This window comes from Marinospirillum perlucidum, assembly GCF_003336805.1.
Taxonomy (GTDB): Bacteria; Pseudomonadota; Gammaproteobacteria; order Pseudomonadales; family Halomonadaceae; genus Marinospirillum; species Marinospirillum perlucidum.
On sequence record NZ_QFWJ01000001.1, the window covers coordinates 456573 to 512454 of the forward strand.

The following is a 55882-nucleotide window of genomic DNA, read 5'->3' on the forward strand; positions in this document are numbered from 1 at the left end:
TAGAAGGGGCATGCTGACAAGTAATTAAAGTTTTTGACCAGGAACAAGAATGCAAATACGTGAAGCCCAAGCGGCTGATTTTGATGCTATCTGGCCTATTTTTCATGAAGTGGCTGCTGCCGGAGAGACCTATGCCTACCCACGCGATATTACGCGTGATGCTGCCGAGCGTATCTGGATGCAGCAACCTCGCCAAACCTGGGTGGTGGAAGAAGACGGCCAGCTGTTGGGCACCTATTATATAAAGACCAACCAGGGCGGTCCGGGCCAGCATGTCTGCAACTGCGGTTATATGGTGGCCTCGGCAGCCAGAGGGCGGGGCTTGGCCACAGCCCTGTGCGAGCATTCCCAGAAGCAGGCCAGGGCTTTAGGTTACCAGGCCATGCAGTTTAATTTTGTTGCAGCCACCAACGAAGGCGCTGTGCGGCTCTGGAAAAAACTGGGCTTTGCCGAAGTCGGGCGCTTACCCGGCGCGTTTAATCATCCGCAGGCGGGTTATGTTGATGCGCTGGTCATGTATAAATGGCTGGGCTCTTAGTGGTGTTGCTGAAAGCCCTGGCGGCAAGCCTGCTTTTGGTGGTGGCGGAGATTGCCAATGGTAATCTGAGAGTCAGGATTTTGAATCGCCGTTTGGGCAAGCGTCGCGCCAAGGTTTGGAGCCTGTTGCTGGGCTGCCTCTTGATCCTGGTGATCTGTGTTTTGACGCTGCCCTGGATCAATCCGCAGACCCGACTTGAAAGCCTGGCGGTCGGTAGCAGCTGGCTGCTGGTCTTGCTGGCGCTGGATTTGTATTTCGGGCGCTATGTTTTTCGTTTTAGCTGGCAGCGTATTGGCGAGGATTTTAATCCGCTCAAGGGCGGTTATCTCAGCCTGGGGATGCTCTGGGTGCTGTTGTGCCCCTTGCTGGTCTTCAGCTGGGGCTGATTTTGAGGTGATCCATGCAGGTCGTGATTCAGGAAGAAGAAACAGGTTGTGGGCTGGCTTCGGTGGCCAATATTCTTGGTTGTAGCTATGCCCAAGTGCGCCAGTTGGCGGCTAAAAAGGGAATCTTTGCCGCAGATACCCGGCTTTGGTCGGAAACGGGTTATGTTCGTGATCTGCTGGAAGATCAGGGCGTGCGTCTGGGAGCGGATCAGCAGCCGTTTGTCTCCTGGGAGGCCCTGCCGGATACAGCTTTGCTGGCCATCAAGCACCACCGTGAAGGGGATCGTGATTTCTGGCACTGGGTGGTTTTCAAACGTCGGCAGGGGGAGGCTCGGGTGCTGGATTCCGCGGCCTATCTGGAATCCAACCTGAGACAGGATTGGGAAGGGATGCAGCCGCGCTGGTTTATTGAGGTTTACGATAATTAAAAGACGGTTTTGTTAACGATTGAGGTGTTGATGCTTAGCTCTACCGATAGAAAGTACCTGGAACGCTGCCTGGAACTGGCTGAGCAGGCCCTGGAAGCCGGTGATGAACCCTTTGGTTCTGTTCTGGTTTCTGCCGAAGGTGAGGTGCTTTTTGCAGACCATAATCATGTTGCCTCCGGCGATGCCACCCAGCATCCCGAATTTGCCATCGCCCGCTGGGCGGCCGATCATCTGACGCCCGAGCAGAGAGCGGCTGCCACCGTCTATACTTCCGGTGAGCACTGTCCCATGTGCGCAGCAGCCCATGGCTGGGTCGGCCTGGGTCGAATTGTCTATATCAGTTCTTCCGAGCAGTTGGGCCAGTGGTTATCGCAATTGGGTGTGGCCGCGCCACCGGTCAAAACCCTGCCCATTCAGGCGGTGGTTCCAGATGCTCAGGTGGAAGGTCCGGTCGAGGATTTGGCGCCCAGGGTCTACGAGCTGCACCGGCGTTTACATCGACCCGGTGACTGATGTTAGGGTGAAACTGTTGCTAAAGCTGGCATTAATCAACTTAGCTTGTTTAATGAACAGCAAAAAAAGGAGGTGCTGATGAGTTTCAAGAAGCATGGTATTTCATTTGGTCTGCAAAGAGTGGATGATGACTTTATCCTTTTTATCAAGGCTCAAGGCAAGCTGACCCATTCGGATTATGCCACCATGGTTCCCTTGCTGGAATCCGCGCTGCAGGGGGTGGAAAAGCCCAGTCTCAAGGTGCTGGCTGATTTGTCCGAGTTTGAAGGCTGGGAGCTGAGAGCAGCCTGGGATGACCTCAAGCTGGGCCTGAAGCATGGCTCTGAATTTGCAAAAATTGCCATCTACGGGCATAAAAGCTGGCAAGAGCTGGCGGCCAAGGTCGGCAGTTGGTTTGTCTCGGGTGATATCCAGTCCTTTGATGATTACGAGGCGGCCATGCAGTGGCTGGCTGAAGACTAAGCCTGAAGGCCCGGCAGCCGCCGGGCTTTTTTTGGTATCCAGGAAGAGGAGATCTGATCCGTGCATTTGACTGCTGCTGCTATCCAGGCTTTGGAAGGCGAACACAAAACGCATTTTCTCAATCCCCAGGCACAAAGGCATAATGTCTCCCTTGGCGATGCCGTGGGCCTGAAAAACCTGGGTGTTCACAAGATCAGCGTAGAGCCGGGGTGCTATTCCACCGAGCTGCACTACCACCATTATGAAGAAGAGTGTCTTTATGTGCTCTCGGGACAAGCACAGCTTACCCTGGGTGAGGAAACCCGGAACGTGGGGCCGGGTGATTTTATCGGTTGCCCACTGAATGGTGTGGCTCATGCACTTTACAATAACGGCCAGGAGCCACTGGTCTGCCTGGTAATCGGTCAGCGATTGGAGCAGGATATCAGCGATTATCCGCGTCTGGGTCAGCGTCTTTACCGCCACTCCGGTCATTGGGATTTGGTTGAGCAGCAGGCACTCAAAAAAATTAAGTAACCAGCGAGTAGGTGTTTTTCCATGGTCAGATTTCTTCTTTTGCTGCTGCTGTTGGGTTTGTTGATCGGCTGCTCGTCACGCCAGTGGTATGAAGGCGGGCAGGGTTGGCGTCAGCATGAATGTCAGCAGCAGGTGGCCCCTGAAGACTATGAAGCTTGTCAGCGTCAGAGCCAACGCAGTTATAACGATTATCAGCAGATGCGCAATGATCGCTAAACGGATACTTTTGATCTTGTGAAAAGTGACTAAGGAAAAGGTGTTTTGACGACGAATCCCTGGTTGACCATCCCCCTGGATGATTACGAAGGCCACATGGATCTGCCTCAGGTCGGGCAGCTGGCTTTTTTAAGACAAACCCTGAAGACTGCTTTACAGCAAAGGCAACCGGCTTCTTTGTTGTACCTGGGTGCTGCCAGTGGCAATGGCCTGGAAGCGGTTGATCCCGAGGTTACCCGGCGAGTGATGGCAGTGGACATCAACCCGGATTATCTGCAGGCGGCCAGAAACCGCTATGCTGCCAGCTTGCCGCAGTTGCAAACTCTGGCTGTGGATCTTCAGGGAGATACCTCCTCCCTGCAGGGGCAGTATGATTTGATTTTTGCTGGCCTCCTGTTTGAATATCTACCTCCTGCTGATTTACTGGAAAAGGTCGTTACCTGGTTATCACCCAGCGGTCGGCTGCTGGTGGTGCTTCAGGAGGAAAACCCTGAATTGGCGGAGGTTTCTCCTTCTCCCTTTACCTGCTTGCAGCATTTGGGTTCTATCATGCAACTGGTTCCCGAGGCTGAGTTTGCCGAGTTGGCTAAAAAGGCCGGTTTAAGGGAACTTCAGGGTGAGAAAAAGACTCTGGATTCGGGCAAGTGTTTTTATATCGGCCAGTGGGGCCGGGCAGAAAATATCCAGAACTAATCAAAACACAGGAGTAAGACAGTCGATGACACGGCTTTTTTGGAAAACCCTGATGGATCTGAAGCATCCGCGTATTCTGTGGCGGCTTTTTATTCCTTTTCTGATTTCAATCGCCCTGGTTTCCTTGATGGGCTACAGCGCTTTTGCGCTCTTTTTTACCAGTGAATGGTTTTTACAGAATCCGGTGATTGTAGAGATGGAAGCTGCTGCCACGACCACCGAGCAGTGGCTAATGGGGATTCCCCTGATCGGGGGAATGCTGGTTTGGGTCCTGGGTTTTTTGATCACGATTTTGGTCGGGGTCGTTGGTCTGTTGATGGGCAGCTACCTGGTGCTTTTGGTGGCCATGGTCATTACCGGTTTTATGACCGACAGTCTGATCAAGGCCGTCCGGGATCAGCATTATCCGGATCAGGAGTATTCCGGGCATGGCCATTTTCTGGGACTAATTGCCCAGATTGCCGGTTTCGGTCTTTTGATGCTACTGGTCATGCTCTTGGGCTTGCCCCTGTTTTTTATTCCTCTGGTTAACCTGGTTTGGGTCTGGACGCTGGGCTTTATCTTTTTCCGCTATGCCTTGCTGCTGGATGTGGGGCAGGTGATTTTGAGTGAACCCGAGTACCGGGAAGCTAAATCTATCCGGCATTGGACACCAACGCTGGGCATGATAATCCTTTATTCCCTAACACTTTTTCCGCTGGTCAGTTTTTTTGCTCCGGTTCTGGGCGTGATCTTTCTGGCGCACTGGATGTTCGAGCGGCGCGCAGCTCCAGTTGTTCTGGAACATTAACGAAGTATAAATTTCATTTTCCTTTTATAACCCTAATGATCTAATGTGTATTAGAAGCTGGTTGCACCGGGTGACCGGCAGGAGGGCGAGTAAGAGGAAAATCCCGTGATCAAGGTCATACATGTTGATCAGCTGCGTGTAGGCATGTTTGTTTCCCCGGAAAATACGGATTGGGTGCCAGCCAAGAACCACACCAAGTCGGGCGTTATTCGACGACAGGAAGTGATTGAAAAAATCCGTGCCCGGGGAATCGAATTTATCACCATCGATACCGAGCAGGGTGAGGATGTCCTGCAAAATGAATCCTCGGACACCTCCTTTGGTTGGCAGCAGTCAGAAGATCAACCCTCATCCCAACAGCAACCCACCCCAGTCACTCCTTCGCAACTCAAAACCCAGCAGGAACAATCCGGCGTTGCCAAGCCCAGCGATCATTTTGCTTCTGTCAGTCTCCAGGATGAACAGGATCGGGCCAGACGCCTGCATGATGAAGCCCTGCAGGTGATTGATAATGTCATGGAGCGGGTCAAATCCGGCTCGCCCATCGATGTCACCGAAGTGGAGGGGGTTGCCGAGCAGCTGGTGGATTCGGTTTATCGTAATCAAAATGCCCTGGCCTGCCTTTCCCGGATTCGTAACAAGGATGCTTATTTGATGGAGCATTCGCTGAATGTCGGTGTGCTCCTGAGCATTTTGGCCAAATCCATGGATCTGGATCTTGCGGTAGTACGCAAGCTGGCCGTGGCCGGTCTTCTGCATGATATTGGCAAGGTGCAGGTGGCTGATGAAGTCCTGCACAAACCGGGCAAGCTGGAGGCGGAAGAATGGGCCGAAATGAAGCGCCATGTAGACTATGGAGAAATCTATCTCAGCGGACTGGCCGTTGATTCAACCATCCAGACGGTTTGCGGCCAGCATCATGAACGCCTGGATGGAACCGGCTATCCCCGTGGATTGAAGGGTGATGCCATCAGTATTTACGGGCGTATGGCAGCAGTCTGTGATGTCTATGATGCCATCACGGCAGATCGTGTTTATCACAAGGGTATGACCCCTTCGGTGGCCATGAAACGCCTGGTGGAGTGGAGTGATGACCACCTGGATCGCAAACTGGTTTACAGGTTTATTCGGGCGATGAGCATCTACCCGGTGGGCACCCTGGTTTTGTTGGGTTCGGACAAGCTGGCCATCGTGGTGGAAACCCATCCTGAGGCACCGGCTCAACCTCGCGTACGCAGTGTTTATAATGCCCGCCGCCAGGAGTTTGAACCTGTTGAAGAGGTGGATCTGCGAGCCGCTGCCGCTGACCATCAAATCATCAAGGCCGTGGACCCTTCAAAGCTGAGAGTAAAGATCCCGATTATGGACTTTATTTAAACCCGCAGCGTTCCCCCTAGTGAATAAAAATGGCAAAGTAAATACTTTATTCAAGGAGGAGAGGAACGATGGGTATTTTACAAGACTTGCTTACCTGGGCCGAGAAACTAGCTGTACGCTGGCATAAAAAACCGCCGGGTTATGATCCGGCCAAATTACAAACACTGGATGAAATCCAGGCATCCCTTCCTTGTGGCTCTTTACTGCTTTGCAGTGGCACAGCACCGGAAAGCCGTTTAATTGAAGAAGTGGATGGTACGGATTTCAGTCACGTAGCCATGATCGTGCGTTTTCACGGGGACTCCCAGTTGTATCTCTGGACAGCCGATACCGTGGATCAGCTGCCTGACCAGATTCACAAGGACAAGAATCTCGACCATCCGGGCACTCACCTGCTCAAACTGGAGACTTATCTGGCTGACTTGGATCGCTTTTATCCGTCGCCGGATGGCTCTAAATACCGCTTTGCAGTGAGCCGCTTGCAGGGTGTCACCCCGGATGAAGCCCGTCTTTGGGCGGTGATGTTTGCTTATGATGACACGCCTTTTCCTTCAACCCAGGAAGAATTCTGGCACTGGCTGGAAGGACAGGAGGACGTACCCAGCGGTATGCAGAATTCCTTCTGTGCCCAGATGGTGGCCAATACCTACCAGAAAATGGGTTGGATGCTGACGGATCACCCTCCCAATCATTATAATCCCGGTGATTTTGCCCAGACAGCAAGGATAAACCGTCAATTGACCGGCGGTGCTTCCTTGTTGGACCCTGAGTATTTTGTTCTTGAACACTGAGGTTGATCTTGCCCGCAAGTGTTACTTCCGGGGTGGAAGTGTCCCCCTGCGAAAACTACCGCTACCTGTTATGGAAAACCTGGGATGCGAAAGCGCCCCGGATGCTGTTTATTGGCCTGAACCCTTCCCTGGCGTTGTCAGATGAAGGCAATCCTACCATGCAGCGCTGTCTGGCCTTTGCCAAAAGCTGGGGCTATGGGGGCGTGTATCTGGCCAATCTGTTTGCCTGGCGTTCGCCGGATCCGCGTGGACTCCTGGCCGCACAAGAGCCGATCGGGCCGGATAATGATGCCTGGCTGGTAAAGCTGGCCGGGCAGACGGATTTGCAGCTAGCCGCCTGGGGTAATCACGGCGCCCATCTGGGTCGCTCCCTGGCGGTCAGAAAACTCCTCCCTGATTTGCACTGCCTGAAAATAAACCGCTCGGGCGAACCGGCTCATCCCCTCTATCTGCGCGCGTCCCTGCGCCCTCAGCCACTAGGAAACCTCTGATTAACTATTGCGCTGTGACCCACATGGATGTGGGAAGTGCAGTGATTCACCAGGAGTGAATTCTGCCTTATGCTGCGTTGAAATTGGCCTCATAATGCTCATTTACTACTTGTAAACTCCGCTTTTTCGTTCAATTTCGCTGGCGACCTACACGGATGTAGGAAGTGCTGGAATTTATCAGGAATAAATTCAGCCCTAACCTGCGCTCATCACGTTAATCAGAGGCTACCTGGCTTCCATTTAGGCTGCTTTGCTTATTACTTGCGACCTTTTTTGGCCTGGTTTTCCGAAGTTTTCAACCATTCACAGAAGGTGCCATAGTCCTGGGCCACGCAGGTGGCATAGGCTTCAGCAGTCTGGGTCAGCAGGTTAAGAAAGTCGGTCGGGTGCTGTTTGACCAGCTTGACGATGGTCGCAGCAAAGGGGGTGGGGTCACCCTGATGCAGGGCGCGGGCACCGCGTAGGTGGGATGCCGCCAGAATACGGCCCCAGACCCAGGCCATTTCCTGCCAGTGTTTGGTTTTTTTCAGCTTGTGGGTGGGGAAGTCCGCCTTGAAAGGGGATCTTTCCCTGACCGAGAAGAAACGCTTGCCCAGTTGCAGCCAGCCGACATAAGGGTCGGGGTGGCGGGCCATGGCCTGAAATGCCTGGGCATGGCGTTCAGCTTCGTGGGTAAAGCTGCTCTGGTATTCCTTGACTTCATCCGCGCTCATCGCCAGGCAGGCGGCCGGTGCTTGTTGTTCCTTGATATCCAGGATGACGTCATCATGATCGCCCTTGGCCTGGCCTTCCACCAGGGCATAGAAGCGATCGGTTCCCAGAGAGCCGGTACCGGCATCCAGGCGGCGGGCGATATCCTTCACTTTGAAATGCTGTTGGCTGTGGCCGGGGATTTCATCCGCCAGGGTGGCCTGGTAAGCATCCAGCGCCTTGTTGAGAGCGTCATAATCGGCTTTGGACAAACGGGCCAGTTTGGGATTGTCGCTCTGAAAGCGTCTTTGTCCCTGCTTGTTGGTTTCTGTCCATTTGGCCAGCATTTTCTTGCGGCTTTTGCCCTTGGCGGTTTTTTCCAGGAATTTTTGCAGGCGGCCTTCGCTGGTTTCCGATAGGGCAACCCAGTCGGCCGTAGCCTGAAGATCACCTTGCAGATGGTGCAAATAGCTTTTGCCCAGATGCTTGACGGCCTTGTGCAGCTTTTTACCGGAATCGATGCCTTCTTCGCGCATGGCCAGTACCAGGCTAATGGCTAGTCGCCAGAGGTCATACTGATAGTCGCCGACCAGACCGTCATCAAAATCATCCAGACCGAAGCGAACCTTGGAATCATGGCTACCATAAGCGCCGAAGTTGTGCAGGTGGGCATCCCCCTGGAGCCAGGTCTGGGTTTCGCTGATGCCGCCATAGAGAGAAAAATGCCAATCACGGTAGAGATCTTTCCAGTAGAGGTCGTTACTGCCGCGATAAAAACTGAAAGCAGAAATAGCCATTTTGCTGAATTTTCTCTGGCGGTCAGCTTTTTTCAGATCTTTATTGGTGGTTTGCAGATGTTCGATGACCTGTTCGGCACGATTTTGTGCGGTGCGTGTTGGCATGCAGGACTCCTTTTTTGGCAGCCGTTTAAGTAATCTTTGAAGATTTAATCAGATGACTTCGAGTTTAACGAAGAACGCGGCGAATCAACAGAGGGCCGACCAGTTCAAAAAACAGGGTCGAGGCCACGACCACGGGCAAGAGCAGGCTGTGCAACTCAGGAAAGCGTTCTGCTGCCAGCAGGGCCATACCGATGGCAACCCCGGCCTGGGGTGTCAGGGCCAGGCCCAGGTTTTTAGGCAGGTCGCGGCCTTTCTGCGGAACCCAGCGTAATGCCAGCCAGCCGCCCAACAGACGGCTGAAGGTTCGTAAGAGGATATAGGCCAGAGTCAGCCAGAGGGCATCGGTTAGCTGATATAGATTGATGCTGGCGCCGGAGAGAACAAAGAAAAATACCAGAAATGGCCATTCAATATGTTCGATTTCCCGGAAGGAGCGCTTGTGATGAAAGGACAGGTTGGCAATCAGCGAGCCTGTCACCATCGAGGCCAGCAGGGCTGAAACGCCCAGCAACGAGGAGAGCCCGGCCAGCAAAAGGATCAGGGCCAGGGCTTCGACCTGGGTGGGTTCACCCGGACGCAGGCGACCGGTCAGCCAGGCTCCAGGCAGACCGATAACCAGCCCCAGCAGCAGGGCACCACCCAGCTCCCAGAAGGCATGCAGTAAAGCCACCTGGCCATCATTGGTGATGACCCAGCCCAAGAGGGCCATGCTTAATCCAAAAACCAGAATCCCCCAGCCATCATCAATGGCGACGATTCCAAGCAGCACCTTGGCAAGCAGGCGGTGATCTTTTTTCTCGCGAATGCTTTCACTGATGGCTGCGGGGTCGGTGGCCACGGAAATGGCTGCCAGAGAAACGGCAACCAGGAGTGAAAAACCCAGTAACCACAGCCCCAGACCCACGATCACAAAGCTGGTTAGAATCACCACCAGGGAGATAATTAACACCAGGCTGCCGGTGACCCGCAAGCGGCTGAGCGTCAATTCGCTGCCCAGCAAAAAGGCGACCATCACCAGAGCTACCTGGATAAGGGGTTCGGCCAGACTATCCAGCAGGCCGGGTTCCTGCCCCAGAAAGACCTGCTGAATAACGGCCAGGATCAGCCCCAGCACGACCAGCAGAGAAATGCGTGGCAGGGCGGTGCGACTGGCCAGGGTATCGGCCAGGATGCTCAGGCTGAGGATAATGCCCAGAAAAAGAATATTGAGATATCCGGCATCCAGGGTAAAGGGAAGCCAGTTCGGCAAGGCTGCTTGCATTTTCCACTCGGCGGTAAAAATTGGCACAGGGAGTGTGTTAGTTTAAGGCCAGTTTCGCCACCAGAGGGAATTTTTTAGTCTTATGCAGATCAGGCGCCATCTTTCCATGCCGGGTTTACTCCTGGGCACGCTGTTTTTTGCGCTCTCTTTGAGCCCCAGTCTTTTACCGCGGGGGGATTTGATTCAGGGCGTGATTGCTGGTCTGAGCCTGGCTGTGGGGTATCTGTTGGGGGTGTTTCTGACCTGGCTCTGGCATTATCTGGAGTTGCCCCGACCGGGCCGGCGTCTGGAATACTTTCTGCAAGGCACGGCAGCGGTTGTGGCCGGACTCTTGGCCTTGAGCTTTTTATTCCGCGCCTCGCACTGGCAGAACACTGTGCGAGAGTTGATGGGAATGCCACCGGTAGATGAGGTCCGGGCTCTGCTGGTTGGGGCTGTAGCTCTGGCTGTCTTTGTGATCAGCCTCCTGGCTGGCAAGCTGTTCCGTTTGGCTTTGCGCCTGGTTTCCAATGCCTTGCAGCGCCACGTGCCACGCAGGCTATCCAATCTGGCCGGGGTGACGGTTGCTTTTGCACTCTTCTGGTTACTGATAGACGGGGTGCTCTGGGCCAGCTTATTGCGCAGTGCCGATTCCTCTTATCAGCAGTTGGATGCCCTGATGGACCCGGAAATCGAGCGGCCCCAGGCTGCCTTACGGGCGGGTAGTCATGCCTCCCTGCTGGATTGGGAAGACATGGGGCTGCAGGGACGACAATTTCTGGCCGCCACACCGGAGCGGACCCGTATCCAGGAGGCGGTTCCGGGCATTGCCCGCCAGCCACTACGCGTTTATGCCGGGTTGAATGCGGCCGAATCCCCTGAAAAACGTGCTCAATTGGCTTTGCAGGAGTTAATCCGGGTGGGAGGCTTCCAACGTTCCCTGTTGCTGCTGGTTGCCCCCACAGGAACCGGCTGGATCGATCCTGCAGCCATAGAAACCCTGGAATACCTGTGGCAGGGCGATGTGGCCAGTGTTGCTGCCCAGTATTCCTACCTGCCCAGTCCGCTTTCCCTGATGACCGAAGGGGCTTATGGCGTGGAGACCACCCGTGCTCTTTTTCAGGCGGTTTACAACCACTGGCAGCGTCTGCCCCGGGAGGAGCGCCCCCGCCTGTATCTTTTCGGATTGAGTCTGGGCGCTTTACACTCGGATCAGTCTTTTGATTTTTTTGACATTATTGATGATCCCTTTGATGGGGTCTTGTGGGTGGGGCCGCCTTTCAGCAGCCCGACCTGGCAAAGAGTCACCCAGCGCCGCCAGCCGGATTCCCCGGCCTGGTTGCCGGATTTTCGTGATGATTCCGTGGTGCGTTTTGCCAACCAGCAGGGCAGCCTGCATCAAGGCGAGGCAGACTGGGGCGATTTTCGTATCGCTTATCTGCAGTATGCCAGTGATCCTGTCACCTTTTTTTCACCGTCCACCCTGTATCGTGAACCGGCCTGGTTGCAGCCACCCAGGGCGCCGGATGTATCCCCGGATTTACGCTGGTACCCGCTGGTGACCATGTTACAGTTGGCTGCAGACATGGGGGCAGGCAGCGCCCCTACGGGCTATGGGCATGAATATGCTGCCGGTGATTATATCGATGCCTGGGAAGCACTGACCGACCCCCCGGGATGGGAGCAAGCCGAATTGCGTGCATTAAAAGCAAGGATGCGAGCCCTGCATCCCTGATTACTAATGTAATTTTTGGTCTAGTTTTTGCTTTTTAGCTGGTCTAGGATTATTTCATAACGAAACAGACGGGGAAGTCTCGTGTCTTTATTATTCAGACCTTCTTACCGCCATCACGGGTGCGCGGTTCTTGCTGCTTTGATGATAAGCAGCTGTTTGTGGCCCCGCGCCGTTCAGGCGGAAGAGGCTGAGTATAATTACCTGGGCCGCTTTGAACTGGGTTACAAATATCAATCCATGCAGGCCGAAACCATCCGCGATGCCTATGTGGAGACCATCGGTTTAAACCTGATGACGCTGGAATGGTTTCCCGAAGAAGCGACCTGGATGCAGGGGTTTTCCTGGTTATCCAGTATTCGTCCCCGTTTTTTGTATGAATTTACCCCCGGTAATTCTGCTGAGCAGGATCAGATCGTCGCCCTGTCTAATCAGGATGTTCAGGCCTGGGAGCGTTGGGCTGCAGATATGCAGGTGGATCTCTGGCAGCTGTTTACCGGCGAACCCAGTAGCCTCTATATCAGCTACACCCATGAAGTGCAAAGCTTTCTGGTCAATGTTCAGGCGAGTCGTGATTACTGGTATGTCGAAGATGACAATGCCCGTCTATTGGTGCCTGGCGATCAGATTAATGTAGGAACCCGTTTTGTCGAGAAGACTCTGGGGTTGTATGCAGTGGATTCAACCGGCCTTATGGGATTGGGCTATTTTGAATCCGATTACAATAAACCCATCTCCACGGATGCCGTTACCCCGCTGGAAACAATTTATGAAGCCGAGTTTATTGCCAAGGGAATGTTCATTAGTTATCGCATCGGACAGCCTGCTGATTTTTGGCATTTACAATTTCGTATGGATCTTGGTGTAGAAGCCGAAGCCAATATTCTTAACGGCGTGTCTTTGTCACAAGATGATTTGATCAGTGGCTATAACCCCACCATAGCTTATGAAGCTTACCATGCTGGCTTAGGGATTAATCTTAGAGATACAGGTTTACGCTGGCCTCTAAACTTCCGTGTAACTTATGTGAAGCGCCGATTTGAACAACTCTTGAGTGAACAAAAGCTAAATGACGATGAAATTGTTAATTTTTCGGCTAACTGGGAATTCACACTATGAAGATTAACAGGCTTCCCGGTTTTTTGTTTCTACTGGCAGCCAGTCTGCTCATGAGTGGTTGTTTCAGTGAGTCGGGTACTCCCTATCAGCAACCGGATACAGATACTGATCCGGTTGCCAGCATCAGTTTTAATAGTCAGACCATCTTGCCCGGCTATTTAACCTTCTCAGATTCCAGCGCTGAATTACAGGTGACCATGGGCAGCCAGACACTTGATCTGGGAATAGCGGCAGAAAATCGGCTGATTGGTTTTGGTGGTTTTAACTATGATGTGGTTTGGCGGCAGTCGGTGATGGAAGACAGCCGCGGAATCAAGGGTGTTCGCATGGGCTATTATCGTGTGGAGCAGAATAGCAATGAATTTAGTCAACCTTCCTTTCATTTCCTGGCGCGGGATGAAGGGGGCAATATCTTTTTGACCGAAACCTTTGATATGAAGGAGTCCGAGGAAGAAGCTCTGCCTTATCGTCAACCGGAACCCGCCCTGTTTATGCCAGCAGAGGCCAGTGTGGGTGATTCCTGGTTGGCCGGTCCTTCCATGGTGCCCTGGTTTTATGATTTCGGTGAAGGCTGGGTGGCGACCCTGGTGGATGACCAGGCCAGAGCACCGGTTAGTGGTATTGAGAATACCGTACAGATCAAATTCCATAAAAAGAACTACGCCTACTATATGTACTTCAAAAGTGGTTTGGGTGTGGTGGAATGGCTGAATTCCTGGGAAGAAGATCCCAATGGCAAGATCAAGCCAATTGATGGGTATGCTATGCAGGTGCTTTCGACGCCTTTGCCTGGTTCAGATTTTACTGGCACAGGCTGGTCGGATAATCAGAATGCAGCTATAGGAGCTTTTGTCAGTGGCTATGGTTATTTGTTGGATGCCGGTTTAGCCAGCTATACGAATAGCGATAGTGTGACCTTTCCGGCCAATGACAGCAGCTACACCTATTACTGGTTAAAGAAATCCTTGCCCAGTGACCATGACGCCAGTGACCCCTGGTTGAGTGAACTCTACATCCCTTATCAACCCGATTCACTTTTGCAGCGGTTCAGCGATTATTCGGCTTCAGGGAGCATTCAGCCACAAATGACTGTTCTGCTGGATGGCAAGACCTACCAGGCCGATCCGAATCAAGGGGAGGTTAACATCAGCTGGCTCTATCCCTATGATCGGCATAACCACAATCAGCTTTTTCTACTCTCGGGCACGCTGGTTAATGCCAGCGATGCCACGGATGAACGTCAGTTTGCCTTTCAGGTTTCCAGCATTTTTTATCCGCACACTCAGTCGGATAATGCCACTGGCATCATTGTGCATGGCCTGAATACGGAGAATTCCTTCAACGAGCTGGAAACCGGTCAGACCTTTCGGATTTATTATTCCGGCTCTTTCAAGGATAACAGTCAGAATGATATTGCTACCCGGGATCGTCTCTACTATGGCTTCAGCGAAGATGCGATTACCAATGAATTGACGGATTCCTGGTGGTGTTTTTCCACCTTGCAAAATGGTCTCTGCAACAACGTTAATCGAATGTTCGCGATCAATGTGGATATTGATCCGGCTCGTGTTTACATGCAGATTGCCAGTGAAAACAGCCTGGGCCAGGAAATCTACCGCTCGGATGTGTTTTCCCTGCCTATTATTGCCGACTCAGGTGAGGACGCACCGGGGCCCAAGGCACGGATACTGGATGCTTTCCCGGAATATATTCGTGGTAGCCTGAGCAATGGTAGTTTCGATTTGGGCACTCTTAATGCTCTGGCCAGTTCGGCGGCACCAGGGCATTCCATTGTCCAGTATTCTTGGAGCTTTGATGGTCAGGAAGGAAGTAGTGATAACCCCCCCGTAGGTGGCCATAGCTTTACTGCCAATGGCGAATACGAAATCGTGCTTAAGGTGACGGATTCCCAGGGGAAGACGGATGTTGCCCGGCGTCGGGTGGTGGTTTCCGATCAGGGAACCTTTATTCTGCGTAATGTTGGCAACGAGTATGCCAGTGGTTATATCGGGATCTATGATAAGGATGGAGACTTGGAGTACTACGATTATTATCGCTATTACTTCCTTTATTCGGGTGAATCCCAGGAAATCAAGCTTCAGGGTAACAAGAACTACGGCATTAATTATTTTCAGTCAGGTGAAGTCGTGGAGCGTGAAACCCGTTACCTGGGCAAGGGCGCTGAAGAGTTGTTGGAGTTGAATATGGACGCCTACTAGGCAGGCGTCTGGCCCTGATGATAGAACCACTGGCCGTTTTCGCGGATGAAATCCGATTCTTCTTCCATCATCTGCATGCCCTGGCTGGAGCGGTAGTAGGCCCGAAAATGTACCTGCCCCCGGTCGCCCTCGGCATGGCTGGAAACAACCTCCAGGCGCGCCCACTTGGGTGAGTTTTTTAAATCCAGCTCGGGAGGGCGAGTGGAGGGGTGCCAACTGGCCAGCAGGTAGTCGTCCAGCTGCAGCACAAAAGCTGTATAGCGTGAACGCATCAAAGCCTCGGGGGTTGTTGCTGCCTGCCCCTGGTGGCAGGGCTGGCAGCATGCCTGATAGCTCAGACCGCTGCCACAAGGGCAGGGGTTGGCCGCTGTTGGTTTCTTCTTAGCCAAAATCGAACTCACTCCACACAGGGGCATGATCTGAGGGCTTTTCCATGGCGCGAATCGGGTAGTCGATTCCGGTATCCTTGCAGTAGCCTGCCAAGCCGCGACTGGCCAGGAGGAGGTCGATTCTCAGACCGCGCTTGGGGTCGTCATCAAAGCCTTTGCTGCGATAATCAAACCAGCTGAAGAATTCGTTACTTTCGGGGTGCTGCTCGCGATAAGTATCCACCAGGCCCCAGCTCAGCAGCTTTTGCATCCACTGGCGTTCTTCAGGCTGGAAGCTGGTTTTACCAGTTCTCAGCCAGCGTTTGCGATTCTGCTCACCGATACCGATGTCCAGATCCGTGCTGGAGATATTGAAGTCACCGACCACCAGGATGCGATCTTCAGGATGGAAGTTTTTTTCCAGCAATTCCTGCAGGTCGGCATAAAAGCGGCGCTTAGCCGGGAATTTAACCTCATGATTGATGTTCTCGCCCTGGGGGAAATAGCCGTTAATCAGCGTCAGGGGCTTGCCATCCGGGCAGGTGTGGCGGGTAACGATCAGACGCTTCTGAGCAGTGTCATCATCACCGGGGAAGCCTTTTTGTGCGGCTTCCGGCTCCTTGAGGGAGAGGGTGGCCACACCATAATGGGTTTTCTGGCCGTGAAAGGTGGCGTGATAGCCCAAGTCTTCAACGGTTTTCAGAGGAAAGTCTGGATCGTTGACCTTGGTTTCCTGAAGGGCGATCACTTCCGGTTGGTGTTTCTCGATCAGGGCTTCCAACTGGTGAAAGCGGGCACGGAGACTGTTGATATTGAAGCTTACAATTTTCATGAAAGAGGCAAGATCCTTGAATGGACGATCATGGATAAACTGATTTAACAGGGGATTTTAGCATCTTTGATCTGCTAGAATAGTGCGGTTTTTTAAGCTGAATACCAGACTCTGTTACCGGGGAGCAGCATGAGCATAAAATCGGACCACTGGATACGTCGCATGGCGCAGGAAAAGCAGATGATCGAGCCTTTTGAGGCGGGTCAGGTGCGCGATGCGAAGGAACAGAAAATTATCTCCTACGGCACTTCCAGCTACGGCTATGATGTCCGTTGTGCTGATGAATTCAAGATTTTTACCAACATCAATTCCAGCATCGTCGATCCCAAGAATTTTGATGATAAAAGCTTTGTTGAGGTGAAGGGGGATCGCTGCATTATCCCGCCCAACTCCTTTGCTCTGGCCAGAACTGTGGAGTATTTCCGTATTCCCCGTGATGTGCTGGTAGTTTGCCTGGGCAAGAGCACCTATGCGCGTTGTGGCATTATCGTTAATGTCACCCCGCTGGAGCCGGAGTGGGAAGGGCATGTCACCCTGGAGTTCTCCAATACCACGCCGCTGCCCGCCGTTATTTATGCCAATGAAGGCGTGGCCCAGATGCTCTTCTTTGGTGGCGATGAGGTCTGCGATGTTTCCTACAAGGATCGTCAGGGCAAGTATCAGGGGCAAAGAGGTGTGACTCTGCCACGAGCCTGAGCCGAGAATTTGCCAGACATAAAAAAACCCGCTTGGACTAAGCGGGTTTTTTTGTTGCTGTTAGCAGCAGAGGATCAGGCAACGCCCTCAGCGGCTTCGGCTTGAGCCTCTTTCTGCAGTTGCAGCGTCTTCAGGGTGCGTTTTCTGACGTCTTGCAGGAGTTCAGCGTCTTCAGCCAGTTTCTGCCCGTAGGAAGGAATCATGGCCTTGATCATGCGCTGTCCGTCTTCGCTGGCCAGCAGCTTGGGGAAGGCCCGCTCAATCACGTTAAGCATGGCCTGAACGGCTGTAGAAGCGCCCGGAGAGGCACCCAGCAGGGCTGCCAGGCTCTGGTCTTCGGAGACAATCACTTCAGTACCGAATTCCAGCTTGCCGCCACCTTTTTCGTTCTTCTTGATGATCTGTACACGCTGACCGGCAATCGACAGCTGCCAGTCTTCTTCCTTGGCTTCAGGGAAGTAGTTACGCAGCGCAGCGACGCGGGATTTGTGCGACTGACGCGATTCGCTGATCAGGTAGCGAGTCAGATCCATATTGCTCATGCCCACAGACATCAGCGGACGCAGGTTGTTGGGCTTGATCGAAAGAGGCAGATCCAGGAAAGAACCTTTTTTCAGGAACTTGGTGGTGAAACCGGCAAAAGGACCGAAAAGCAGGGCTTTCTTGCCATTGATGATGCGCGTGTCCAGATGGGGAACGGACATGGGAGGCGCACCCAGAGGCGGTTTGCCATAGACCTTGGCATTGTGCTTTTCAATGATTTCCGGGTTGTTGCAGATCAGCCATTGACCACTGACGGGGAAGCCGCCATAGCCGTGGGCTTCCTTGATGCCGGATTTTTGCAGCAGGGTCAGGGCTGCACCACCAGCACCGATAAATACAAAACGGGCGTTGATCTTGCTGGTTTCGCCAGCACCGGTGTCCTTGAGGGTGACATCCCAGGTGCCGCCCGGATTCTGCTTGAGATTGGCAACCGAGTGGTTGAGCAGCAGTTCAAAGCCTTCCTGCTGGGTCAGGTTCTTGACCAGGCTGCGGCTGAGTTCGCCAAAGTTAACGTCCGAGCCGTAGGCAACGCGTGTTGCCGCGACTTTTTCACCGGGCTGGCGATTTTGCATGACCAGCGGCATCCACTCGGTGATCTTGTCGGGATCTTCGCTGTATTCCATGTCCCGGAAGAGATGGTGTTGGCTCAGGGTTTCGTAGCGCTTGCGCAGGAAGGCTACGTTTTCCTCGCCCCAGACAAAGCTGCAGTGAGGAGCAGGATTGATAAAGTTGCTGGGTGAGGGCAGGGAACCTTCTTCAACCAGGTAGGACCAGAACTGCAGGCTTAGCTCGAAAGCCGAGTTGATGTTCAGAGCCTTGGTGGTATCGATGCTGGAATCATCCAGCTGAGGTGTATAGTTGAGTTCACAGTAGGCAGCATGTCCGGTGCCGGCGTTATTCAGCGCATCCGTACTTTCCTGTGCGACCTGGTCGAGGCGCTCGACCATTGCCATTTTCAGTGATGGATCCAGTTGCTTGAGTAGCATGCCCAGTGTAGAGCTCATGGCTCCAGCACCTACGAGCAACACGTCCACTTGCTTTGCTGTCATCTTGAATTAACCCCATCCAGTTCATTATGGCGGCGATTATAGGCTTCGCCCTGCGACAATCAATCCGCCTATAGTGGAATAAGCCATAAATACTGGTTATGGCAATGACTTTAGCCTGCAAGTTCCCGGATTTTACGAATTGACGCAAATTTGCGCTATCTTTTTGTCGGGGTGTCGCTAAAATCCTTGCAAAATCTGGTGTTATAGGAGTTTTCGTGCGTCTGCTTCATTGCTTTTTATCGCTGGTTTCTTTTCTGGCCATCTACTGGTTGGCTCCTCTTGAGCAGCCGATTGCAGCGGGCCTGGCTATTCTGGTCATGATCGCCTGGCTGTGGCTCACCGAAGCGCTGCACGTCAGTGTAACGGCTTTGCTAGTGCCTTTACTCACCAGTGCCACCGGTATTTTTACCCTGCCGGAATCCCTGGAGAATTTTGCCAACCCGATTATTTTTCTGTTTTTGGGTGGTTTTGCCCTGGCTGCCGGTTTACGCCAGCAGGGGCTGGATCGTTGGATGGCCGCCTGGGTGATGCAAAAGGCGGGGGGAGAACTGGGGCGAGCAGCGCGCTGGCTATTTGCCCTGACCGCTCTCTTGTCCATGTGGATCAGTAATACGGCAACTGCGGCCATGATGCTGCCTTTGGCTTTGGGTCTTTTATCACCCCTGGATGCGGAAAAATACCGCAAAACCTGGATTTATGTCCTGCTGGGAGTGGCTTTCAGTGCCAATATCGGTGGCATAGGTACCCTGGTCGGCAGCCCACCCAATGCCATTGCCGCTTCGGCCGTGGGGATCAGTTTCGGCCAGTGGCTGCTCTGGGGCTTGCCTTTGGTGGTGGTGCTTTTGCCCGCCATGGATCTGATGTTGCGCTGGTCGCTGAAACCGGCATTAACGGCTGAAGTCAGTGTGGCCGAAGTGGAAATGCACTGGTCGCGTCGTCATACGGGAATGTTATTCGTCTTTTTGTTGACAGTTGTGTTATGGGTTTTCGGTGCACCGCTAGGCCAGTTAGTTGGTATCGAAAAGGGCTATGATTCAGCTGTGGCGCTGCTTGCACTGGTTCTGCTACATACCTTTGGTCTGGCCTCCTGGCGTGAAATCGAGAAAAGTGCCGACTGGGGGGTGCTGCTCCTGTTTGGCGGGGGTATCACTTTGAGTGCGGCTCTGGGTGTCAGTGGAACCGGGGCCTGGCTGGCTGCAGTACTGGGTGGCGTTTTTACCAGTTTACCGGCATTGCTGATTCTGGCTCTGATGCTGGTCTTTGCCCTGGCACTGACCGAAGTAGCCAGCAATACCGCCAGTGCGGCTCTTTTGATTCCCCTGTTCACCGGGATGGTACCGGAAATCGATTCCGTGGTGGTGGCGGTCATGATTGCCGTGGCAACCTCTTGTGCCTTCCTGCTGCCTGTGGCGACGCCACCCAATGCCATTATTTTTGGCAGTGGCAAGGTGCCCCAGAAGGCGATGATCCTCCAGGGCAGCTGGGTCACTCTGGTGGTTCTGCCGCTGCTGATACTGGCTTCGGGCCTGGCGCTGTTGTTTTAGCAGCAGGCGAGGGAGCCTCTGATTAACTATTGCGCTTGCTTATGCTGTGTTGAAATTGACCTCAAAAATGCTCATTTACTAGCTGTAAACTCCGCTTTTTCGTTCAATTTCGCCTTGCCTAATCTACGCTCATGACATTAATCAGAGGCTCCCGGGGCATTTTTTTTAAGCCATTCCTCCAGGCCTCGTGCCAGTGCCGGAGCCAGATCGATGGCATTGGAGGGATGAGGCACGGAGTTGCTGGTGACCACGGCCTGGGTGTGGCTTTCATTCAGCAGCTCCCAGGCGCCGGCACCAAAGAGGCCATGGGTGCCGATACAGACGGCCGGTTGCATGCCCGCTTTTTTCAGGTGCTCCAGAGTTTGTAGCAGGGTGCGGCCGCTGGAGATGATGTCATCCACCAGAACCGGGGTATGCTCGCGGTAGCTATCGACATGGGGCACGGAAACCTCAACATCCAGATCACCACTGCGAACCTTTTCCAGAACCTCGAAAGGGGCATCCGCCAGGCGGGCCACTTCAGCCACCCACTGTTCACTCTCGCTATCCGGCCCCAGTAGCAGAGGGTTCCTGACTTCCTTGAGTATCCAGGCAGCAACGCTTTCTGCAGAAACCAGTGCCTGACTTTCCAGCCCGTAGATTTCATCCAGGTTGTGGTAGCGATGCAGATGCGGATCGACCGTGATCAGAAAATCAAAGCTACGCGAGATAAGGCTGGCAAAGTGGCGTGAAGTCAGGCTTTCACCGCTATGAAAGCGTTTGTCCTGACGCATGTAGCAAAGATAGGGTGCCACCAGGGCCAGACGTCTGGCACCCAGTTCTCTCAGGGTTTCAGCCACAAAAATCAGGGGCAGAAACTTGGGGTTGGGGTCATGCAGACTGCAGACCAACAGGCAATCGCGTCCATTGACCGGGCTGGCGATGCGGGCATAGCTTTCACCATCCGGGAACTGGCGGTACTCCAGTTCCCCGGCTTCACCGCCGAGTTGCTGAAGCAGTTTGTCGGCCATGGAGGCAGGCCCGCTGGACTGGCTGTCAAAGAGGGCGTCCAGATTGAAAATAACCGGATTGGATGTTTTTGTTTTCATTCGCTGATGGCAACCATGTTGGGGTGGGCTTCCAGAAACTCGACGGCATATTCCAGTTCACCCGGGCTATCGGCATGCAGGGTGATGAGTAGCTGGCCGGGCTGGATTTCGTCACCCAGTTTGACATTCAGACTGACGCCGGCCGTGGGGTCTTCCGGTGCACCGGCCAGTTTGGCCAACTGGGAAATCTGGCGATTATCTATACTGGTGATCTTGCCGCTTTTCTTGCTTTGCCAGTTGTACTGGTAGGGGGCCAGAGCAGGCTCCTTGAAGCCTCCCTGGGCCTTGCAGATCGCCATGAACTGCTCCAGTGCCTGGCCGGATTCCAATGTTTCTCTGGCTTTTTTCTCGCCTTCGCCTGCGGCAGCCAAGCCGGCCATCTCCAGGAGTCGGGCCGAGAGGGTCAGGGCTCTTTCTCGCAGGTCTTCGGGGGCATCTTCCTGATTGCGCAGTACAGCCAGCAGATCCCTGGCTTCCAGGGCCGGACCGATCCCACGCCCAACCGGCTGGGTGCCGTCGGTACGGATTACCTGGATATCCAGCCCCAGAGCCTGACCGGTGTTGATGAGATGACGACTGAGCAGATCGGCAGCCTCGTCGCTGCGTACCTTGGCCGTGGGGCCGATGGGGATGTCGATCAATACATGACTGGAACCGGCTGCTGCCTTTTTGGACAGAACAGAAGCCACCATCTGGCCTTCACTGTCCAGATCCAGCATGCGTTCCACCCGAATCAGAATATCGTCGGCCGGAGACAAATTGACCGAGCCGCCCCAGGCCAGACAGCCCCCATGTTCGGTCACCACCTTTTTCAGGGTATCCAGGCTCAATTCCACCTGGGTCATGGTCGCCAGGGTATCGGCGGTTCCGGCGGGGGAGGTAATGGCCCGCGAGGAGGTCTTGGGCATGATGGCCCCGCAGGCGGTGACTATGGCAACTACGATAGGAGTCGTGCGGTTGCCAGCTAAGCCGCCGACGCAATGCTTGTCCACCACCTTGGGCTGGCCCCAGTCGAGCTGGCGACCCGAGCGCAGCATGGCGCGGGTCAAGGCGGTGATTTCATCCTGATCGAGATTGTCTCCAGCACAGGCGGTGACAAAACTGGATAGATGCACATCGGAATAACGCCCGGCAACGATGTCATCAATGATTTCCTGAGTCTGTTCCTGATCCAGGCGATGGCCATAGACCTTGTGGCGCAGGTGGCTCAAGGACAGAACCGGGTCCGGATGGCGGATATGGGCCTCACTGTTGGCATCCGGCTGCAGGCGCTGCCAGGCGGATTCAGACAGGCCCATTTCGCCCGGCTTTAATAGCTGATCATTATCGACAATCGACAAGGTTGCCAGAATCGAGCGGTCACCGATGCGGATGAGAACCCGGCTGCTGGAGGTAAAGCCTTCCGAACGGCAGACATGACTGTTGCGGCGAAGATAAACCACCAGTTCCTGATGGGTATCAATACCCAGTCGCAGGGGTTTGAGCCGAAACGCCGGCTCATCGGAAACCACAGAGACCACCATAAAATTTCCTTGTAAAGAGAAGATCTTACGGCAATCTTAGTGGTAGAGACGAGTAAAGAGCAAGTTGCACTGCAATAGTGCTAGTAACTCTCCAGCCAGGAGGCAGGCAGATCGGCACAGAGCACCAGCAACTGGCCCGAGGTGCCGGTTTGTAGGGCCACCGAAAGGGTGACGTCCAGGGTGGCATCCGGCAAGCCCAAATAGGGTGCAGAAACCTGAACCTGACCGGGTTGTTCCAGGGCTGTACGGAAATAACTGCGCCGGGCCCAGAGTGCGCCTGCACTACGATTGAGCGGGGCATAAGCGGGCGTAGCCGTGGGGACTCCACCAGGATGCAGGTTTTCAACGATCTGAACCCCTTCGGCATCAAGCAGGTAAATCCGCTCAATCGCCGGGTGGTCCTGCAATGGCTGGGTGGCGGTCTTGAAATCCATGTTTTCCTGCAGGCTTTTGGAGGCTTCCTTTAACAGCGACTGAAGCGTGCGCTGTTTTTTCGCCTGGGTATGCTGTCGGGCCAGTTGGGCATGCAGGGCATTCTGGTGCAGGGATTGAATGGAGCTGGCCAGAGTGGGCTCGTCATATTCACCTTGAGGGGAAGGGCGCGAGAAATAAAAGCCCTGGGCCAGATCAGCCTCGCTATCCAGGGTCAGCAGGGCATCGTCTTCGGTTTCTACCCCTTCCAGCAGGACCAGGGCCCCGGTTTCGCGCAAGAGGGCCACGCAGCGTGACAGCCAGCGCTGACGCTTGGGGCTGTTGCGGGCATTGACCAGCATGGAGCGGTCGAGTTTGACGATATGCGGCTCCAGTTGCCAGATGCGGTCAAAATTGGACTGCCCGGTGCCAAAATCATCGATGGCGATCAAAAAGCCGGCATCCTTGTAATGCTGGACAAATTCCTGCAAGAGGCCGGGATCACTGACGGCATCTTCCAGAATTTCCAAAACCATGCGCTCACTGCCCAGGCCGCGGCGCTTGAGAAACTTTTCCAAGAGGTCGGCGCGCAGGTTTTCCGGATTGATGGTTTCACTGCGCAGATTCAGAAACAGCCACTGGTTATCGGTATTCATGCCGATAAAGTTGCTCAGGTGCTTGGCAATGCACTCACGATCAAACTGTTGCACCCGGTTTTCCAGTTGGGCTAGGTTGAAGGCTTGTAAAGGCGAGCAGGGCTGGCTGTTTTGTGTAGCTCTCAACAAGGCTTCATAGCCAACGACGCGACGGTGGGTCAGGCTGACAATGGGCTGGAAATGGCTATTGATTTGCATCGATTGGCTGGATCCCTGGCGTCCGGTGACAAGGTTAAATGGCAATTCAAAATAGGACATCCTGCAGTCACCCTCGCTAAAATAACATCTTGTGATTTTTAGTCATACAGCTTTTGCTGTGAAGTTGATCGCAGACTGATGCAAGAAAGAGGCCAGTTGTCATTAACCTGACATAGGGGCTGCATCTTGTCGCAAAGCTTGCATTTTTTGGTGCAAAATTCTGTCGCCGTGAACTTTATGCACTTAATAGGTGCGCTATTCTTGGCAGGCAAAAGCCAAGAAGTGTAGTAAACTGGCTGACCTTAAATTTTTCAAACCTCTGATCGACGTGTGCCCTGCCAAGCCCGGATAGTTCGGAGGTTGTTCATTCGTTCAAGTACAGGAATTTTCAAGATGGGGCGTGCCTTTCAAAACCGTAAAGAGTCCATGGCCAAAACGGCCGCGGCCAAAACCAAGGTTTACAGTAAGTACGGACGCGAGATCTATGCGACCGCCAAGTCTGGTGGCGCTGATCCTGATGGCAATCTGTCGTTGCGTAGCCTTCTGGATCGGGCCAAAAAGGATCAGGTGCCCGCGCATGTTATCGACAAGGCGCTGGATAAGGCTCGTGGCGGTGGTGGTGAAGACTTTGCCGTCGCTCGTTACGAAGGTTTCGGTCCCGGCAATATCATGGTCATCGTCAACTGCCTGACCGATAACCCCAATCGTACCTTTGGTGATGTACGCCAGTGTTTTACCAAGACCAAGTGCAAAATCGGCACGCCCGGCAGTGTCAGTCACATGTTTGACCACAGTGCTATTCTGGCCTTTGCCGGTGACGACGAAGAAGCCGTGCTGGAAACACTGATGGATGCCGATGTCGATGTTGCCGATATCGAGAATGAAGACGGTCAGATCACTGTGATCGCTCCTCACACTGAATATGCCAAGGCGCGCCAGGCGCTCGTGGCCGCCTTTGGCGAGCTGGATTTCGAGATGGATGAAATCCAGTTTCTTCCCCAGACCACCTCGCCGCTGGCTGATGAAGATCGGGAGATGTTCGATAAATTCCTGGATCTGCTCAATGATCTGGATGATGTCCAGACGGTTTACCATAACGCCGAGCTTTAATCACGGCAGGGGTAAACCCGGCAAGGGCGGGCTGGCAGCCTGCTCTTCAGGAGCGAGCATAAAAGCGGCTATAATGCCGCTTTTATATTTTTTATTGACCAACAAAGTGAACAACTGATGGAACGCACCTACACCCTGACTATTTCCTGCCCCGACCGGGTGGGTATTGTGGCCAAGGTCAGTAATTTTCTGGCCATGTATGGCGGCTGGATCACTGAAGCCAACCACCATTCCGATCTCCAGGCCGAGCGTTTTTTCATGCGCCACGAAATTCGCGCCTCTTCACTGCCCTTTGGTCTGGATGAATTCCGTACTGCTTTTGGCCCGATTGCGGCTGAATACGAGATGGAATGGGACATTTCCGATTCCAATATCAACAAGCGGGTAGTGCTCATGTGCTCGCGTGAATCCCATTGTATGGTCGACCTGCTGCACCGTTGGCAGAGTGGCGAGCTGGCTTGTGATATCCCCCTGGTGATTTCCAATCATGAGGATCTGCGCAATCTGGTGGAGTGGCACGGTATTCCCTTCCATCACGTGCCGGTCACCAAGGACAACAAGCCGGAAGCCTATGCCCGGGTGGAAGAGCTGATCGATGAAGCCGAGGCTGATTGCGTGGTTCTGGCTCGTTACATGCAAATTATTCCGCCAGCGCTCTGCGAAAAGTATCAGCACCGGATTATCAATATCCATCACAGCTTCCTGCCTTCCTTTGCCGGGGCCAAGCCCTATCATCAGGCTTACGAAAGAGGGGTTAAGCTGATCGGTGCCACCTGTCACTATGTTACCGAAGAACTGGATGCTGGCCCGATCATCGATCAGGATACCGTGCGGGTGAATCATCGCCAGACAGCACAGGATATGGTGCGCCTGGGGCGTGATGTTGAGAAGAGCGTACTGGCCCGTGGTCTGGCCTGGCACCTGCAGGATCGAGTGCTGGTCTATGGCAATAAAACCGTTGTTTTCAACTAGAGGTAGGCTGTTTTGATTCTCCAGGGTTTTGCGGTCTTGCTGGTATGCCAGCTAGTGGGCGAGCTTTTTGTACGCCTGACCGGCATTCTGGTGCCCGGCCCGGTCGTGGGTATGGCCCTTTTGCTGATGGTCCTTCTTTATCGTCGGGGTGTGCCCGAAGCCCTGCGCAGCACCTCCGAGGGACTCCTGCGCTACCTGCCCCTGCTGTTTGTGCCTGCCGGGGTGGGTCTGATTAATCACGGCCAACTGCTCAAGCAGGATTTACTGGTAATCAGCATCACGCTGGTGATCAGTACCGCTTTGACTCTGGTGGTCACCGTCGTGGTTCTCCAGGGATTGCGAAAATACCTGGGAGGGAAAAATGGCTGATTTACCGGAAGTCTTCAGTGAGCTCTGGGTCTATCTGACCGCCAGCAAACTCTTGTATCTGCTGCTGACCCTGGTGGCTTTTATGCTGGCCCAGTGGATCAATCGTCGTGCCGGGGGAACGCCCTTCCTGCACCCGGTGCTCGTCGCCATAGCCCTGATTGTCAGCTATTTGCTGCTGACAGATACCAATTACGGGGTTTATTTCGAAGGTGCCCAGTTTATTCACTTCTTGCTGGGACCGGCCATCGTTGCCTTGGCGGTTCCCCTGTTTGATCACCGTGAACGCATTCGACGGGAATTTTTACCGCTGATGCTGGCCTGTGTGGCGGGGATTCTTACGGCGGTGTTTTCCACCATGGCGCTGGTCAAGCTCTTGGGTGGACGAGAAGACACCCTGATGTCTCTGGCACCCAAGTCCGTGACTTCACCCATTGCCATGGGTATCGCCGAACAGATCGGTGGTTATCCGGCCCTGGCTGCCGGGATCGTTCTGATTACCGGGGCCATTGGCTGCGTCCTGGGGCCACCCATTTTCCGGTTATTGAAGATCGAGGATCATGCCGTTCAGGGCTTTGCCATGGGCTTGGCAGCCCACGGTTTTGGTACGGCGCAAAGTTTTACCCTGAGTAACCTGGCCGGGGCCTTTGCCGGTCTATCCATGGGAGTGACGGGCCTGCTGAGTGCATTCCTGATTCCCATCCTGGTGCGCCTTTTCTAAAAGCGCGATAAGTATTCTGTCGAGCAACAACAAAACAGGGGCCGTAAAAAGGCCCCTGTTTTTGTTTTGGCAGGCGTGCTGAATCGGCCGGTTAGCTGTCCAGTTGACGCTGCACCCAGGCATTCAGCTCGGTTACGCTGGTGGCAACAAAATCCGCGCCCCAGTACTGGGGTTTTTCATTGATGCCGATATAGCCAAAACCGGCGACCAGCGTCTGCATCTCGGCTCGGGTACCGGCTTCGATATCCCGGGCGTGATCGCCTATGTAGAGGCAGTTTTCCGGGGGGATCGCCAGTTGCCGGGCGGCAAAGAGCAGGGGAGCAGGGTCGGGTTTGCTGACGCCCAGATCTTCAGGGCAGACCACCACCTGAGGGTGCAGGCGCAGGGCTTTGATCAAGAGGTCAGTATAGATGCGCGGCTTATTGGTGACGATGCCCCAGGGCAGAGGCTGTCTTTCCAGACGCTGCAGCAGCATTTCCAGGCCATCAAAAACCCGGCTGTGCTCGGCCACCTTTTCTTCGTAGAGTTCCAGTAGCCGCTGGCGCAGAGCGGGTTGTTCCTGATCGCCGACTTTCACACCAAAGCCCAGTTCGATCAGGGCATTGCCGCCATTGGAGACCTGGTCACGGATATGCTCGTAGGAGAGTTCAGGCAGTCCCTTTTCCAGGCGCAGGCGGTTTAACGCCAGAGCCAAATCAGGGGCGGTGTCGACCAGGGTGCCATCCAGGTCAAAGAGTACGGCCTGGATGGGTGGTTTATCCATGGAAGGATAACTCGGAGGTTCCTTTTGTTCAGCAAGGGTTTCCACAGGGTAAAGCTCCATTATTCCGGTTTGGTGGCACGCACCAGGTAGTTTACCTGGACATCATGCGCCGTCAGCTTGTAGCGCTTGCTGAGGGGGTTGTAAGTCATGCCCATCAGCTCAGCAACTTCCATGCCAGCTTCACGGATCCATTCTCCCAGTTCGGAAGGCTTGATGAATTTGTTGTATTCATGCGTACCTCGCGGCAGCATTCTCATGACGTATTCTGCGCCAATAATGGCAAACAGATAGGATTTGGGGTTGCGGTTCAGGGTCGAGAAGAATACCTGGCCACCGGGCTTAACCAAGCGTGCACAGGCCTGGATAATAGCCGCCGGATCAGGCACATGCTCCAGCATTTCCATGCAGGTGACCAGATCATAGCTACCGGCCTCCTGATCGGCCAGCTCTTCAGCGGTCATCTGACGATAGTCGATGTCCAGACCGGATTCCAGTTGATGCAAGCGCGCCACAGCCAGGGGGGCTTCACCCATATCGATGCCGGTAATCCGGGCGCCGCGTTGGCTCAAGGCTTCACTGAGAAGGCCGCCACCACAGCCGACGTCGGCCACTTTCTTGCCTGCCACACCAGCCTGCTGATCAATCCAGTTGGCTCTGAGCGGATTGATGTCATGCAGGGGTTTGAACTCGCTTTCAGGGTCCCACCAGCGGGACGCCAGAGCTTCAAATTTGGCAATTTCGCCGGAATCCACGTTGGTGCGGTTTTCACCAGTGTTCATGCTTTTGCATCCTGTGATTGAAAAGAATCTTGTAGGCGTTGACGCCAACTGGCCGCCTGATCTTGCAGGGTTTTGAGATCCATGCCCTGCAGTTGGCCTGCCGTAACCCGCTGTTGACCGGTGACCCAGACATGGTGAACCTTGTCGCCCATGCGCCCGTAAACCAGTTGTGAGCTGATCTGGTGAAGGGGCCAACAATCGGGAGTGTCCAGTTTAAGGCTACAAAGGTCGGCTGCAAACCCCCGGCGTAACTGGCCGGTATAGGCTTCCTGGGCCAGCGCCTTGCCGCCCTCCACTGTAGCCAGTTGCAAAGCGGCTGTGGCGGGCAGGGCAGCGGCATCCTGGTGAACGGCCTTGGCCAGAAGGGCGGCTGTCTGCATTTCCGCCCAGAGATCCAGGTCATTGTTACTGGCGGCACCATCGGTTCCCAGACAAAGGCTGACACCGGCCTGACGCAGGGCCTCCACGGGACAAAAACCACTGGCCAGCTTGAGATTGGATTGCGGGCAGTGGATGACCTGGACGCCGCGTTGGGCCAGTAACTGGATTTCTTCTGCAGTGGCCTGGGTCAGATGCACGGCCTGAAAGTTGGAATCCAGCAGACCCAGCTCATCCAAACGGGCCAGCGGACGTTTGCCCTGATGGTTTTCGGCATCTTCCACTTCAAAAGCGGTTTCATGCACATGCATCTGCACTTTCAGGCCCAGCTTTTGATTCAGTTCCCTGATTTTGTTCAGGGTTTCATCGCCGACGGTGTAGGGCGCATGAGGGCCGAACGCCAGGTGGATCAGCGGCTTATCCTGTAATTGCTGATGCAGTTGCCGGGTCTTGTCCAGGGCTTCATCGGGGTTGGCGGACCAGGGATTGGGGAAGTCGATAATCGGGGCGCAGATAAGCGCACGTATGCCCAGTTCTTCGGCCACTTCGGCCACAACTTCGGGGAAAAAGTACATATCACTAAAGCAACTGGTGCCATTCAGCAGCATCTCGGCAATGGCCAGCCGCGTACCATCTCGCACAAAAGCTTCGCTGACATGCTGCCCTTCCGCCGGCCAGATATGCTCTTCCAGCCAGGTCATCAGCGGCAGATCATCTGCCATACCCCGGAATAGAGTCATGCCCGCATGCCCATGCAAATTATGCAGACCCGGCAGCAGCAATTGCTGATCCAGTATTTGGGGTTGCAGGTGCGGGTAGGCGACGCGGGCCTGGGTTTGCGGCAGGATATCCAGAATCTGCGAACCGGCCAGAACCACGGCCTGGCCTTCCAGAGGTTCCAGTCCCTGGTCCGGGGCCTGGGTGTCCAGCGTCAGCAGCCATTGTGGAAAAAGAAGTTGATCAGCCTGGGAAGTAGAAGGTTCGGGCATGGGTTTTCCGGTATACTCTCGCGCCAAATTCAAACAGAAGTTGTTTATGCCAATTAAGGAAGCGTTATGACACCTGATTCAACCATGAAAGTAAAGGCGATCGAATGGCAGGCAGGTACTCTCTTGCTGCTGGATCAGCGTCTTTTGCCTCACCAGGAAGTCTGGGTGAAGTGTAACAGGGTTGAAGAGGTGGTGGCAGGCATTCGCGATATGGTGGTGCGCGGTGCTCCTGCAATCGGTATTGCTGCTGCTTATGGAGTGGCCCTGGCTGCCCGCACACGTTTTGCTGCTGATCCGGATAACTGGAAAGCGGACGTGGAGGTGGATTTGCAACTGCTTGAAGCCAGCCGTCCCACGGCGGTCAATCTGAGCTGGGCGATCAAGCAGATGCGCCGCCAGATCCAGGGTTTTCAGCAGGGACGGGACCCTTTTCGGCTCTTGGCTGAGTTTGCTGCCAGAATTCACCAGGCCGATATCGAAGCCAATAAGGTGATGGGGCAGTTGGGGGCCAAAATACTGGCCGAGCATCAGGAGCAGGGGCGAGAAGTCATGACCCATTGCAACGCCGGTGCTCTGGCGACCGGCGGCTATGGCACGGCACTGGGTGTGATCCGGGCTGCCTGGGAACAGAAGTTGATCGATCGGGTGCATGTTAATGAAACCCGCCCCTGGTGGCAGGGTTCTCGCCTGACCGCCTGGGAGCTGCAACAGGAAGGTATACCGGCGACCTTGCACGTGGATTCAGCCGCCGCCCACCAGATGAAAACCTCACCCATTAGCTGGGTGATCGTGGGGGCTGATCGCATCACCGCAGAAGGAGATGTCGCCAATAAAATCGGCACCTATCAGCTAGCCATTCAGGCTTTGCATCATGGTGCGGGCCTGATGGTCGTGGCACCCACCAGCACCCTGGATATGGACCTGGATTACGGCGAGGATATCCAGATCGAGGAAAGAGCAGCCGATGAAGTCCTCTATGCTGCGGGCCAAAGAATCGGTGCCGATGTCGAGGTGGCTAATCCCGTATTTGATGTCACCCCGGCTGATCTGGTTGATTATCTGGTGACGGAAAAAGGCGTGATCCATCGTCCTGACAAGGCCAAACTACAAAAGCTGATGTCGCATAAATCCATGCATTGATCTATCAGGGTTGATGCCTGCATAGCAGGGGGTAAAGATGCATCCTCATTTTATTACTGAGCTGGCCACCTGGTGCGCCCTGGTCATCGAAAGCCTGGGCATCGGCCTGATTACGGTGATGCTGGTGTATGCCCTGACGCGTTCGGGCATCGAGCTGCTGCAACGCCAGCCTAAAGACTGGGTCTTCAGTGAGCTGCGTCTGCGCCTGGGGCGGGGGATTCTACTCGGCCTGGAAATCCTTATTGCAGCCGACATCATTTATACCGTTGCCGTGGAGCTGACCTTCCAGACGGTTGGTGTTCTGGCGTTGGTGGTGATTATCCGTACCTTCCTGAGTTTTACCCTGGAAGTGGAATTGACCGGACGCTGGCCCTGGCAGGAAGGCGGACAAAAGGATGACAAAGAGGGCCTGAGCTGAATCGAAATAAAATTTCAGTTCAGGCAAAAAAATGCTTGCAATTCAGTGAGTGACACCTATAATAGCGCACCATTGAAAGGCAACAGCCCTTCAACCGATTTTACAGGACTATAGCTCAGCTGGTTAGAGCGCTACCTTGACATGGTAGAGGTCAGCGGTTCGAGTCCGCTTAGTCCTACCAAAATATGAAAAAGCCGCCCGATATCTATCGGGCGGCTTTTTTTATGCTTTCTGATTTTCAAGAAGCTTTTCATTAACTGGATCAGCAAGTTAAGTGCGCCACATCAATAATTATCCTTTGTTTATGGTATATAAACGCTTCGTTAACCGATCGCTCAGTATTTGCTCATCCAGATCACTGCGGCGCCAATAAAAATCTAACTAAATTAGGGTGTTTGCAGAAGTGGGCGGCTTGATCATCTCTATATCACTTTTGGCTTTTTGTCTGGTGCTCTTTACGTCTTTTCTCATGCGGTATCGCGCCTGTATGGCGGATAAGAATGCAGACGTCCATCGCCTGGAAGTGCAATTACAGGATAAGCAAACGCAACTGGACAGCTACATCCAGAGAAATCCTGAAAGCTTGATGAAGCTCCTGGCGGAGAGTATTGAAAAAACCTCCCGGGAGATTGCAGAGCTGAGAGCAGATGAAGCTGACAATGAATTATTAATACAACAAAAAGAAAACCAGCTGCACCGGGTACAGGTGCAAATGACCGAGATCGCTGATTCCATTCAGGTCACCACCCTGGATTGCCCCACCTGCGGCCTTCCCCTGATTAACAGGAAATTTCACCCGGTTGACGGTTATCTCGCCGGGCATCGAATCGAGCTGGAAAGCGAATACGTTGAATACCAGTGCGGACTGGCCTTGAAGGATGGTGTGGTGGTTTCCCCTTGTAGGGGATAACTGCCGGGGCAATAGCCTGCTCGTTTAAACCTGCATGAAAAACAAATGTTTTCACTTGCTTACATAAAGTTAACACTTTTGGTAGAATAACCCTTTAGATTCTGGGCTTAAAAAGTTTCTAGCTCTGCCGGGCTGGTAATTAATGGATTTATAAGGGGTCGCTATGCGTTTTTCATTTATTGGGGTGGTCTTGATGGCGGTTTTCCTGACTGCCTGTGGGTCCGAGGAACCCCAGGGGTTATTGGAAGATCAGGTTCGTCAGCAAATTCGGCAATATCTGGCTGAAGAATACAGAGACCCTGATGCCATCCGTTTTCGCAATGAAGGTTTTTCCTCCTACGATCTGGAAACGGCTACCTTTATCGGCGGATTTCTACCCCAGGCCACCAGCTTTATGTTCTGTGGCGAAGTAAATGGTAAAAACGAATTTGGGGCCTATACCGGCAACAAAAAATTCGCCCTCATCTATCTGGCCGCAACCGACTCCGAACAGGCCCCGGACATAGATATCGCCTACAAGGGTACCCATCTGTATAGTTCTTATTCTCAGGATTGCCGCTAATTCCTGTTATGGCTTCTCAGCTGCCTTCTAGAGGTAGCTGAGAACGACTAGTCCTCCAAATCCTACCTAGCTTGTTGGCAAGGAAATCATCGCGAAGAGCGCAAGCGCATGCCAAGCCTGCCAATGCCTGATTCGATACCAAGACAGGAAAGCCGATCAATTCCAGGGAAGGGGTTTTGACTCTCACCTTACTTGATCTCCTGCACTCATTACCGACTGCTCATGCTTTTTGCACGCTTTCTTTCTGGTGAAAGCACGCTTTTAGCCGTGAATAAATAAAAAAGTATTTAATATCAGTTGGTTGAGAATTCAGAAGAGAAGATAGCGAGCGCACATCTATTCAGGATAGGCGGCATGCACGGTTTGTCGGGAAAGTTTGATCTGAGTTCTGGTAAATCAGCAGTAGATACAGTAGGTTGGGGGAAAAGGTAGGCAGATATCCAGATCGTGGAAACGCGCATGCTTACTATTAAAAGTTTTGTGCACCGCACAATATATAAGTAATTGAAAATTAAGTAAATATTGTATCTTTTGCGCTTAATCAACAGTTAGACAAATTTGAACTTTCGTGCAAGGCTTGAAGCCTAAGCGTTGCCGCGAAAGCGAGCTTGCGGCGGACAAAGCGGAGAGCTTCAAGTAGAGCGCAAATTAGTCAACCCCAGGCGGTGTGGTCGCCCTGATCAGGCAAGGAGTGTTCCAGAGAAATGGAGTTAACTATTCAATTTAAAGACTACCCTGCAGCCTCACAAAACAATACGGACCAGCGGACGCTAACGCGCCGCTGACCTATGGTCGTTAGGCTTACAGGAGTATAGATGAACGACGATGAACTTTTACAGCTCCTTTCTCTGAAGCGTACGTGGCTTGACGATATCGTTGGAGTTTTTCTGAAGCGTCCGAATGGTGTCGCGGAAATCGACGCTGTGGTGGCATCGCTACTCAAGACCGACCGCAACATGGGTGCCGAGGGCGAGGCGACCGTAACTAGGACAATCAATAACTTCTGCATTAACGCGGGTGATGAAGAGGGGAAGGTACGACACCCAATTTTCGAACGTATCGGTCCAGCGCAATACCGGCTTCTTACATTCCCGAACGCACCGGACCTTATTGAAGTTCAGAAGATACAGTTCGCTGAACACGCGTATCAGCGCCTTTGGGAGTTCTTTGTCAGTCATGCTAAGAAGAAGCCCAAGTGGAACGAGCTTACAAAGCGTCAGCGGCTAGAAGCGTTTGCGAGAAATCTCAAGGAAAACGAACAGTTGCAGAAGTTGCTGGAAGCATACGGGGGGCAACCTCCCCTTACCGTCTAATCGCAAAGGCCTAACCATCGGCTCCAAGCGACCCGGGAGAGCGGCGCGGCCACTTTCCCGGGCGCCTGAGCCGTGCCGTTCAGGCTGTAGAAAAAACTAAGAGGCCTCAGGTTTTGAGAGTTTTCCGCGCTCCTATGTAAATTCTGGAGTTTCTGATGATAAAAAGTGCTCCAGAATTCACGTAGAGTCAGCATTTTTAGTACAAAAAATGATCAATTTTATAGACTGAGGTTTTTCTACAGCCTCGTTATGTGCTTTGACACCTGATACGTTACAGGGTACATTCAAGGGATGATTCGAAGCTTCAAACACAAGGGCTTGGCAAAATTCTTCAAGTCCGGCAGCACTGCAGGGATTCAGGCCGCTCATGAAAAGAGGCTTCGGCTAATTCTCGGTAGATTGAATGCAGCATCGAATGCCAAAGATATGGACTTACCCGGTCTTCGCTTGCACGAGCTCTCTGGCAATCGTGCCGGAATCTGGTCAGTGACCGTCAGCGGTAACTGGCGAGTGACTTTCCGGTTCGAAGACGGAGATGCCGAGATTGTGAACTACGAAGATTATCACTGAGGTACCGCCAATGTTAATGCACAACCCTCCGCACCCGGGTGAAGTGCTGCGAGAGCTTTGTCTTGAGCCCCTTGGCCTTTCTGTCACAGCAGCAGCAGAGGCATTGGGCGTTAGCCGCAAAACGCTGAGTGCCGTGTTGAATGGCAAGGCCGGCATTAGTCCAGAAATGGCGATCCGGCTCTCTATCGCTTTCGATACCTCGGCAGAAAGCTGGCTAAATCAGCAGTCCCAATATGAACTTTGGCATGCTGAACAACATCGCAAAGAGCTCAACGTGAAGAAGCTTGTTGCGGCCTGAGGCAGCACATAACCAAGCCATGCACCGGATGCCAAAACCTCCGCTTCGCTGCGGTTCTGTCACCGGTGATAGCGGGCGCTAAAGCGGGAAATCCGAGTCATGGCACCTGATACCCATCCGTGTCAAAATTAGGTGATACGAGAACGAGAGGTCTTGTCCATGAATCTACAGAAAATTGAAGACGAGGCGCTACACCTCCCTAAGGAGGAGCGAGCCCAATTGATCCAGCGGTTGGTATTGAGTCTGGAATCTCCTTCTGAGGAGGAGCTTAGGTCCGATTGGTTGCTTGAGGCTCGCCGTAGAAGCGAAGAGCTCGACAATGGCACAGTACAGGCTGTGTCTGTTGAGGATGTTATGAGGAAGGCCAGAGCACTGATCAAATGAACTATGATTTTCACCCGGCAGCGGAAGCCGAGTTCCTGGAGTCAGTTGGTTATTTCGAATCAAAAGTTCCGGGATTGGGTGGTGCCTTGATCGAGGAGTTTGAGGCCCTGGCCAATTTAGTTGGCGAGTCACCAAAAGCCTGGCAAGTCGAGCTGCCACCAGATATTCGCAGAGTGCCCCTTCACAGATTTCCCCTGTCTATCGTTTACCGAGAAATGTCTGATGGTTTTCAGGTTCTGGCCGTTGCCCATGACCGTCGGCGTCCGCAGTACTGGCTGGGCCGGCTTTAACAATCAGCTGCACAGCGACCGATTTTCCGCCGCTTCGCGGCTCCAAACCGGCGCGTGAGCCGGGCGTTAAAAATTCGAAATCCCTCGCTGATTCTTGTGCTCAAGCAATAAGCTGCCTTCCTAATGCCTGATCAAGTGAATTTCACCAACGCTAAGTGCATCTAGACGCCAAGCATTTGGCTCTAAGCAGCAGCAAAGCTTTTGCATTCCTTTTCTCTTTATACCATTATTGTACGATACTTGTATTTTGATGGGTGAATCGCATGCAGCAACTGATCGCTGGGGCTGGGCAGGGCATCGGTCTTGAGCTGGTGAGGCAATCGCTGGTAGAAAGTCACTGGAAGCGTATTTACGCCCTCTATCGCACGTCCGGTGAGGCCTTGCAGCAATTAGCTGACGAAGATTCGCGTTTAATCTGCCTGCAGGTGGATCAGCAGAAGGATGAAGATCTGGCCAAGTTGCCTGAGCAACTGGACGGTAAATTACAGCGGGTCATCAATACGGCGGGTCTTTTGCATTCGCAAGCTTTAGGTATCCATCCGGAAAAGAGCCTTCAGCAGCTCAGTCGCCAGGCCCTGCAAGAGGTTATGAGCGTCAATGCCATTAATCACCTGCTATTGCTACAGGCGTTACAGCCACGCCTGGCACGTCGGGGGCCTTTGCAGCTGGTATCCTTGTCGGCCAAGGTGGGCAGTATTGCTGATAACCGCCTGGGGGGCTGGTATGCTTATCGAGCCAGCAAGGCGGCTTTGAATCAGCTGCTGAAAACCCTGTCGATCGAGATGCGGCGTTGGAACCCCGAAAGTCTGGTTGTTGCCCTGCATCCCGGTACCACGGCCACTGAGCTTTCAGCACCCTTTCAGCAGCGGGTTCCTCCCGAGCAGCTTTTCTCGGTTGAACGCACGGCCCGTCAGCTTTTAGAGGTTATGGCCGGTCTGGATGCCGAGGCCAGTGGCGGTTTTTATTCCTGGGATGGAAGCCGCTTGCCCTGGTGAAAGAGGTTTGCGAAAAGAGGTTGGATGGCTACTAAAGAGTATTATCGTCGGGGACCGGATCACCGCCAGGGGCGTTCTCTGGGGTTTGCCGAGCTGCGCCGCCAGTTTGATTTTCGCAGTATTCGTATTGGACACTGGGTCAGGCCGGAAGAGCAGGCCCAAGCCGCAGTGCATTTCTATGATGCCCTGATGGATTTGATGTGTCTGCTGCAGGGCAATGAAACCCTGATCACCCTGCGTGGCCAGCTTTCCCTGAGTTATGGCACCGGAGGCCGCCGTGGGGTGGCCGCGCATTATTCCCCGGCGGAGCGCAATCTGGCTCTGGCCAAGAATGCCGGGCCGGGTAGTTTGGCGCATGAATGGTTTCACGCCCTGGATCACTATCTGGTGCAGCAGCTTTTTGTGAAGCCGCCCAAGGGGTTCTTTGCTTCCAGCGCCTGGCTGCAGGATCATCCGACCCGCCCGCACCCGATTAATGCCTGTCTTGAAGCTTGTTTTCGCAGTATTTTCCTGTCTCCCGATGGTCAAGAGCCCAGTGCGCTTTTTCAGGCGTCACTGGCTCAGGATCGCAGTCAGGGCAGTGTTTATTACAGCCTGCCTGAAGAAATGGCCGCCCGGGCCTTTGAAGCCTATATTCAGGATGCCTGGATTACCAACCATTATCTGGTTAAAGGAAGCCTGCAATCACCGGAAGCCAAGCGTGGGCTCTATCCGCAAGGGGAGCAGCGCGAAGCCATCAAAGTCGCTTTTGAGGCCTATTTTTCCCGCCTGGGGCCAGCCCTCAGGGCGCAGCAGGAGGCAAGATCACATAAAAGTGGCTTGCTGTAGCCGGAAACAACTGTCAATCTTAAGTTACTCTTTTTAAGAATCTTGGGGAAGCTACGAGATTTCAGGATGAAAAAATTTGCCTACTGGATGTTGTTGTTTCTCCTGCACCTGCCTGGAGCGGCGGTTGCGGAGGACTTGTACTGGCTGGAGTATTCGCAGTCTTCTTTGCCCAATTCTGCCGAGCAGGAAGGGGTGAGGGAGGTCTTTGACTGGAATAGCAATCTTAATCTGGGCCTTCAGGATGAAGTTATCTGGCTGCGTTTTACCACGTCGGAAGACCTGAGCGACCAAGAGCTTTACATCAATAACCCTCTGCTGCACCAGGTGACCCTCTTTCAACTGTCACCGGAAACAACCTTTGCCGCCATCTGGCAGCCGGTGAATCCGGTTCTGGAAGTCTCTTTTTTGGGCGAGAAGCGACCGGCAGCCCGGCCGCGTTTTAGCCTGGAGGCAGACAGCCGTTATCTTTTGCGTCTGGAAACCAGCCAGGCCGTGCGCTTGGGCATCTTTATGCAGACTCGGGAGGCCACCGCCCGTGACCAGCAGCTTTTTTACCTGCTGCAAGGGGCTTATTTCGGTCTGGTATTGGGCTTGGCTATCTATAATTTGCTGCTTTACCAGCGCCTGAAAGACCCCAGCTATCTCTGGTATGTGGGTTTTGCTTGCAGTGTGGCCCTGTATTTCTTTTTTCAGAAGGGGCTGAGCTTTAATTTTCTGCCTTTTCTCAGCCTTGCCGCCAATGAATCCCTGATGTTTACCGCGACCGGGTTAAGCAATCTTTTAACCCTGGAATTTGTACGCCGTTTTCTGCGTCTGGATCATCAGGACCCCTGGCTCGTCCCCTCCTTCCACTGGATGCAGCGGGTCTTGCTGGTTCTACTGCCGCTGGCCTGGCTACCCTGGCCGGGATTGATGGTTCTGGTTTATTCGCTGGTCAGCCCCGTGGTGATCCTGCTGGTGGTTGTAGCCAGTTGGCGAGCCTGGAAGCTGAGAGCCTTTCGGCCTGCCCGTTGGCTGCTGCTGGCCTGGAGCTTCCTAATTTTGGGCGTCACCCTGTTTATTCTTGCCGCCCAGGGCATTCTGCCTCATCACTTTTTAACCTACTATGGTTTTCAACTGGGGGCGGTCAGCGAAATTCTGCTCTTCTCCCTGGCGCTTGCCGATCGCATTCAGGTTTTACAGCAGGAAAAGGAAGAGCTGGCTGGTGATCGTCTGGTTTTGCAGCAGCTCAGTGATCGTGACAGCTTGACCGGGCTGTTTAACCGTCGCCACCTGGATAGCTACCTGGATAAAGCGCTCAGTTGTCTGAGGGAAGAAAAGCTGCCGCTGGTGGTGGCGCTGGTGGATCTGGATGATTTCAAGCAGTTCAATGATACCTGGGGCCATCTTCAGGGTGATCTGGCTTTACAGCATTTTAGTCAGTTGCTTAAGGAAAAGGCGCGCGAAGAGGTCAAGATTCACCGTTATGGCGGCGAAGAATTTGCCCTGGTGTTTCTGGGCTTGCCTTTAGAAGCTACAACCCGCTGGATTGAAAGCTGTTTGCATGAACTACAAGAGCGCCCCTTTGCAGTTACGGAAGCTGATCAGGTGACTTTGACCGCTACCGCGGGTGTGGCTGAAGGTCTGGAAACGGATACTGCAGCCAATTTGCTGGAAAGGGCGGATAAAGCCCTCTATCAGGGTAAAAGGGATGGGAAGAATACCCTGGTGATCAGTCAAGAATTTACCCAACAGGCAACTTAAAACAGGTGGGCCATGCAAATTTCCAAGCTTGAACTTCTCTATCGTTTGTCCAGTAACCCCGAGGGGGTTCCGGTTCTGTTTGTTCACGGTATTTTCAGTGGTGCCTGGATCTGGGATGAGTATTATCTGCCCTGGTTTGCCGACCAGGGTTATCAGGCCTATGCCTTGAGCTTTCGTGGCCATGGCCGTTCCTCGGCACCGGACCCGGCTGGCCAGTATCGCCTGGAAGATTATGTGCAGGATCTCAGTGATGCCATCGATATTATTCGCCGTAAGCATGGCCAGGAGCCACTATTGGTGGGGCATTCGATGGGGGGCATGGTGGTGCAGAGCTACCTCAGCCGTTTTCGTGGACGCGGTGCAATCCTTTTGGCGAGTGTGCCACCGCAAGGCCTGGTTCCTCTTAGCTGGGCCAATTTATTCAGTCATCCCCTGGAGTCCCTGACTCTGTCCCGTAGTTATTTCTTTCCTGAGCTGACCACCCCGGCCGAGTTTCATCAGGCCATGTTTGTCGGGCCGGTAGAGGCTGATAAGCTCCTGCGTTGGATGCACCAGCTGGTGCCTGAATCCTTTGCTTTGCTCTGGGATATGAGTTGGCTGGATCTGCCGCGAATCCATCAGGTCAGAAAAACGCCGCTGGCAGTCGTCGGGGCGCGGCAGGATCGCGTGATTCCACCGGCCATGGTTACCCTGACCGCTGCTACCTACGGGTGTTCGGCTTACTGGGCGGAAGCCGGTCACGGGTTGATGCTGGACAGCCATTGGCAAGAGGGCGCCAGAGCAATTGATGAAGCTCTGACAGCCCTGCTGGAAGAAAAGAGTTCAGAAGCAACTGCCTGAGGCGCTCGGTTGAGCGCCTGCGTTTAGGCGACTCGTGACAGGCTGCTGCTTTCTTCCTTGACCCGGTAGACGTGGTAGGCCTCGGGCCCAAAGGGGTCGACTGCGGTGTCCAGGTGCTCCAGTGCCTTGGGCAGGGGCTCACCGGTACGGTAGACCTTCAGTGCCAGGGTTTCTTCCGGCAGATCCACATCCAGAGGCACTTCAATCCAGACGAAAACCGCTTTTTCTGTGACCAGATATTCGCTGTGCACGAGGCGATAACCGCGGCGAAGCTTAAGCAGGGTGGTGTCTGCTGAGTTCAAGGGGTATTTGTGAATGGTTTTCATGATCTGCCTCCTCTTGTCTGGCGTACTTGAAGATTAGGCAAAAGATCGGCAGATAAAAACAGATAAATTAATTTCTATTCTTCGATTATTTCGATGTTTTATTGCTTTTCCAGGAGTGCCCTGATCGCCAGGTGGCGGGGTTGCCGAGTGCGCGTCAGGGCGAAAAGGGAATCGTGCACCTCGTCGATTGTCGCCAGACTGGTGACCTGATACTGGCGGCAGACTTCATCGGCAATGGCCTGGGGCGCTGCAAAGATCCCCCGGCCCTGGCTGCCGAAAACCTTGATCAGGGCACTGTCGTCAATTTCTGCTACTACCCGTGGATGCACCTGCTGTTGCTGAAACCAGTCCATCAGGCTGGCGAAATAGGGCGTCGTCATGGAATTGGCCAGCAGGGGGCGGCCCTGCAGGCTGGCCGGAAAATCATCTTTGAGTTCTTCTACCAAAGAGGCCGTGGCAAAGAGGCTGATGGGTGAATCGAGCAGATGATGAGCCGTCAAACCGGACTGGTTGAAGCTGAGGGGCAGGGAATCGGTCAGAAGCAGGTCGTATTCCTGTTTTTTCAAACCCCGGAAAAGATCATCCACCTGACCGGTATGGCAACGTAGCTGAAGAGGGCGTTCCAGCTGATAGATGGGTTCGATCAGCTGATAGGCAATCAGTTTATGGATGGATGCGGAAATGCCGATACTCAGCTTGAGAGGGCCCTGATGGTTATATTGTTCCAGGCTCGATTCCAGTTCCTGGGTCAGGGCAAAGATCTGTTCGGCATACTGAAACACCCAGCGCCCGTACTCGGTGAGTAGAAGACTGCGCTTTTCACGCCGGAAAAGCGGCTGGCCCAGGCTGGCTTCCAAAGCCGCCAGTTGGCTGCTCAGGGTCTGGGGGGCCAGTTCCAGTAATTCACTGGCACGGCTCATGGAGCCCTCACGGGCAATCAGCCAGAAATAATACAGATGCCGCAAATTCAGTCGTGATAGCACTGAAAAGCCTCGCTTTGCCCGGTTAGCCGGAAATCTCCGGCCACTGATGGCTCATATAGGCACTGATTACGCCACCCAGCCCCAGGAGAAGCAGTGCAGCCTGAAGGGATACCAGTGCGGCCAGGGCACCCAGAAGACCGGTGCCCAGGAGCAAAAAGCCGATTACGGTATTGCTGACCGCAACATAATCGGTGCGCTTGTTGCCGCCAGCCATATCCAGCATATAGGTTTTGCGACCCAGGCGCACACCCGAGTGGGCAATGCCCAGTCCCAGGAAGGCCAGGAGATAGACGGCCCAATCAAGACTGGTGGGCAGGGGCAACCAGGAAATCAGGGCCAGGGCGAGAGAAATTCCGCCAGCTAGACCCGAAGCCAGACTGAAAACACGGCGGCTGGAATCATCCGCCAAGCGCCCCCAGATAGGCGAACTGATTAACCCGGCCAAGCCTTCGGCGGCAATAAACAGGCCCAGTACGGCCAGGCCTTCCCCCAGATTATCCCTGGCCAGAGCCAGATAAAAGGGAGCAGCCAGGCCCGAACCCATGGCCAGGGCTCGGGCGATGACGAAAAGGCGAAAGGGGCGATCCTCCTTGAGCAGGCTGAGTTTCTTGATGGCTTCGGTAAAGCCATTGGCGCCGCCTTCGGTGGCACCGGGGAATTCAATAATACGGCTGAAAACCAGGCTGGCCAGGAACCAGAAAATGGCTGCTGCCAGGAGCAGAAGGGCATTGGCCGTGGCCGAAGCCTCCTGGAAAAAGCTGCCTAGCAGTAGACCCAGCCCCAGCGTGACCAGACCGGAGACGGAACTGATCCAACCACCCAGGCGTCCACGCCGTGTCTTGGGGATGGTTTTGCCCTGCACATCCTTGAAGGCCACTGAGCAGGCCCCGCGGGCCAAACTGAAGAGGGTTAATAAAACGAGCAGGGCGTAGCCGGCTGCCGCGCCTTCCAGCGCCAGAGCTGACCAGCCCATCAGCAAAAGTGCCAGCCCCTGGATGCAGCCACCTGCGACCCAGATCCATTTACGTAGAGGTTGGCGTCTGACCAGGGCACCAATCAACAACTGGGGCATCAGCGAGCCGGATTCCCGCAAGGGCACGAGTAGACTCAGCATCCAACCTGGCCCGCCCAGATGAAGCAGCAACCAGGGCAGGGTGGTTTTGCTGGAAGCCAGCTTGTCCGCCAGGCTGCTGAGGGTGTTGGCAATCAGCGTATAGAAAAAGTTGCCCGGTGTTTCCCGGCAGGCTTCTTCGGAAATATCCTTGCAGACGCGTCCTTCATCTTCTTCGGCCAGGCGCTCGTAGAGGCTGGCGGTCCAATGGCGATGGCGGCCTGGTTTGGACCGTGTCGGGTCTTCAGTTGTGGCCATGGCTGGACCAGCCTCCCTGGCGAATGACTCTGCGCCCTCCCACCGGTGGATTGTAGATATACACCCAGGCCTGTCCCAGGCGGGTTTTCAAAGGTGTCCGGTAGTAGAGGCCCTGTTCGTCGTTTTGACGACTAATGCCTTCCAATTGGTCGACTTTTGCCAGGGTGGGCGTATCGACTTCATAGAGTTCCACATCAATACCCCGCGAGCTGCTGAGCTTGGCACCGGGATAGGGGCCCAGATCATACAAGACGATCTGGTGGATTTTATCCTGACCCAGAAAACGGGCCTTTTCCAGATAGTGATGATTACTCTGTCCCTGTTTGAGACTGCCGTAGACGGCGATCAGAGTGGGCACGTTGTACTCCTTACGATTACTGTTAGAGGTTAAGACCACTGGCTCTCTCCACTTTCCTTAGCAATAGCTGTTCCAAAACCCGCCGGTTGGAGCTGATCAGACTGAACTGCTCGCTGGAGCGGGTAATGCCTGTATAAAGTAGTTCTTTGGTTAATACCGGACTGTCATGAGGGGGGAGTAGCAGGGCGGTATGATTGAACTCCGACCCCTGGGATTTGTGCACGGTCATGGCAAAAACGGTTTCCACTGCCTGCAAACGACTGGGTAGCAGCCAGCGAACGCCCTTGTGGGCATCGGGAAAAGCCACTCTGAGCGGCCCCGGCTGCTCCGGCGTCGGCCCTGGTAATTGCAGGCAGATGCCGATATCGCCATTCATCAGTTGCAGGTTGTAGTCATTGCGGGTGACCAGAACCGGCCGCCCTCTATACCACAGGGGTTGTCCGGCAGGCAGGAGTCGGCGACCTGTGGCGGTATTTCTAAGGGCCTGATAAATGCCCGCATTGAGTTCCTCCACGCCCCAGTTGCCCTGGCGTAGTGCCGTCAGTAGCTGGAAGCGCCGGTGCTGGGCAAAAACCGCTTCAGCCCAGGTATCCAGTTCTTCCTGACTTGCTCCCGCAGCCGGTTGTTGCTCTTCCAGGGTTTGCAGGTAGGGCAGATAACCTCTGGTGACCAGGGATAGAAAAGCCGAATCCTGAGGTTCTGTAATGGATAAAAACGCCAGAGAAGGGTCTGGTCTCTGCCGGTCCTCGTCAAAACAGGCTTGCAGCTCCTTGAGACTGGCCCGGCCGGTGTTGACCCGGTAGGCTAGCTGGCCGATGCCGGGGTGGCGATCAAAGCGGAAACTGTGCCTGAGCATGGCGGTGGCCTGCTGCAGGGGGCTGCCCTGGGGGTCCGTCAGGCTTTGGCCGCTGTGGGGGTCCTTCAGGGGTTCGCCGGTCAGAGCCAGTACAGCCTCTTGGGTTGCCGGGGTATAGCCGCCTGCTTCTGCCTTTTCACAAAGATCGCCCAGCAGGGAACCGGCTTCCACCGAGGCCAGCTGGTCCTTGTCGCCCAGAAGAATCAGCCGCGCCTGGGGCGGCAGGGCGGTGATCAGGCGGGCCATGATTTCCAGATCCACCATGGAGGCTTCATCCACGACCACCAGATCAGCGCCCAGGGGGTTGGTTGCATCGTGGCGGAAATGCCGGGTTCCCGGTTGGCTGCCCAGCAGCCGGTGAACCGTGGTGACTTCCTTGGGTAGCTGGTCCCGGCAAAGAGTCTGCTGTTCCGGTGTTAACGGTGAGCCATCCAGTTGCAGCGCGGCAATATTGTGACCCAGGGATTCGTTGAGACGGGCGGCGGCCTTGCCGGTGGGTGCGGCCAGGCGGATTTGCAGGGGCTGCTTGCCTTCCAGTAGCTGCAAACCCTGTAGCAGAGCCAGAAGGCGTACCACCGTAGTGGTTTTACCCGTTCCCGGCCCGCCGGTAATGATGGCAAATTGACTTAAAGCGGCGATCACCGAAGCTATTTTCTGCCAGTCAGGTTGTGGAATCCCTTCGGGCAGCGGCGGGAAAAGACTGGCTATCAGTTGGCTGGCCGTTTCCGGGATGGAGTAGTGCCCCTGCAGACGCGCCTGCAAGCCCTGGCGCACGCTTTGTTCATCCTGCCAGTAGCGGCGCAGGTAGAGCAGGGGTCGGGCTGGCGTACCACCGAGCACCAGTGGGCTGGCTGTTTGGCTGGTTGTTCCGTTACGGGCATCGCTGAGCGCAGGGCTGCTCAGCAGTTCCCGGACCCAGTCAGCGGTCGAGGCAGGCAGCCAGTTGGCGAGTTGCTGGTGAAGGGGGGCGGGGTCCTCGGTAAAAGCCGGGGTCAGCAGAGACTGGGGATGTTCCAGGCAGGCTTGCAGATCCAGGCAGACGTGACCGTGGCGGCTGCGTTCGCTGACCAGGGCTACTGCCAGGAGCAAGGCGGGATTCTGGCTGGCGGTTTCTTTGCCGATAAAATGTGTCAGGGCCAGATCCAGGGGTCTCAAGGCTCCTGCCTCGACCCAGGCGCGTAAATCTGTTTCCAGTTGGGGGTTCATGCCTCTGCCTCCTGCTTATCCTTGCTGAAAAGGCGATCCAGCGCCCAGATGAGTTCTGCCGGAGGTTTGTCCATAAAGAGCCCCTGATCCTCATGCAGGCTGCCGCGCAGAAAGACATAGACGGCACCACCCAGGTGGCGATCATAGTCATAATCCGGCAGGCGGTTTTTCAGCAGTCGATGCAGAGCCAGGATATAGAGCACATACTGGAGGTCGTAACGTTTTTTCAGCAGCGCTTCCCTGAGTTCTTCCTGGCTGTAGGCCGAAGCGGAAGCGCCCAGCTTGTTGGATTTCCAGTCGATCACATAATAACGCCCTTGGTGATAGGCCACCAGGTCGATAAAGCCCTTGAGAAAACCATTCAGTTGACCGGCTTCCGCTGCCGGGCGAGGTGCGGCCTCCAGCGTTGCTTGGCAGATCATTTGATCCAGGGTGGTGATGTCAACGCAATGACTGGCCAGAAGAAATTCCATCTCCACGGCCAGCTGTTCGGGTTTGAGCCCGCTCAGACTGAAGTGGCCGGGTAGCGGCTTCCACACCAGTTGCAGAAAGTCTTTGAGCCAGGCGCTCAGGGGTTCGACAAGGCTTTCCAGATCCGGTGTGCGACAGCGCTGGCGTATTACTTCCAGACGACCGCAATCATCCGCTGCCGCGGCAGCGAACCCCCGTAGATCCTGGTATTGGTGGGCGGCAGCCCATTCCAGCAGGTTGTGCAGAAAGGTGCCGTAACGGCTGCCTGCAGGAAAGAAATCCATCAGCTGGTCGGCTTGCAGAAGCGCCGGTCGAGGTCGTGTTTCCTTGGGTTCCTGGGCTGTTTCTGCGGCCGTGGCTTCTTCAGCGGTTTCCGGCTCTTGGGGCTGCTGGTTGCTAGTGGCGGTAGCGCTATAGCCGAGTGCGGAATAGCTGGCAATCCACCAGGGCGTCAGTCGGGGTAAATGCTCCGGAGAACGCGCGGGCTCCAGCTGAGGGCCTTCTTCGCCAGGCAGGCAGTGATTGTTGATGGCCGGGGCGGCTTGCAGTTGCAGGTGGCTGCTGCGTTGGGCCAGTTGTTCCAGACTCTCCCAAACCGCGTCCGGGGAAGCAAAGCTGGCACCACCCGCCAGAAGATAACCCAGGGCCGAGCGCTCCAGCTGGGGTTTTTTGCTATTGCCTGATTTCAGCGGTGCTACTCCCAGCCAGCAGGCATGGCGAGCACGGGTGACGGCGACATAAAGGAGTCTCAGGTCTTCGTTGAGCGTTCGCTGCTTGGCTTCATTCCAGGCCAGAGGGAAGGTTTTGGGGTCCGAGATTTCCACAAAACGCCCCTGGTCATTGTCCCAGGGTTGTTGTTTGATCTTGCCGTTGATTTCCCGCCAGCTGGAAATAAAGGGCAGGAGCACCAGCGGATACTCCAGCCCCTTGGATTTATGGATGGTGACCACCTTGATCAAATCGGCATCACTTTCCAGGCGCAGCAGTTGCTGTTCATCCGGGGCATCCAGATGTTCAGCCAGATGCCGGATCAGGGCCTGTTCGCCATCCAGTTGGGTGCTGGCTTCCTGTAACCATTCGGCCAGATGCAGGAGATTGGTCAGAATCCTTTCACCCTCGGCTTCCTGTAGCAGACGCGCGGGTAGCTGGTAGCTTTCCATCAGGCGACGCAGCATGGCCAGCACCCCCTGGCGTTGCCAGATGCGGCGCAGACGGCTGAAAAGATCCATCTGTTCCTCCCAGGCAAGCTCATCCTCCTGCCAGAGAGCCAGAAGATCCAGGGGCAGGCGCAGGGTATTGCTGCCCAGAGCGGCGCGAACCCTTTTTTCCTGGCCGGGTTCGGCGACAGCAGCTAACCAGTGCAGGAGATCGGCGGCTTCCTGGGAGGAAAAGACGGATTCCCGGTCGGACAGATAGACACTGGCGACCTGGCGTTTGCGCAGTTGCTGGCGAATTGCACGGGCTTCCGTGGCATTTTTCACCAGTATGGCCAGATCGGAGGCTTGCAGGGGCTGGGTGATCTGACCCTCCTGGCCAAATCCGGCCTTGCCCTCTTGCGCGGCTTGCAGCCATTGCACCACCTGACTGGCGGCGCTGGCAGCAGCCTGGTCGCGGTATTCCTGCATGCCGATGACTGATTTGCCTTCTTCCGGGTGGAACTGCCAGCAGGTCATGGCAGCGGCAGGCTGCCCCTCCAGATAGAGTTCTTCATCGCGTCCTGCGGCTTCTACCTGAACAAAAGGCAGGGGATTATCCCCTTCTTCGGATTGAAAACGAAAAGCGGCTGCCGGGTAGTTTTCTTCGGCCTGGGCAAAGAGTTGATTGACCGCTTCCACCATGCCTTGGCTGGAGCGAAAATTGCGCTTGAGGGTATGGTGACGCCCTTCGGTGGCCTGCCGGGCTTGCAGGTAGGTATGGATATCGGCCCCGCGGAAGCTGTAGATCGCTTGCTTGGGGTCCCCGATCATGATCAGGCCGGTGTCGGGGTCTTTCTTTTCCAGCCGATAAATCTGCTGGAAGATGGCAAACTGCACCGGATCGGTATCCTGGAATTCATCAATCATCGCCACAGGAAAGGCTTTTCTGAGGATGGCCGCCAGTTGTTCGGCTGAGTCGCCGGCCTTGTCCGGATTCAGGGCCGCTTCCAGTTGGATGAGCAGGTCATCAAAGCCCATTTCTGCACGTTCTTTAAGGCGCTGCTGGTAGGCTTTTGCCACCCAGGGGGCAGCATGGGCCAGTAGCAGGGGCCTTAAAGGCTGGCTTGTTGAAGGGGTCGCGTCTGTTTCCAGCGCCTCGGCTTGCAGGCGGAAGGCTTCAAAGGGACGGATTTCCAGATCCTTCGCCTTGGTCAGAAGCGGAAAATGGCCCAGCGCCAGGAAATTCAGCTCTTTGGGTTTTTCACCCGAACCCTGTGCCCAGTTAAGAATTTTTTCAAGCAGCACGTCAAAGGCTTCCGGCGTTGCCTGGGCGAGTTTCTTATAGAAGCTGGTTCGGATTTCATGCAGGTAGGCGGTGATTTCCTGCCAATCCTTGAGCCAGGCTGCCTTGAGGGTCGCTGTGGCTTCAGCCTGAGCCTGACGGGCCTCTAGCTGAGCTTCCAGATGCGGCTGGAGTTCCTCGACAACCAGAGGTTGGCCCCGGTAGGTGGGCTGGCGCGGGGGATTGCTCATCAGTGGCCAGAGCGCTTTTTCCAGGCTGTCCGGGGAGGCGAATTCGGTGGTGATGAGTTCGGCTGCCGGGCGCTGCAAGGGGTAGAAGTGAACCCGCCAGTAATCGCGCACCACCTCGGCAAAGAGATCGCTGGTGTCGGTCACCAGCTCCCGATTGAAGAGGCCGCGGGTATCAAAGGCGTGCTCCACCAGCATGCGGTTGCACCAGCTATGGATGGTGGAGATATTGGCTTCATCCATGCTTTCTGCAGCCAATTGTAGCTGCCAGGCACACTTGGGCCAGTCACCGGGCGGATAGCTGGCTTTAAGGGCTTCCAGCGGGCCTTCCTCGGGTTGAGCGTCAGCCTGGCTTTGGAAAAGCTGGGCCGCTTCCACCAGACGGGCACGAATGCGATCACGCAGCTCTTCGGCCGCTGCCTCGGTAAAGGTAACCACCAGGATTTCCCGGGGCGTCAGGGGGCGGTGAAAGGCTGTGCCTTCCTGACCGTGACCGAGCACCAGGCGGGTATAGAGAAGGGCCAGGGTAAAGGTTTTGCCGGTTCCGGCACTGGCTTCAATCAACTGGCTGCCACGCAGCGGGAAGTCGAGAAGGTTGAGGGTCTGGCTCATGCTTTGGCCTCCTGTAAATGCTCTATCAGGGGCCGATAAAGCAGGTGGCTCCAGGTATGGAAATCCTCGTTGGCTTCAAGGTCGGCATATTCCGGCCAGAAGCGCAGGAAGGCGGGATGTTCCTGGCTTTCTCCGGGAATTTGCTGGCTTCCTTCATAGATTTCGCGGATTTTCTGGTTTTCTTCCTGAAGGGCAAAGCCGGTTTTGCAGGGCAGGGGAAGCAGTCGCCGCCAGCCTTCCTGCCAGGCTGCCGCCAGCTCCAATAGGCGTTTTTCAGCCAGTTCGGCAGTCAGAGGTGCCAGGCTGATATCGGTATCCGGCCCCAGCAGGCGTGTTGTGGTTGGCCCTGCCAGTTGTGCAAAGAGATGTTCCGGCCAGTAGCGGACCAGTTGATACCACTTGTAGCTATCCCCGGCATAGAGGCGGCTGGGCTGCAGGAGGATACGTATCTGCTCAGCAGATGCATTGCTGCGCACATCCTTGAGATCCGCTTCCAGTTGCAGCTGCGGGCTGAGTTCCCAGGTGCGCCTGAGGTTGGGTAACTGTTGAGGGAAGAGTTCCTGTAGCTCCAGATAGCTTTGCAGAGGGGCCAGTAGTTCCTGGGTCAGGGTTTCGCGCAGCGGGTCGGCAAAGGGCGGCAGGGGCAGGTAGCCAGCTCTTTGAAGGCTGAGGGCTGCCTGGTCGAGTGCTGTGGCCGGATCGCTGAAATCCGGCTTGAGACGGGCCTGAAGAACCTGCTGGATCAGGCGTTGCTGGAGTTGCCATTTTTCCAGACCATCCAGCTGGAAATTCTCTTCATCTTCGGCCACTTCTTCCTGGTTCTGCCAGTGAACCCCCAGGCGTTGCTGGTAATGCAGCTGAACCGGCTGGCGCAGGAAGCGGCTGAGCTGTGCCAGTTGCAGGCTGCCTTCGGGCTGCCGGGTTTGCAGATCCAGAGAGGCTGGCTGGATGTTGCCATGATGCACCTCGCGCCATTCATGCGCATAGGTAAAGAGGCGTGGATTACGGCCCGGTTCGAAATAGCGACGGCTGAAGGCTTGCAGGGGGTATTCCTGGGTTAATTGCTCAAGAAGCTGGCCGCTATCACAGGCTTGCCAGCCGGAGACCAGGTGGTCTTGCAGTTGACCAACGAGCACCGAGGGTTGGCGTTCGGACAGATCGCGCTGGTCACGGTTAATCCAGCTGATTACCAGCTTGTCGCGCGCAGAGAGCAGGGCTTCCAGAAACAGGTAGCGGTCATCCTCGCGGCGCGAGCGGTCACCGGGCCGGTAATCCTGGGCCATGAGGTCAAAGTCTGCAGGCTGGACGCTGCGCGGGTAATCCTTGTCATTCATGCCCAAAAGCCAGATTTGCCGGAAAGGCAGAGCGCGCATGGGCATGAGGGTGGCAAAGTTGATGGAGCCGCCGAGGAATTTCTGGGTCAGATTGGGTTGATCGATACCGGCCAGCCATTCCTCCCGAATCACTTCCAGAGGCAGGGATTCGCGGTAAAAACTGGCCTGCTGCCAGTGCTCCTGGAGTTCGTCCAGACGTTGTTCCAGGCGATTCAAGGCCAGGGTGTCGGGGGCATCGGTTTCTTCGAAAAAGGCAGCCAGTAGCTCTTCCAAAAGCTGTCGCCAGGCTTCGGGGGGACGCGGCTCCTGAAGCGCCAGGCGGTAATGATCCAGTTCTTCCAGAAGCAGCGCCAAGGGCCCGACCAGAGCGGCTTCCAGTCCGGCGACCTCGTCATAGGGTTCTATACCCTGCCAGGCAGGGCTGGAGCCGCTGGCATAGCCCAGTAGCAGGCGTTTGAGCCCCTGCATCCAGGTGTTTTCTTCCAGGCCAGCAGGTAAATCCAGGCTGGCTCTTTGTTCACCATTGAGGCCCCAGCGAATATTGGCCCCGCGAATCCATTCTTTCAGGCGGGGCAGGTCGGCTTCCTGCAAGCCAAAGCGCTGGCGCAAAGCCGGGGTATCGAGCAAATCCAGGAGTTCACTAACCGTAAAGCGTGATCTGGGCAGATGCAGGAGTTTTTCCAGGGCTATCAGCAGGGTGTTCTGCCCTCGCTGGCCCTGGTCGGAAATATGAAAGGGCAGGTAGCGGGGGTCGGCTGTTTCTTCCTGCCTCTGGTATTGACCAAAAACGGCCTGGATTGCCGGGGTGTATACCTGGATATCCGGCACCATGACCAGGATGTCCCTGGGTTCCAGGGGCTGACCTTCCTGGTGGGCCTTTTCCCTTTCATGAAGTAGCTGGTCATGCAGGATTTCCACTTCACGCAGGGGGCTGGTGGCCTGTTGAAACACCAGGCTGAGATCCTCGGGAGCAACCTGGCGGTTGGGCCGGTTGCGGATTTCCTCCAGCGAGCGTAATTCCAGGATATCTTCCTGAAGCTGGTGGAGAAGGCAGGACTCACCGGGGGAAACAAACAGATCAATCTGCTGAAAGTGTTCGCGGTAGTTTTCCGGCTGGTCATTTTCATCCAGCAGATGTAGATAATCCCGCCCCTGTTTGCCCCAGGAAGCCAATAGAGGATGGCCGTAGAGGTGGGTTTCTTCTGGGCTGAGATGACTGGGCAGCTTGCGTTCGCGCAGCCGCCGGTATTCCTGGCGCAGGAGCTCTTTGCCGGCAATCAGATCCCCCCAGTAATGGCGGCTGGGGTTGTGCACGAAGAGCAGGATCTGGGTGAAGGAGGACAGGGCTTCCAGCAGTTCCAGAGTTTGTCGGGGCAGAGAGGAAATACCAAAGATCACCAGCCGCCGGGGCAGGCCTGCTGGGCGCTCTTCCGGGGTGCGGCCACGGCAAGCGGCCAGAAACTCCTGATGAATCCGCGCGCGGCTGGTCTTGTCCCAGCGACCGCTGCCCAGATGCTCATCATTGCGAATGCTGGCCACCAGAGCCCGCCAGATGACCGGTTGCCAGCGATTTTCGGCACTTAGTGGCTCGCTGCTGCCGCGAGCGCTGATGAGAACATCCCGGTGTTCTTCCCAGGCTTGCAGCCAGTCGGCGCGGTAGATCTGGTACTGGTCATAGAGATCCGCCAGCTTGGCGGCCAACTGATGCAGGCGGCGGGGGTCTGCATCCGTGTGCAGAAAGGCGGCCAGCGGGGCCAGCACCTGGGGTTCATCCAGTTGTGCCTGCAGGCTGGAAAAATCCTGCAGCAGGCGATAAAGCCGCCAGGTCAGGGGGTCCTTGTCATAGGGTGAGCTGGTAGGCAGATCCGGGTAGACACAGCGATAGGCTTGCCAGATAAAACGACCGGGCAGATCCACTCTGATGGCGGCGGCAATGCCACTACCCCCTTCAGCCGGATCGGCAGCCAGGGCCATTTTCAGCCACTGGGCAATGCCGTTACTTTGCACCAGGAGCTGCTCGTCTTCCAGGGGTGTCAGGGGGTGGCGGTCCAGCCATTGAACCAGGAGATCACGCAACTCCTCCAGACGGTTGCCCTGTAAAATCATCATTCCGGGCGTGAGTTCCTCGCGGGATTCGCCAAGCATCTTGTCTTCCTTTTGCCGGTAGCTGCCGGTATCTTATGCTAATCGCCTTGCTGTATAAATCTTGAATTACGGACAGAGTTATGTCTTTAGCCTACTCTCGAATCGTTGTTCTCACTGGCGCGGGAATTTCCGCCGAGTCGGGTATCAGTACCTTTCGCGATTCCAACGGTCTTTGGGAAAATCATTCCATCGAAGAGGTGGCCAGTCCCGAAGGGTTTCAGCGCAACCCGGAAAAGGTTCTGGAGTTTTACAACCTGCGCCGCGCCCAATTGCTGGACCCCCAGATACAACCCAACCCGGCTCATCAGGCGCTGGGGCGGTTCGCGCAGGAAGTTCGCCAGCAGGGCGGCCAGTTTACGCTGATCAGCCAGAATGTTGATGATCTTCACCAGCGGGCCGGTAACCGGGATGTAATTTCCATGCATGGTCAGCTACTCAGTGCTCTTTGCAGTCAAAGCGGTCGGGCCCGGCCCTGGTCGGGTCCCCTGAATCTGAAGGATGTCTGTGATTGCTGTGATCCTCCCCAGCAGTTGCGACCGGATATCGTCTGGTTTGGTGAAGTACCCTATCATTTGGAGGCTTGTTATCAGGCTTTGAGTGAAGCGGATTTGTTTGTCGCCCTGGGGACCTCCGGTCAGGTTTATCCGGCTGCCGGTTTTACCGAACTGGCCAGCCAGGCCGGAGCCACCACGGTGGAAATCAATCTGGAACCCACCAGCCGCTCCTTTGATGCCGGTTATTACGGCCCTGCATCCATCAAGGTTCCTGAATTCCTTGAAAAAATTTTAGCAGGCAAGGCTTAAGCCCACCCGGATGACGGGGTAGACTAGCGTCTTCTTGAATCCCAGGGAGATGCACTTTCATGAAACGCCTTGTTTTTGGCGCCGGGTTGGCCCGGGGCCTGCTTTTGTTGTGCCTGCTTTTTGTCTCTATCAGTTTGCAGGCAGCTGATGCACGTCAGGGGCTGGCGCTGGCCAGTTGGAATATCAAGCGTCTGGGGCATGGATCCAGCACCGATTTTACCGCTCTGGGCAGTCTGGCAGCGGCTTTTGATTTTATCGCGGTTCAGGAAGTCATGACCCCGGAAGGACTAGAAAACCTGGATGCCGCCCTGGAGGCTGCAACGGGCGAGGACTGGCAATACCTGGCTTCACACCGGGTGGGGCGGTCCAGTTACAAAGAGATTTATGCTTTCTTGTGGCGCAGTGAGCGGGTGGCTTATATGGATGGGGCCGTGGTCTATCTCGACCCGGGTGATCTCTTTGCACGCGAACCCTATTCGGCCCGCTTTCGGGATCTGACCCGTGATCAGGTGTTTGCTGCGGCCACCGTGCATATCGTCTATGGCGACAGGGTTAGCGACCGGACCGAAGAGATTGATGAGCTGACCAGCTACTGGCGTTGGCTGGAAGACATCTACCCGCAAACTCCCTTGCTATTGATGGGTGACTTTAATCTGGAGCCGGATCATCCTGCCTGGCAGCCACTCTTGAGCCTGGGGGTGGAACCGCAATTCACCTCGGGTGCGACCACGCTGTCATCTCGCAACGGCCGCTATGCCAACCTCTATGACAATATCTGGATGCGCGACCCTCAAGCCCTGGGTGTGCGTGAGGCAGGGATTTTGCGTTTTCCCGAACTTCTGGGCTGGGATCATGAAAGGGCCCGGCGGGAGGTTTCCGATCATGCCCCCGTTTATCTGCTAACCGGTAATGCAGAATTGGCAGGTGTCGATCAGGAGCGCCTGAGTCGCCTTTCCCGTAATCAAGAGCAGCTAGAGGCTTCTGATGAGCTGCCTTTGGGGAACCGACGGTCAAAGATTCTGCACCGGCCCGACTGTCCTTCTTACAGCCGAGTCGGTGAACAGAATAGGGTGTACTTTGACAGTGTCGAGGCCGGACTGGAGGCGGGCTATCGTTTGGCCGGAAACTGCCCTTAAAAAGTGACTGGGGGCAGGCATTCGAATCCGGGGCGGGCGAAATAATAGCCCTGGAAGAGATCAACCCCCAGATCGTGGAAAAAGTCGGCTTCAGCTTTGGTTTCCACACCTTCGGCAAGAACGCGGATATCGAGTTCGGAGCAGATGTTCAAGAGGCCACGGGCTATAACCTGTTTGGTGGTGTCGGTATCGACATGCCTGACCAGCTGCATATCCAGTTTCATCAGGCCGGGCTGAAAGCGTGATAACAGGCTGAGGCCGGCGTGGCCAGCGCCAAAATCATCCAGGGCGGTGATAAAGCCCTGCTCCTGATAATGGTTGAAAATATTAGTCAGATGATCCGGGTCGTGTACTTTTTCCGACTCGGTAATCTCGAACATGATTCTGGACGTGGGAAAGCCGACTTCGTGGGCGGCTTTCAGGGTGCTGCGAATGCAGTGGGAAGGCTCATAGACCGCATTGGGCAGAAAGTTGATGCTGAGAATGGATTTGAGCCCGAGTTGTGCAGCCAGGCTAATGGCCTTGACCCGGCACGCCTGGTCAAAGGCATAACGGTTGTCATCATTGACCTGATCCAGCACCCAGCCTGCCGATTCCTGGTTGGCACCACGAACCAGGGCCTCATAACCCCAGATTTCGCGTTTTTTGAGATCAACCAGCGGCTGGAAGGCAAAAGTGAAATCAAAACCCAGTGGGCGGGCACACTGCTTACAGCTATCCTTGGGGTGGAGCTGGGGCATCCGAATCTCCGTTTACTTGAAAGCCAATGAAGGTTAATTCAGAGTGATTTTTACTCTTTCTAACTAGATTAGCATGCAAAGGAGTCAGTGAGTATGCAAAAAAGCTGTCGTCTATTTAAGGTCTCAGGTCGTGTCCAGGGGGTCTGGTATCGCAAATCCACTCAAAAACAGGCTGAGGCAAAGGGGGTATCCGGCTGGGCGGTCAACCTTGCCGATGGAGGCGTTGAAGTCTGTTTGGCGGGTCCCGAGGAAGCGGTTGCAGAAGTGGCTGACTGGTTGGCTCAGGGACCGGAAATGGCCCGGGTGGATCTAGTGGAAGAATTACCCGCCCCGGATGCTTTTCCCGAACAGGGATTTACCACGGGATAAAATCAATTTTTACTTGCAAGTCAGGGGGGTGAGCAGGTAGTTTACATTTTGTAACTCATAATACTGCCCTATTTTTGTAATTCGACTTCAGACAAGAGACCAACGACTATGCGCCGGATATGGAATCA

The 55882-nt window shown here is 54.8% G+C and carries 58 protein-coding genes and 1 tRNA gene (2 of these 59 only partly in view); 40 read left to right on the forward strand and 19 right to left on the reverse strand.

The window, feature by feature from the left end:
* The 13 genes from DFK18_RS02150 to DFK18_RS02210 all read left to right on the forward strand — a co-directional run.
* Positions 1-3, forward strand: partial view of a class I SAM-dependent methyltransferase gene (locus DFK18_RS02150; protein WP_114416546.1) — the end only. 675 nt of this gene lie to the left of the window's left edge; the window shows 3 of its 678 coding nt (coding positions 676-678); its start codon lies beyond the left edge, outside the window; the stop codon is at positions 1-3.
* Positions 4-49: 46 nt separating this feature from the next.
* A complete protein-coding gene (locus tag DFK18_RS02155) occupies positions 50-538 on the forward strand; it encodes a GNAT family N-acetyltransferase (protein ID WP_114416547.1) in 489 nt (162 codons plus the stop codon).
* Complete coding sequence (locus tag DFK18_RS02160) at positions 523-924, forward strand: hypothetical protein (RefSeq protein ID WP_218563875.1); 402 nt, start codon at positions 523-525, stop codon at positions 922-924. Before DFK18_RS02155 ends, DFK18_RS02160 begins: the two co-directional genes overlap by 16 nt.
* A 14-nt stretch (positions 925-938) precedes the next feature.
* Positions 939-1352: a hypothetical protein gene (locus DFK18_RS02165; RefSeq protein WP_114416548.1), complete on the forward strand. Its 414-nt coding sequence runs from the start codon at positions 939-941 to the stop codon at positions 1350-1352.
* Positions 1353-1382: 30 nt separating this feature from the next.
* A complete protein-coding gene (locus tag DFK18_RS02170; RefSeq protein ID WP_114416549.1) occupies positions 1383-1865 on the forward strand; it encodes a nucleoside deaminase in 483 nt (160 codons plus the stop codon).
* A gap of 78 nt (positions 1866-1943) precedes the next feature.
* Entirely contained in the window at positions 1944-2327 is a 384-nt protein-coding gene (locus DFK18_RS02175; protein ID WP_114416550.1) for a SpoIIAA family protein, read from the forward strand.
* A 60-nt stretch (positions 2328-2387) separates the two neighbouring features.
* Entirely contained in the window at positions 2388-2843 is a 456-nt protein-coding gene (locus DFK18_RS02180; protein WP_114416551.1) for a cupin domain-containing protein, read from the forward strand.
* A 21-nt stretch (positions 2844-2864) separates the two neighbouring features.
* Positions 2865-3059 carry a hypothetical protein gene (locus DFK18_RS02185; protein WP_114416552.1) on the forward strand — a complete coding sequence of 65 codons (195 nt, stop codon included), beginning with the start codon at positions 2865-2867 and terminating at the stop codon, positions 3057-3059.
* Between the two features lie 45 nt (positions 3060-3104).
* On the forward strand, positions 3105-3752 hold the full coding sequence (locus DFK18_RS02190; protein WP_114416553.1) for a class I SAM-dependent methyltransferase: 648 nt from the start codon (positions 3105-3107) through the stop codon (positions 3750-3752).
* Between the two features lie 25 nt (positions 3753-3777).
* A complete protein-coding gene (locus DFK18_RS02195) occupies positions 3778-4542 on the forward strand; it encodes an EI24 domain-containing protein (protein WP_114416554.1) in 765 nt (254 codons plus the stop codon).
* Positions 4543-4647: 105 nt separating this feature from the next.
* A complete protein-coding gene (locus tag DFK18_RS02200; RefSeq protein ID WP_114416555.1) occupies positions 4648-5919 on the forward strand; it encodes a cyclic di-GMP phosphodiesterase in 1272 nt (423 codons plus the stop codon).
* A 68-nt stretch (positions 5920-5987) separates the two neighbouring features.
* The gene (locus DFK18_RS02205; protein WP_114416556.1) at positions 5988-6710 is read left to right on the forward strand and encodes a hypothetical protein; all 723 of its coding nucleotides are present in this window, start codon (positions 5988-5990) and stop codon (positions 6708-6710) included.
* An 8-nt stretch (positions 6711-6718) separates the two neighbouring features.
* Complete coding sequence (locus DFK18_RS02210) at positions 6719-7201, forward strand: DUF1643 domain-containing protein (protein WP_218563876.1); 483 nt, start codon at positions 6719-6721, stop codon at positions 7199-7201.
* A 257-nt stretch (positions 7202-7458) separates the two neighbouring features.
* On the opposite strand, the gene DFK18_RS02215 is transcribed toward DFK18_RS02210, so the two are convergent.
* Both DFK18_RS02215 and DFK18_RS02220 read right to left on the reverse strand, forming a co-directional pair.
* Positions 7459-8793: a DUF2252 domain-containing protein gene (locus DFK18_RS02215; protein WP_114416558.1), complete on the reverse strand. Its 1335-nt coding sequence runs from the start codon at positions 8791-8793 to the stop codon at positions 7459-7461.
* A 64-nt stretch (positions 8794-8857) separates the two neighbouring features.
* On the reverse strand, positions 8858-10054 hold the full coding sequence (locus DFK18_RS02220; RefSeq protein ID WP_114416559.1) for a cation:proton antiporter: 1197 nt from the start codon (positions 10052-10054) through the stop codon (positions 8858-8860).
* An 82-nt stretch (positions 10055-10136) separates the two neighbouring features.
* Here DFK18_RS02220 and DFK18_RS02225 point away from each other — a divergent pair, with 82 nt between their 5' ends.
* From DFK18_RS02225 to DFK18_RS02235, 3 genes are all read left to right on the forward strand, one after another.
* Entirely contained in the window at positions 10137-11768 is a 1632-nt protein-coding gene (locus DFK18_RS02225; protein ID WP_114416560.1) for an alpha/beta hydrolase, read from the forward strand.
* A 156-nt stretch (positions 11769-11924) separates the two neighbouring features.
* The gene (locus DFK18_RS02230) at positions 11925-12884 is read left to right on the forward strand and encodes a hypothetical protein (protein WP_114416561.1); all 960 of its coding nucleotides are present in this window, start codon (positions 11925-11927) and stop codon (positions 12882-12884) included.
* The gene (locus tag DFK18_RS02235; RefSeq protein WP_114416562.1) at positions 12881-15103 is read left to right on the forward strand and encodes a PKD domain-containing protein; all 2223 of its coding nucleotides are present in this window, start codon (positions 12881-12883) and stop codon (positions 15101-15103) included. Before DFK18_RS02230 ends, DFK18_RS02235 begins: the two co-directional genes overlap by 4 nt.
* On the opposite strand, the gene DFK18_RS02240 is transcribed toward DFK18_RS02235, so the two are convergent.
* A complete protein-coding gene (locus DFK18_RS02240; protein ID WP_218563877.1) occupies positions 15100-15492 on the reverse strand; it encodes a YchJ family protein in 393 nt (130 codons plus the stop codon). The genes DFK18_RS02235 and DFK18_RS02240 overlap by 4 nt on opposite strands.
* Positions 15485-16303, reverse strand: coding sequence for an exodeoxyribonuclease III (gene xthA / locus DFK18_RS02245; RefSeq protein WP_114416564.1), 819 nt, complete (start codon positions 16301-16303; stop codon positions 15485-15487). The genes DFK18_RS02240 and xthA overlap by 8 nt, the downstream gene beginning before the upstream one ends.
* Positions 16304-16432: 129 nt before the next feature.
* On the opposite strand from xthA, the gene dcd reads away from it, so the two are divergent.
* Positions 16433-16999, forward strand: a complete 567-nt coding sequence (gene dcd, locus DFK18_RS02250) for a dCTP deaminase (RefSeq protein ID WP_114416565.1) — start codon at positions 16433-16435, stop codon at positions 16997-16999.
* Positions 17000-17073: 74 nt separating this feature from the next.
* Here dcd and mqo read toward each other — a convergent pair whose 3' ends face one another.
* On the reverse strand, positions 17074-18591 hold the full coding sequence (gene mqo / locus DFK18_RS02255) for a malate dehydrogenase (quinone) (protein WP_114416566.1): 1518 nt from the start codon (positions 18589-18591) through the stop codon (positions 17074-17076).
* A gap of 215 nt (positions 18592-18806) precedes the next feature.
* Here mqo and DFK18_RS02260 point away from each other — a divergent pair, with 215 nt between their 5' ends.
* Complete coding sequence (locus DFK18_RS02260; RefSeq protein ID WP_114416567.1) at positions 18807-20135, forward strand: SLC13 family permease; 1329 nt, start codon at positions 18807-18809, stop codon at positions 20133-20135.
* A 137-nt stretch (positions 20136-20272) separates the two neighbouring features.
* Here the strand turns inward: DFK18_RS02260 and DFK18_RS02265 are convergent, their stop codons facing one another.
* The 3 genes from DFK18_RS02265 to DFK18_RS02275 form a co-directional block, all read right to left on the reverse strand.
* Positions 20273-21223 (reverse strand): ribose-phosphate pyrophosphokinase, encoded by a 951-nt coding sequence (locus tag DFK18_RS02265; protein WP_114416568.1) that lies wholly within the window; start codon positions 21221-21223, stop codon positions 20273-20275.
* Complete coding sequence (locus DFK18_RS02270; RefSeq protein WP_114416569.1) at positions 21220-22746, reverse strand: thymidine phosphorylase family protein; 1527 nt, start codon at positions 22744-22746, stop codon at positions 21220-21222. Before DFK18_RS02270 ends, DFK18_RS02265 begins: the two co-directional genes overlap by 4 nt.
* Before the next feature lie 80 nt (positions 22747-22826).
* The gene (locus DFK18_RS02275; protein ID WP_218563878.1) at positions 22827-24071 is read right to left on the reverse strand and encodes a sensor domain-containing phosphodiesterase; all 1245 of its coding nucleotides are present in this window, start codon (positions 24069-24071) and stop codon (positions 22827-22829) included.
* Between the two features lie 333 nt (positions 24072-24404).
* Here DFK18_RS02275 and DFK18_RS02280 point away from each other — a divergent pair, with 333 nt between their 5' ends.
* The 4 genes from DFK18_RS02280 (at position 24405) to DFK18_RS02295 (ending at position 27180) form a co-directional block, all read left to right on the forward strand.
* Entirely contained in the window at positions 24405-25121 is a 717-nt protein-coding gene (locus DFK18_RS02280; protein ID WP_114416570.1) for a YebC/PmpR family DNA-binding transcriptional regulator, read from the forward strand.
* A gap of 117 nt (positions 25122-25238) precedes the next feature.
* On the forward strand, positions 25239-26093 hold the full coding sequence (gene purU / locus DFK18_RS02285; protein ID WP_114416571.1) for a formyltetrahydrofolate deformylase: 855 nt from the start codon (positions 25239-25241) through the stop codon (positions 26091-26093).
* 12 nt (positions 26094-26105) lie between these two features.
* Positions 26106-26462, forward strand: a complete 357-nt coding sequence (locus DFK18_RS02290) for a CidA/LrgA family protein (RefSeq protein ID WP_342769737.1) — start codon at positions 26106-26108, stop codon at positions 26460-26462.
* Positions 26455-27180, forward strand: coding sequence for an LrgB family protein (locus DFK18_RS02295; protein WP_114416572.1), 726 nt, complete (start codon positions 26455-26457; stop codon positions 27178-27180). Before DFK18_RS02290 ends, DFK18_RS02295 begins: the two co-directional genes overlap by 8 nt.
* A gap of 91 nt (positions 27181-27271) precedes the next feature.
* Here DFK18_RS02295 and DFK18_RS02300 read toward each other — a convergent pair whose 3' ends face one another.
* The 3 genes from DFK18_RS02300 to DFK18_RS02310 are packed head-to-tail and all read right to left on the reverse strand — an operon-like array spanning position 27272 to position 30089.
* Positions 27272-27988, reverse strand: coding sequence for an HAD family hydrolase (locus DFK18_RS02300; RefSeq protein WP_162299658.1), 717 nt, complete (start codon positions 27986-27988; stop codon positions 27272-27274).
* Between the two features lie 14 nt (positions 27989-28002).
* Positions 28003-28722, reverse strand: coding sequence for a bifunctional 2-polyprenyl-6-hydroxyphenol methylase/3-demethylubiquinol 3-O-methyltransferase UbiG (ubiG, locus tag DFK18_RS02305; protein ID WP_114416574.1), 720 nt, complete (start codon positions 28720-28722; stop codon positions 28003-28005).
* Positions 28719-30089 (reverse strand): TRZ/ATZ family hydrolase, encoded by a 1371-nt coding sequence (locus tag DFK18_RS02310; RefSeq protein WP_114416575.1) that lies wholly within the window; start codon positions 30087-30089, stop codon positions 28719-28721. The genes ubiG and DFK18_RS02310 overlap by 4 nt, the downstream gene beginning before the upstream one ends.
* Positions 30090-30155: 66 nt before the next feature.
* On the opposite strand from DFK18_RS02310, the gene mtnA reads away from it, so the two are divergent.
* From mtnA to DFK18_RS02380, 14 genes are all read left to right on the forward strand, one after another.
* Complete coding sequence (gene mtnA, locus DFK18_RS02315) at positions 30156-31229, forward strand: S-methyl-5-thioribose-1-phosphate isomerase (RefSeq protein WP_114416576.1); 1074 nt, start codon at positions 30156-30158, stop codon at positions 31227-31229.
* Between the two features lie 37 nt (positions 31230-31266).
* Entirely contained in the window at positions 31267-31647 is a 381-nt protein-coding gene (locus DFK18_RS02320; protein ID WP_178006167.1) for a DUF1622 domain-containing protein, read from the forward strand.
* Positions 31648-31751: 104 nt separating this feature from the next.
* Positions 31752-31828: transfer RNA gene (locus tag DFK18_RS02325), tRNA-Val, on the forward strand.
* Positions 31829-32134: 306 nt separating this feature from the next.
* Complete coding sequence (locus tag DFK18_RS02330) at positions 32135-32557, forward strand: hypothetical protein (RefSeq protein ID WP_114416577.1); 423 nt, start codon at positions 32135-32137, stop codon at positions 32555-32557.
* A 163-nt stretch (positions 32558-32720) separates the two neighbouring features.
* Positions 32721-33119: a hypothetical protein gene (locus DFK18_RS02335; protein ID WP_114416578.1), complete on the forward strand. Its 399-nt coding sequence runs from the start codon at positions 32721-32723 to the stop codon at positions 33117-33119.
* A gap of 815 nt (positions 33120-33934) precedes the next feature.
* Positions 33935-34432 carry a hypothetical protein gene (locus DFK18_RS02340; RefSeq protein WP_114416579.1) on the forward strand — a complete coding sequence of 166 codons (498 nt, stop codon included), beginning with the start codon at positions 33935-33937 and terminating at the stop codon, positions 34430-34432.
* A gap of 291 nt (positions 34433-34723) precedes the next feature.
* Positions 34724-35002 carry a type II toxin-antitoxin system RelE/ParE family toxin gene (locus DFK18_RS02345; RefSeq protein WP_008174254.1) on the forward strand — a complete coding sequence of 93 codons (279 nt, stop codon included), beginning with the start codon at positions 34724-34726 and terminating at the stop codon, positions 35000-35002.
* 10 nt (positions 35003-35012) lie between these two features.
* Positions 35013-35300, forward strand: coding sequence for a HigA family addiction module antitoxin (locus DFK18_RS02350; RefSeq protein ID WP_036148342.1), 288 nt, complete (start codon positions 35013-35015; stop codon positions 35298-35300).
* A 159-nt stretch (positions 35301-35459) separates the two neighbouring features.
* Positions 35460-35684 (forward strand): addiction module protein, encoded by a 225-nt coding sequence (locus DFK18_RS14805; protein ID WP_114416580.1) that lies wholly within the window; start codon positions 35460-35462, stop codon positions 35682-35684.
* A complete protein-coding gene (locus DFK18_RS02360) occupies positions 35681-35974 on the forward strand; it encodes a type II toxin-antitoxin system RelE/ParE family toxin (RefSeq protein WP_114416581.1) in 294 nt (97 codons plus the stop codon). The genes DFK18_RS14805 and DFK18_RS02360 overlap by 4 nt, the downstream gene beginning before the upstream one ends.
* A gap of 263 nt (positions 35975-36237) precedes the next feature.
* Positions 36238-36969, forward strand: coding sequence for an SDR family NAD(P)-dependent oxidoreductase (locus DFK18_RS02365; protein WP_114416582.1), 732 nt, complete (start codon positions 36238-36240; stop codon positions 36967-36969).
* Between the two features lie 24 nt (positions 36970-36993).
* The gene (locus DFK18_RS02370) at positions 36994-37797 is read left to right on the forward strand and encodes a CLCA_X family protein (RefSeq protein WP_114416583.1); all 804 of its coding nucleotides are present in this window, start codon (positions 36994-36996) and stop codon (positions 37795-37797) included.
* Between the two features lie 66 nt (positions 37798-37863).
* On the forward strand, positions 37864-39540 hold the full coding sequence (locus DFK18_RS02375; RefSeq protein WP_114416584.1) for a GGDEF domain-containing protein: 1677 nt from the start codon (positions 37864-37866) through the stop codon (positions 39538-39540).
* A 12-nt stretch (positions 39541-39552) separates the two neighbouring features.
* Complete coding sequence (locus DFK18_RS02380; protein ID WP_114416585.1) at positions 39553-40380, forward strand: alpha/beta hydrolase; 828 nt, start codon at positions 39553-39555, stop codon at positions 40378-40380.
* 23 nt (positions 40381-40403) lie between these two features.
* Here DFK18_RS02380 and DFK18_RS02385 read toward each other — a convergent pair whose 3' ends face one another.
* The 7 genes from DFK18_RS02385 to recC all read right to left on the reverse strand — a co-directional run bounded on the left by DFK18_RS02385 (position 40404) and on the right by recC (position 52706).
* Positions 40404-40706 carry a DUF7352 domain-containing protein gene (locus DFK18_RS02385; RefSeq protein WP_114416586.1) on the reverse strand — a complete coding sequence of 101 codons (303 nt, stop codon included), beginning with the start codon at positions 40704-40706 and terminating at the stop codon, positions 40404-40406.
* 98 nt (positions 40707-40804) lie between these two features.
* Positions 40805-41689: a LysR family transcriptional regulator gene (locus tag DFK18_RS02390; protein WP_114416587.1), complete on the reverse strand. Its 885-nt coding sequence runs from the start codon at positions 41687-41689 to the stop codon at positions 40805-40807.
* A gap of 22 nt (positions 41690-41711) precedes the next feature.
* Positions 41712-43058 carry an MFS transporter gene (locus DFK18_RS02395; protein ID WP_114416588.1) on the reverse strand — a complete coding sequence of 449 codons (1347 nt, stop codon included), beginning with the start codon at positions 43056-43058 and terminating at the stop codon, positions 41712-41714.
* Positions 43045-43416 carry a gamma-glutamylcyclotransferase family protein gene (locus tag DFK18_RS02400; RefSeq protein ID WP_114416589.1) on the reverse strand — a complete coding sequence of 124 codons (372 nt, stop codon included), beginning with the start codon at positions 43414-43416 and terminating at the stop codon, positions 43045-43047. Before DFK18_RS02400 ends, DFK18_RS02395 begins: the two co-directional genes overlap by 14 nt.
* Positions 43417-43438: 22 nt before the next feature.
* Positions 43439-45478, reverse strand: coding sequence for an exodeoxyribonuclease V subunit alpha (gene recD / locus DFK18_RS02405; protein ID WP_114416590.1), 2040 nt, complete (start codon positions 45476-45478; stop codon positions 43439-43441).
* A complete protein-coding gene (gene recB, locus DFK18_RS02410) occupies positions 45475-49227 on the reverse strand; it encodes an exodeoxyribonuclease V subunit beta (RefSeq protein WP_114416591.1) in 3753 nt (1250 codons plus the stop codon). Before recB ends, recD begins: the two co-directional genes overlap by 4 nt.
* Positions 49224-52706: an exodeoxyribonuclease V subunit gamma gene (recC, locus tag DFK18_RS02415; protein WP_114416592.1), complete on the reverse strand. Its 3483-nt coding sequence runs from the start codon at positions 52704-52706 to the stop codon at positions 49224-49226. The genes recB and recC overlap by 4 nt, the downstream gene beginning before the upstream one ends.
* A gap of 80 nt (positions 52707-52786) precedes the next feature.
* On the opposite strand from recC, the gene DFK18_RS02420 reads away from it, so the two are divergent.
* Both DFK18_RS02420 and DFK18_RS02425 read left to right on the forward strand, forming a co-directional pair.
* Positions 52787-53509, forward strand: coding sequence for an NAD-dependent deacylase (locus DFK18_RS02420; RefSeq protein WP_114416593.1), 723 nt, complete (start codon positions 52787-52789; stop codon positions 53507-53509).
* A 59-nt stretch (positions 53510-53568) separates the two neighbouring features.
* Entirely contained in the window at positions 53569-54645 is a 1077-nt protein-coding gene (locus DFK18_RS02425) for an endonuclease/exonuclease/phosphatase family protein (protein WP_218563879.1), read from the forward strand.
* Here DFK18_RS02425 and DFK18_RS02430 read toward each other — a convergent pair.
* Complete coding sequence (locus DFK18_RS02430) at positions 54642-55385, reverse strand: EAL domain-containing protein (RefSeq protein ID WP_114416594.1); 744 nt, start codon at positions 55383-55385, stop codon at positions 54642-54644. The genes DFK18_RS02425 and DFK18_RS02430 overlap by 4 nt on opposite strands.
* 93 nt (positions 55386-55478) lie before the next feature.
* On the opposite strand from DFK18_RS02430, the gene DFK18_RS02435 reads away from it, so the two are divergent.
* The gene (locus tag DFK18_RS02435; protein WP_114416595.1) at positions 55479-55754 is read left to right on the forward strand and encodes an acylphosphatase; all 276 of its coding nucleotides are present in this window, start codon (positions 55479-55481) and stop codon (positions 55752-55754) included.
* A gap of 108 nt (positions 55755-55862) precedes the next feature.
* Positions 55863-55882, forward strand: partial view of a methyl-accepting chemotaxis protein gene (locus DFK18_RS02440; protein ID WP_114416596.1) — the 5' end (the start) only. 1969 nt of this gene lie beyond the right edge of the window; 20 of the gene's 1989 nt are visible here — the first part of the coding sequence; its start codon is at positions 55863-55865; its stop codon lies off the right edge, out of view.

What these genes read in the sequence shown, in the direction of transcription:
- DFK18_RS02395 (WP_114416588.1), bottom strand. Translation starts at nt 43,058, where the DNA reads ATGGCCACAACTGAAGACCCGACACGGTCCAAACCAGGCCGCCATCGC.
- DFK18_RS14805 (WP_114416580.1), top strand. Translation starts at nt 35,460, where the DNA reads ATGAATCTACAGAAAATTGAAGACGAGGCGCTACACCTCCCTAAGGAG.
- DFK18_RS02360 (WP_114416581.1), top strand. Translation starts at nt 35,681, where the DNA reads ATGAACTATGATTTTCACCCGGCAGCGGAAGCCGAGTTCCTGGAGTCA.
- DFK18_RS02365 (WP_114416582.1), top strand. Translation starts at nt 36,238, where the DNA reads ATGCAGCAACTGATCGCTGGGGCTGGGCAGGGCATCGGTCTTGAGCTG.
- DFK18_RS02235 (WP_114416562.1), top strand. Translation starts at nt 12,881, where the DNA reads ATGAAGATTAACAGGCTTCCCGGTTTTTTGTTTCTACTGGCAGCCAGT.
- DFK18_RS02335 (WP_114416578.1), top strand. Translation starts at nt 32,721, where the DNA reads ATGCGTTTTTCATTTATTGGGGTGGTCTTGATGGCGGTTTTCCTGACT.
- DFK18_RS02345 (WP_008174254.1), top strand. Translation starts at nt 34,724, where the DNA reads ATGATTCGAAGCTTCAAACACAAGGGCTTGGCAAAATTCTTCAAGTCC.
- recB (WP_114416591.1), bottom strand. Translation starts at nt 49,227, where the DNA reads ATGAGCCAGACCCTCAACCTTCTCGACTTCCCGCTGCGTGGCAGCCAG.
- recD (WP_114416590.1), bottom strand. Translation starts at nt 45,478, where the DNA reads ATGAACCCCCAACTGGAAACAGATTTACGCGCCTGGGTCGAGGCAGGA.
- DFK18_RS02435 (WP_114416595.1), top strand. Translation starts at nt 55,479, where the DNA reads ATGCAAAAAAGCTGTCGTCTATTTAAGGTCTCAGGTCGTGTCCAGGGG.
- DFK18_RS02270 (WP_114416569.1), bottom strand. Translation starts at nt 22,746, where the DNA reads ATGGTGGTCTCTGTGGTTTCCGATGAGCCGGCGTTTCGGCTCAAACCC.
- DFK18_RS02225 (WP_114416560.1), top strand. Translation starts at nt 10,137, where the DNA reads ATGCAGATCAGGCGCCATCTTTCCATGCCGGGTTTACTCCTGGGCACG.
- DFK18_RS02160 (WP_218563875.1), top strand. Translation starts at nt 523, where the DNA reads ATGGCTGGGCTCTTAGTGGTGTTGCTGAAAGCCCTGGCGGCAAGCCTG.
- DFK18_RS02295 (WP_114416572.1), top strand. Translation starts at nt 26,455, where the DNA reads ATGGCTGATTTACCGGAAGTCTTCAGTGAGCTCTGGGTCTATCTGACC.
- DFK18_RS02330 (WP_114416577.1), top strand. Translation starts at nt 32,135, where the DNA reads ATGGCGGATAAGAATGCAGACGTCCATCGCCTGGAAGTGCAATTACAG.
- DFK18_RS02430 (WP_114416594.1), bottom strand. Translation starts at nt 55,385, where the DNA reads ATGCCCCAGCTCCACCCCAAGGATAGCTGTAAGCAGTGTGCCCGCCCA.
- DFK18_RS02280 (WP_114416570.1), top strand. Translation starts at nt 24,405, where the DNA reads ATGGGGCGTGCCTTTCAAAACCGTAAAGAGTCCATGGCCAAAACGGCC.
- ubiG (WP_114416574.1), bottom strand. Translation starts at nt 28,722, where the DNA reads ATGAACACTGGTGAAAACCGCACCAACGTGGATTCCGGCGAAATTGCC.
- DFK18_RS02175 (WP_114416550.1), top strand. Translation starts at nt 1,944, where the DNA reads ATGAGTTTCAAGAAGCATGGTATTTCATTTGGTCTGCAAAGAGTGGAT.
- purU (WP_114416571.1), top strand. Translation starts at nt 25,239, where the DNA reads ATGGAACGCACCTACACCCTGACTATTTCCTGCCCCGACCGGGTGGGT.
- DFK18_RS02155 (WP_114416547.1), top strand. Translation starts at nt 50, where the DNA reads ATGCAAATACGTGAAGCCCAAGCGGCTGATTTTGATGCTATCTGGCCT.
- dcd (WP_114416565.1), top strand. Translation starts at nt 16,433, where the DNA reads ATGAGCATAAAATCGGACCACTGGATACGTCGCATGGCGCAGGAAAAG.
- DFK18_RS02350 (WP_036148342.1), top strand. Translation starts at nt 35,013, where the DNA reads ATGTTAATGCACAACCCTCCGCACCCGGGTGAAGTGCTGCGAGAGCTT.
- DFK18_RS02170 (WP_114416549.1), top strand. Translation starts at nt 1,383, where the DNA reads ATGCTTAGCTCTACCGATAGAAAGTACCTGGAACGCTGCCTGGAACTG.
- DFK18_RS02220 (WP_114416559.1), bottom strand. Translation starts at nt 10,054, where the DNA reads ATGCAAGCAGCCTTGCCGAACTGGCTTCCCTTTACCCTGGATGCCGGA.
- DFK18_RS02165 (WP_114416548.1), top strand. Translation starts at nt 939, where the DNA reads ATGCAGGTCGTGATTCAGGAAGAAGAAACAGGTTGTGGGCTGGCTTCG.
- DFK18_RS02380 (WP_114416585.1), top strand. Translation starts at nt 39,553, where the DNA reads ATGCAAATTTCCAAGCTTGAACTTCTCTATCGTTTGTCCAGTAACCCC.
- DFK18_RS02310 (WP_114416575.1), bottom strand. Translation starts at nt 30,089, where the DNA reads ATGCCCGAACCTTCTACTTCCCAGGCTGATCAACTTCTTTTTCCACAA.
- DFK18_RS02265 (WP_114416568.1), bottom strand. Translation starts at nt 21,223, where the DNA reads ATGAAAACAAAAACATCCAATCCGGTTATTTTCAATCTGGACGCCCTC.
- DFK18_RS02420 (WP_114416593.1), top strand. Translation starts at nt 52,787, where the DNA reads ATGTCTTTAGCCTACTCTCGAATCGTTGTTCTCACTGGCGCGGGAATT.
- mqo (WP_114416566.1), bottom strand. Translation starts at nt 18,591, where the DNA reads ATGACAGCAAAGCAAGTGGACGTGTTGCTCGTAGGTGCTGGAGCCATG.
- DFK18_RS02195 (WP_114416554.1), top strand. Translation starts at nt 3,778, where the DNA reads ATGACACGGCTTTTTTGGAAAACCCTGATGGATCTGAAGCATCCGCGT.
- recC (WP_114416592.1), bottom strand. Translation starts at nt 52,706, where the DNA reads ATGCTTGGCGAATCCCGCGAGGAACTCACGCCCGGAATGATGATTTTA.
- DFK18_RS02320 (WP_178006167.1), top strand. Translation starts at nt 31,267, where the DNA reads ATGCATCCTCATTTTATTACTGAGCTGGCCACCTGGTGCGCCCTGGTC.
- DFK18_RS02205 (WP_114416556.1), top strand. Translation starts at nt 5,988, where the DNA reads ATGGGTATTTTACAAGACTTGCTTACCTGGGCCGAGAAACTAGCTGTA.
- DFK18_RS02185 (WP_114416552.1), top strand. Translation starts at nt 2,865, where the DNA reads ATGGTCAGATTTCTTCTTTTGCTGCTGCTGTTGGGTTTGTTGATCGGC.
- xthA (WP_114416564.1), bottom strand. Translation starts at nt 16,303, where the DNA reads ATGAAAATTGTAAGCTTCAATATCAACAGTCTCCGTGCCCGCTTTCAC.
- DFK18_RS02215 (WP_114416558.1), bottom strand. Translation starts at nt 8,793, where the DNA reads ATGCCAACACGCACCGCACAAAATCGTGCCGAACAGGTCATCGAACAT.
- DFK18_RS02385 (WP_114416586.1), bottom strand. Translation starts at nt 40,706, where the DNA reads ATGAAAACCATTCACAAATACCCCTTGAACTCAGCAGACACCACCCTG.
- DFK18_RS02375 (WP_114416584.1), top strand. Translation starts at nt 37,864, where the DNA reads ATGAAAAAATTTGCCTACTGGATGTTGTTGTTTCTCCTGCACCTGCCT.
- DFK18_RS02340 (WP_114416579.1), top strand. Translation starts at nt 33,935, where the DNA reads ATGAACGACGATGAACTTTTACAGCTCCTTTCTCTGAAGCGTACGTGG.
- DFK18_RS02370 (WP_114416583.1), top strand. Translation starts at nt 36,994, where the DNA reads ATGGCTACTAAAGAGTATTATCGTCGGGGACCGGATCACCGCCAGGGG.
- DFK18_RS02425 (WP_218563879.1), top strand. Translation starts at nt 53,569, where the DNA reads ATGAAACGCCTTGTTTTTGGCGCCGGGTTGGCCCGGGGCCTGCTTTTG.
- mtnA (WP_114416576.1), top strand. Translation starts at nt 30,156, where the DNA reads ATGACACCTGATTCAACCATGAAAGTAAAGGCGATCGAATGGCAGGCA.
- DFK18_RS02275 (WP_218563878.1), bottom strand. Translation starts at nt 24,071, where the DNA reads ATGTCCTATTTTGAATTGCCATTTAACCTTGTCACCGGACGCCAGGGA.